This window comes from Marinobacter sp. LA51, from assembly GCF_030297175.1.
Taxonomy (GTDB): domain Bacteria; phylum Pseudomonadota; class Gammaproteobacteria; order Pseudomonadales; family Oleiphilaceae; genus Marinobacter; species Marinobacter apostichopi.
The window spans coordinates 1267868-1325538 of record NZ_AP028070.1 but is presented as its reverse complement, the minus strand read 5'-3'; the positions used below and the strand labels follow the sequence as shown (position 1 = coordinate 1325538).

At 56.8% G+C, this 57671-nt stretch carries 48 protein-coding genes and 1 tRNA gene (1 of these 49 cut by a window edge); 24 read left to right on the top strand and 25 right to left on the bottom strand.

Features of this window, described 5'->3' with window-relative positions; translation table 11 throughout:
- The 3 genes from pyrH to rpsB all read right to left on the bottom strand — a co-directional run.
- Window positions 1-386 carry the 5' portion of a UMP kinase gene (gene pyrH / locus QUE89_RS06075; protein ID WP_041342512.1) on the bottom strand. 343 nt of this gene lie to the left of the window's left edge, so 386 of the gene's 729 nt are visible here — the first part of the coding sequence; it begins with the start codon at window positions 384-386; its stop codon lies off the left edge, out of view.
- A 182-nt stretch (window positions 387-568) separates the two neighbouring features.
- Entirely contained in the window at window positions 569-1438 is an 870-nt protein-coding gene (gene tsf / locus QUE89_RS06070) for a translation elongation factor Ts (protein ID WP_286222323.1), read from the bottom strand.
- Between the two features lie 89 nt (window positions 1439-1527).
- Entirely contained in the window at window positions 1528-2280 is a 753-nt protein-coding gene (rpsB, locus tag QUE89_RS06065) for a 30S ribosomal protein S2 (RefSeq protein WP_286222322.1), read from the bottom strand.
- Between the two features lie 253 nt (window positions 2281-2533).
- On the opposite strand from rpsB, the gene map reads away from it, so the two are divergent.
- The 6 genes from map to dapE are packed head-to-tail and all read left to right on the top strand — an operon-like array spanning window position 2534 to window position 9675.
- Window positions 2534-3304, top strand: a complete 771-nt coding sequence (gene map, locus QUE89_RS06060; protein WP_286222321.1) for a type I methionyl aminopeptidase — start codon at window positions 2534-2536, stop codon at window positions 3302-3304.
- Window positions 3305-5950 carry a [protein-PII] uridylyltransferase gene (locus QUE89_RS06055; RefSeq protein ID WP_286222320.1) on the top strand — a complete coding sequence of 882 codons (2646 nt, stop codon included), beginning with the start codon at window positions 3305-3307 and terminating at the stop codon, window positions 5948-5950. It abuts the gene before it with no gap.
- Entirely contained in the window at window positions 5947-7149 is a 1203-nt protein-coding gene (gene dapC, locus QUE89_RS06050; RefSeq protein ID WP_286222319.1) for a succinyldiaminopimelate transaminase, read from the top strand. The genes QUE89_RS06055 and dapC overlap by 4 nt, the downstream gene beginning before the upstream one ends.
- Window positions 7146-7493, top strand: a complete 348-nt coding sequence (locus tag QUE89_RS06045; RefSeq protein WP_286222318.1) for an ArsC family reductase — start codon at window positions 7146-7148, stop codon at window positions 7491-7493. Before dapC ends, QUE89_RS06045 begins: the two co-directional genes overlap by 4 nt.
- A 30-nt stretch (window positions 7494-7523) precedes the next feature.
- Window positions 7524-8552: a 2,3,4,5-tetrahydropyridine-2,6-dicarboxylate N-succinyltransferase gene (dapD, locus tag QUE89_RS06040; protein ID WP_286222317.1), complete on the top strand. Its 1029-nt coding sequence runs from the start codon at window positions 7524-7526 to the stop codon at window positions 8550-8552.
- Window positions 8539-9675 carry a succinyl-diaminopimelate desuccinylase gene (dapE, locus tag QUE89_RS06035; RefSeq protein ID WP_286222316.1) on the top strand — a complete coding sequence of 379 codons (1137 nt, stop codon included), beginning with the start codon at window positions 8539-8541 and terminating at the stop codon, window positions 9673-9675. The genes dapD and dapE overlap by 14 nt, the downstream gene beginning before the upstream one ends.
- A 21-nt stretch (window positions 9676-9696) precedes the next feature.
- On the opposite strand, the gene QUE89_RS06030 is transcribed toward dapE, so the two are convergent.
- Window positions 9697-9915 (bottom strand): SlyX family protein, encoded by a 219-nt coding sequence (locus tag QUE89_RS06030; protein WP_041342487.1) that lies wholly within the window; start codon window positions 9913-9915, stop codon window positions 9697-9699.
- Window positions 9916-10230: 315 nt separating this feature from the next.
- On the opposite strand from QUE89_RS06030, the gene QUE89_RS06025 reads away from it, so the two are divergent.
- Complete coding sequence (locus tag QUE89_RS06025; protein ID WP_286222315.1) at window positions 10231-10788, top strand: cold-shock protein; 558 nt, start codon at window positions 10231-10233, stop codon at window positions 10786-10788.
- A 41-nt stretch (window positions 10789-10829) separates the two neighbouring features.
- On the opposite strand, the gene QUE89_RS06020 is transcribed toward QUE89_RS06025, so the two are convergent.
- The 3 genes from QUE89_RS06020 to gloA all read right to left on the bottom strand — a co-directional run bounded on the left by QUE89_RS06020 (window position 10830) and on the right by gloA (window position 13100).
- On the bottom strand, window positions 10830-11204 hold the full coding sequence (locus QUE89_RS06020; protein WP_286222314.1) for a hypothetical protein: 375 nt from the start codon (window positions 11202-11204) through the stop codon (window positions 10830-10832).
- Complete coding sequence (locus QUE89_RS06015) at window positions 11176-12579, bottom strand: hypothetical protein (protein WP_286222313.1); 1404 nt, start codon at window positions 12577-12579, stop codon at window positions 11176-11178. Before QUE89_RS06015 ends, QUE89_RS06020 begins: the two co-directional genes overlap by 29 nt.
- Before the next feature lie 80 nt (window positions 12580-12659).
- Window positions 12660-13100 carry a lactoylglutathione lyase gene (gene gloA, locus QUE89_RS06010; RefSeq protein ID WP_138440529.1) on the bottom strand — a complete coding sequence of 147 codons (441 nt, stop codon included), beginning with the start codon at window positions 13098-13100 and terminating at the stop codon, window positions 12660-12662.
- A gap of 80 nt (window positions 13101-13180) precedes the next feature.
- Here gloA and QUE89_RS06005 point away from each other — a divergent pair, with 80 nt between their 5' ends.
- On the top strand, window positions 13181-14089 hold the full coding sequence (locus tag QUE89_RS06005) for a DUF1853 family protein (protein WP_286222312.1): 909 nt from the start codon (window positions 13181-13183) through the stop codon (window positions 14087-14089).
- Window positions 14090-14148: 59 nt separating this feature from the next.
- Here the strand turns inward: QUE89_RS06005 and QUE89_RS06000 are convergent, their stop codons facing one another.
- The 3 genes from QUE89_RS06000 to QUE89_RS05990 are packed head-to-tail and all read right to left on the bottom strand — an operon-like array spanning window position 14149 to window position 20710.
- Window positions 14149-15228, bottom strand: a complete 1080-nt coding sequence (locus QUE89_RS06000; RefSeq protein WP_286222310.1) for a hypothetical protein — start codon at window positions 15226-15228, stop codon at window positions 14149-14151.
- Window positions 15225-18593, bottom strand: coding sequence for a toxin VasX (locus QUE89_RS05995; RefSeq protein ID WP_286222309.1), 3369 nt, complete (start codon window positions 18591-18593; stop codon window positions 15225-15227). The genes QUE89_RS06000 and QUE89_RS05995 overlap by 4 nt, the downstream gene beginning before the upstream one ends.
- Window positions 18590-20710, bottom strand: a complete 2121-nt coding sequence (locus QUE89_RS05990; protein ID WP_286222308.1) for a type VI secretion system Vgr family protein — start codon at window positions 20708-20710, stop codon at window positions 18590-18592. The genes QUE89_RS05995 and QUE89_RS05990 overlap by 4 nt, the downstream gene beginning before the upstream one ends.
- Window positions 20711-20884: 174 nt before the next feature.
- Between QUE89_RS05990 and QUE89_RS05985 the strand changes: the two genes are divergently transcribed.
- Complete coding sequence (locus QUE89_RS05985) at window positions 20885-21910, top strand: NADP-dependent oxidoreductase (RefSeq protein ID WP_286222307.1); 1026 nt, start codon at window positions 20885-20887, stop codon at window positions 21908-21910.
- A gap of 31 nt (window positions 21911-21941) precedes the next feature.
- On the opposite strand, the gene QUE89_RS05980 is transcribed toward QUE89_RS05985, so the two are convergent.
- Genes QUE89_RS05980 through QUE89_RS05955 form a run of 6 tightly spaced genes read right to left on the bottom strand, consistent with a single transcriptional unit; the run spans window position 21942 to window position 28813 of the window.
- Entirely contained in the window at window positions 21942-22907 is a 966-nt protein-coding gene (locus QUE89_RS05980; RefSeq protein WP_434784101.1) for an NAD(P)H-quinone oxidoreductase, read from the bottom strand.
- A 32-nt stretch (window positions 22908-22939) separates the two neighbouring features.
- On the bottom strand, window positions 22940-24061 hold the full coding sequence (locus QUE89_RS05975; RefSeq protein ID WP_286222305.1) for a tRNA-queuosine alpha-mannosyltransferase domain-containing protein: 1122 nt from the start codon (window positions 24059-24061) through the stop codon (window positions 22940-22942).
- Between the two features lie 14 nt (window positions 24062-24075).
- Entirely contained in the window at window positions 24076-25806 is a 1731-nt protein-coding gene (locus QUE89_RS05970; RefSeq protein WP_286222304.1) for a sugar phosphorylase, read from the bottom strand.
- The gene (locus QUE89_RS05965) at window positions 25803-27026 is read right to left on the bottom strand and encodes a glycosyltransferase family protein (protein WP_286222303.1); all 1224 of its coding nucleotides are present in this window, start codon (window positions 27024-27026) and stop codon (window positions 25803-25805) included. Before QUE89_RS05965 ends, QUE89_RS05970 begins: the two co-directional genes overlap by 4 nt.
- Window positions 27027-27058: 32 nt before the next feature.
- Entirely contained in the window at window positions 27059-27862 is an 804-nt protein-coding gene (locus tag QUE89_RS05960; RefSeq protein WP_286222302.1) for an HAD-IIB family hydrolase, read from the bottom strand.
- A gap of 15 nt (window positions 27863-27877) precedes the next feature.
- Window positions 27878-28813, bottom strand: coding sequence for a hypothetical protein (locus QUE89_RS05955; RefSeq protein WP_286222301.1), 936 nt, complete (start codon window positions 28811-28813; stop codon window positions 27878-27880).
- A 76-nt stretch (window positions 28814-28889) separates the two neighbouring features.
- On the opposite strand from QUE89_RS05955, the gene QUE89_RS05950 reads away from it, so the two are divergent.
- A complete protein-coding gene (locus QUE89_RS05950) occupies window positions 28890-30344 on the top strand; it encodes a protein adenylyltransferase SelO (RefSeq protein WP_286222300.1) in 1455 nt (484 codons plus the stop codon).
- Between the two features lie 96 nt (window positions 30345-30440).
- Here QUE89_RS05950 and QUE89_RS05945 read toward each other — a convergent pair whose 3' ends face one another.
- The gene (locus tag QUE89_RS05945; protein ID WP_286222299.1) at window positions 30441-31955 is read right to left on the bottom strand and encodes a fumarate hydratase; all 1515 of its coding nucleotides are present in this window, start codon (window positions 31953-31955) and stop codon (window positions 30441-30443) included.
- Between the two features lie 240 nt (window positions 31956-32195).
- Between QUE89_RS05945 and QUE89_RS05940 the strand changes: the two genes are divergently transcribed.
- On the top strand, window positions 32196-32969 hold the full coding sequence (locus tag QUE89_RS05940; RefSeq protein WP_286222298.1) for an enoyl-CoA hydratase: 774 nt from the start codon (window positions 32196-32198) through the stop codon (window positions 32967-32969).
- Between the two features lie 294 nt (window positions 32970-33263).
- Window positions 33264-36050, top strand: coding sequence for an MECDP-synthase (locus QUE89_RS05935; protein ID WP_286222297.1), 2787 nt, complete (start codon window positions 33264-33266; stop codon window positions 36048-36050).
- A 68-nt stretch (window positions 36051-36118) separates the two neighbouring features.
- On the opposite strand, the gene QUE89_RS05930 is transcribed toward QUE89_RS05935, so the two are convergent.
- Window positions 36119-37177 (bottom strand): CaiB/BaiF CoA transferase family protein, encoded by a 1059-nt coding sequence (locus QUE89_RS05930; protein ID WP_286222296.1) that lies wholly within the window; start codon window positions 37175-37177, stop codon window positions 36119-36121.
- A gap of 197 nt (window positions 37178-37374) precedes the next feature.
- On the opposite strand from QUE89_RS05930, the gene QUE89_RS05925 reads away from it, so the two are divergent.
- Window positions 37375-38394, top strand: a complete 1020-nt coding sequence (locus tag QUE89_RS05925; protein ID WP_286222295.1) for an AraC family transcriptional regulator — start codon at window positions 37375-37377, stop codon at window positions 38392-38394.
- A 6-nt stretch (window positions 38395-38400) separates the two neighbouring features.
- Here the strand turns inward: QUE89_RS05925 and QUE89_RS05920 are convergent, their stop codons facing one another.
- Window positions 38401-39258, bottom strand: a complete 858-nt coding sequence (locus QUE89_RS05920) for a hypothetical protein (RefSeq protein WP_286222294.1) — start codon at window positions 39256-39258, stop codon at window positions 38401-38403.
- A 5-nt stretch (window positions 39259-39263) separates the two neighbouring features.
- Window positions 39264-40688, bottom strand: coding sequence for a DNA recombination protein RmuC (locus QUE89_RS05915; RefSeq protein WP_286222828.1), 1425 nt, complete (start codon window positions 40686-40688; stop codon window positions 39264-39266).
- 592 nt (window positions 40689-41280) lie between these two features.
- Between QUE89_RS05915 and QUE89_RS05910 the strand changes: the two genes are divergently transcribed.
- From QUE89_RS05910 to QUE89_RS05895, 4 genes are all read left to right on the top strand, one after another.
- Window positions 41281-41574: a hypothetical protein gene (locus QUE89_RS05910; protein WP_286222293.1), complete on the top strand. Its 294-nt coding sequence runs from the start codon at window positions 41281-41283 to the stop codon at window positions 41572-41574.
- A gap of 236 nt (window positions 41575-41810) precedes the next feature.
- Entirely contained in the window at window positions 41811-42548 is a 738-nt protein-coding gene (locus QUE89_RS05905; protein ID WP_286222292.1) for an ATP-dependent zinc protease family protein, read from the top strand.
- Window positions 42545-44062, top strand: coding sequence for an inactive transglutaminase family protein (locus QUE89_RS05900; RefSeq protein WP_286222291.1), 1518 nt, complete (start codon window positions 42545-42547; stop codon window positions 44060-44062). The genes QUE89_RS05905 and QUE89_RS05900 overlap by 4 nt, the downstream gene beginning before the upstream one ends.
- 1 nt (window position 44063) lies before the next feature.
- Window positions 44064-45011, top strand: a complete 948-nt coding sequence (locus tag QUE89_RS05895; RefSeq protein ID WP_286222290.1) for an alpha-L-glutamate ligase-like protein — start codon at window positions 44064-44066, stop codon at window positions 45009-45011.
- A 94-nt stretch (window positions 45012-45105) separates the two neighbouring features.
- Here QUE89_RS05895 and QUE89_RS05890 read toward each other — a convergent pair whose 3' ends face one another.
- A complete protein-coding gene (locus QUE89_RS05890) occupies window positions 45106-46695 on the bottom strand; it encodes a BCCT family transporter (protein WP_286222289.1) in 1590 nt (529 codons plus the stop codon).
- Between the two features lie 249 nt (window positions 46696-46944).
- Between QUE89_RS05890 and QUE89_RS05885 the strand changes: the two genes are divergently transcribed.
- From QUE89_RS05885 to QUE89_RS05855, 7 genes are all read left to right on the top strand, one after another.
- The gene (locus QUE89_RS05885) at window positions 46945-48588 is read left to right on the top strand and encodes an FMN-binding glutamate synthase family protein (protein WP_286222288.1); all 1644 of its coding nucleotides are present in this window, start codon (window positions 46945-46947) and stop codon (window positions 48586-48588) included.
- Between the two features lie 115 nt (window positions 48589-48703).
- Window positions 48704-48780 (top strand) — tRNA-Pro (locus QUE89_RS05880).
- 183 nt (window positions 48781-48963) lie between these two features.
- Window positions 48964-49911 carry a phosphate/phosphite/phosphonate ABC transporter substrate-binding protein gene (phnD, locus tag QUE89_RS05875; RefSeq protein ID WP_286222287.1) on the top strand — a complete coding sequence of 316 codons (948 nt, stop codon included), beginning with the start codon at window positions 48964-48966 and terminating at the stop codon, window positions 49909-49911.
- A gap of 17 nt (window positions 49912-49928) precedes the next feature.
- Window positions 49929-50756, top strand: coding sequence for a phosphonate ABC transporter ATP-binding protein (gene phnC / locus QUE89_RS05870; RefSeq protein ID WP_286222286.1), 828 nt, complete (start codon window positions 49929-49931; stop codon window positions 50754-50756).
- Window positions 50753-51565 carry a phosphonate ABC transporter, permease protein PhnE gene (phnE, locus tag QUE89_RS05865; protein WP_286222285.1) on the top strand — a complete coding sequence of 271 codons (813 nt, stop codon included), beginning with the start codon at window positions 50753-50755 and terminating at the stop codon, window positions 51563-51565. Before phnC ends, phnE (QUE89_RS05865) begins: the two co-directional genes overlap by 4 nt.
- Window positions 51562-52368 (top strand): phosphonate ABC transporter, permease protein PhnE, encoded by an 807-nt coding sequence (gene phnE / locus QUE89_RS05860; protein WP_286222284.1) that lies wholly within the window; start codon window positions 51562-51564, stop codon window positions 52366-52368. The genes phnE (QUE89_RS05865) and phnE (QUE89_RS05860) overlap by 4 nt, the downstream gene beginning before the upstream one ends.
- 4 nt (window positions 52369-52372) lie before the next feature.
- Window positions 52373-53323 carry an HAD-IIA family hydrolase gene (locus tag QUE89_RS05855; RefSeq protein ID WP_286222283.1) on the top strand — a complete coding sequence of 317 codons (951 nt, stop codon included), beginning with the start codon at window positions 52373-52375 and terminating at the stop codon, window positions 53321-53323.
- A 122-nt stretch (window positions 53324-53445) separates the two neighbouring features.
- Here the strand turns inward: QUE89_RS05855 and QUE89_RS05850 are convergent, their stop codons facing one another.
- The 4 genes from QUE89_RS05850 to pheS are packed head-to-tail and all read right to left on the bottom strand — an operon-like array spanning window position 53446 to window position 57531.
- Complete coding sequence (locus tag QUE89_RS05850; protein ID WP_138440558.1) at window positions 53446-53811, bottom strand: MerR family transcriptional regulator; 366 nt, start codon at window positions 53809-53811, stop codon at window positions 53446-53448.
- Window positions 53792-54094, bottom strand: coding sequence for an integration host factor subunit alpha (gene ihfA / locus QUE89_RS05845; RefSeq protein ID WP_007151838.1), 303 nt, complete (start codon window positions 54092-54094; stop codon window positions 53792-53794). Before ihfA ends, QUE89_RS05850 begins: the two co-directional genes overlap by 20 nt.
- Window positions 54095-54099: 5 nt before the next feature.
- Window positions 54100-56472, bottom strand: coding sequence for a phenylalanine--tRNA ligase subunit beta (pheT, locus tag QUE89_RS05840; RefSeq protein WP_286222281.1), 2373 nt, complete (start codon window positions 56470-56472; stop codon window positions 54100-54102).
- Between the two features lie 60 nt (window positions 56473-56532).
- Window positions 56533-57531 carry a phenylalanine--tRNA ligase subunit alpha gene (gene pheS / locus QUE89_RS05835; protein WP_286222280.1) on the bottom strand — a complete coding sequence of 333 codons (999 nt, stop codon included), beginning with the start codon at window positions 57529-57531 and terminating at the stop codon, window positions 56533-56535.
- Window positions 57532-57671: the final 140 nt, after the last annotated feature.

Genomic DNA, 57671 nt, shown 5'->3' with positions numbered 1-57671 from the left:
TTCAGGTCCCGCACCGCGCGACGACGATCGTAATGCTCGACAATGCCGCTCATGGGGATCGCCGACATTACCCGAGTCCGAATGTTAGACCGCTCCAGGGCGTCACGCATGGCCAGGCCATTCATCACCGTGGCCAGCATACCCATGTGATCGCCGGTAACCCGGTCCATTCCAGCCTCGTTCAATGCCGCACCCCGAAACAGGTTGCCGCCACCAACAACCAGGCCGACCTGCACACCAATTCCAATCAGCGCCCCTATTTCAAGGGCCATACGATCAAGGACTTTGGGATCAATACCGAAATCGTGCTCCCCCATCAGGGCCTCGCCACTGAGCTTGAGCAGAACACGCTTGTATCTGGGCTGGGTTTTGGATGATGTCGGCATGAGGATCCCCTTTTCGTCTGTTGGCTGCGGTCCGGCGTAATACGCGTCGCAGGCTTGTATCTGACATACTCCTCATAAAAAGGGGTATCTCAGATACAAGCCCGCCACGAAAGCCAGGCAGACCTGACTAACGTGGCAGACTCAGATGGCACTGTGGTGTTAAACCAGTGCCGAAAGAAGGATCAGGCCTTGCTGGTGCCAGCTGCCGCAGCAACTTCAGCAGCGAAGTCCACTTCTTCTTTCTCGATGCCTTCGCCCACTTCCAGACGAACGAATTCGACCAGTTCGCCACCGGCGGACTTGATCAATTCACCCACAGTCTGATCTGGGTTCTTAACGAAAGGCTGCTCGACAAGGCTATTTTCCTTGAGGAACTTCTTGATTCGGCCGCCCATCATCTTCTCGACGATTTCGGCAGGCTTGCCTTCCATGTCCGGCTGGGCCTTGATGACGTCTTTCTCTTTCTCGAGCTCTTCAGCAGGCATTTCTTCCGGCTTGCCAACACGCGGGTTAACAGCGGCAGCGTGCATTGCGATGTCACGAGCAGTTTCAGAATCGCCAGCAGTCAGGGCAACCACACAAGCAATCTTGTTGGTGCTATGAACGTAGCCACCGACAACCGGGCCTTCAACCTTAACCAGGCGACGCACAGTGATGTTTTCGCCGATCTTCTGAACCAGCGCTTCGCGCTTGGATTCCAGATCGCCTTCCATCAGCTTGGCAACGTCGGTTTCGCCATTTTCGAAAGCAACGGCCAGAACGTCATTGGCGAAGTTCAGGAAGTTGTCGTCACGAGCAACAAAGTCAGTCTCGGAGTTTACTTCCAGAATGTAGGCGACGGTGTTGTCGTCAGAAATCTTGACCAGAGATACGCCTTCAGCAGCAGTACGGCCAGCTTTCTTGGCGGCCTTCAGGCCTGAAGACTTACGCAGCTCTTCGATCGCCGCGTCGACACTGCCTTCAGCCTCTACCAGTGCTTTCTTGCACTCCATCATGCCAAGGCCAGTACGCTCACGCAGCTCTTTGACCATTGCAGCGGTAATTGCAGCCATGTTCAATCCTCTCAACTATTACGAATTCGGTGGGAAGTGCGCCCGGAACAGGCCCGGGCGCACTTTACATCTCAACGTGAAGCTAACGCTTATTCGGCGGCCGGGGCGGCGCCTTCAGCGTCTTCGCTAACTTCTACAAACTCGTCAGCGCCTGAACCTGCAGACTGCGATGCTTCCATGCAGGTATCAGCAACGGCTTTCACATAGATCTGGATCGCACGAATCGCGTCATCGTTGCCCGGGATCACGTAATCAACGCCGTCTGGATCGCTGTTGGTATCAACAACACCAATAACAGGAATGCCCAGCTTGTTGGCTTCCTTGATCGCGATACGCTCGTGATCCACGTCGATTACGAACATTGCGTCCGGCAGGCCGCCCATGTCCTTGATACCGCCAATGGAACGCTCGAGACGGTCCATTTCACGGGTGCGATCGAGAGCTTCTTTCTTGGTCAGCTTGTCGAAAGTGCCGTCCTTGCTCTGGGTGTCCAGATCACGGTAGCGACGGATCGACTGACGGATCGTCTTGTAGTTGGTCAGCATGCCGCCGAGCCAGCGATGGTTAACGAACGGCTGGCCAGCGCGCTCTGCTTCTTCCTTGACGATCTTGGCCGCAGCACGCTTGGTGCCAACGAACAGGATCTTGTTCTTGTTCTCTGCCAGCTGCTGAATGAAGTTCAGCGCTTCATTCATGGCAGGAACAGTCTGCTCAAGGTTGATGATATGAATCTTGTTACGAGCGCCGAAGATGAACTTCGACATTTTCGGATTCCAGTAGCGAGTCTGGTGACCGAAGTGAGCACCTGCCTTCAGCAGGTCACGCATATTTACCTGAGCCATGATAGTTACCTTATTTAGCTTCGGGTTAGACCTCCACGCGTCCGATTGCCCCAACCCGCCTTCATCTAACTGAAGGGAGGCACCCTGGGACAACGTGCCGACACGTGTGTGAATTTGCCGGATTTGTTTCCAGCGGGCGCGTTTATACCATAATTCGAGCGGGCAGCGCCATTATTTTTACCAGCACCCTTCCTTGTACCTAGCCTCTCGCGCCCTTAAAATGCCGGTTTGGTACAAATCAATGGGAAGCCCGATGCAAGTATCGATCAAGACCCCGGAAGAAATCGAAAAAATGCGCGTTGCCGGCCGCTTGGCCGCCGAAGTGCTCGAAATGATTGGCGAACACATCAAGCCTGGAATCAGCACCGAAGAGATTGATCGAATCTGCCACGATTACATCGTGAATGAGCAGAAGGCGATCCCGGCTCCGCTGAACTATAAAGGGTTTCCGAAATCGGTCTGCACTTCCGTCAACCACGTGATCTGCCACGGCATCCCGTCAGAGAAGAAAATCCTCAAAGATGGCGACATCCTGAATATTGATGTCACTGTCATAAAGGATGAGTACCACGGCGACACCAGCAAGATGTGGACAGTCGGCAAACCCAAGCCCGGCACCGAGCGACTGATCAGCATTACCCAGGAGTGCCTCTATAAAGGCATCGAAATGGTCAAGCCGGGCACACGTCTGGGCGACATCGGCCACGTGATTCAACAGCACGCTGAAAAGCACCGCTATTCAGTGGTTCGTGATTACTGCGGCCACGGCATCGGCAAAGTGTTCCATGAAGAGCCGCAGGTGATGCATTACGGCAAACCTGACACCGGCATGGAGCTACAGGAAGGCATGACCTTCACCATTGAGCCGATGATCAACCAGGGTAAATACCAGACCAAGCTGCTGCCAGATGGCTGGACCGTGGTCACCAAGGATCACAAGCTGTCCGCTCAATGGGAACACACTATTCTGGTTACCGCCGATGGCCATGAAGTTCTCACCAAACGAGCGGAAGAGTCCTTCTAAGTGGACCTGAGCGAACTGGAGTCGCGCATTAGCAACGACACCTCCCCGGTGTCTGCAGCCCGTGAGCTGTTACGAGAGCGGTACAATGCCGACGCGGAAGCCTTCCGCCAGGGCGCAGATGTTCGCGCCCTTGTCCACTCCCGAGCCGACACCGTGGACACGGTGCTCAGGCTGATCTGGAATCGCTACCCCTTCTCCAGTTCGCCAGACATCGCCCTGGTGGCGGTCGGCGGCTATGGCCGCGGCGAACTGCACCCTCAATCCGACATTGATCTGCTGATCCTGACCCGCTCCACGATTGAAGAGAGCTGGCAGGACGACCTGAGCGCCTTCATCACCCTGCTCTGGGATCTGAAGCTCGACATTGGCCACAGCGTTCGCAGCATAGAGGAAAGCAAAGCCGCTGCCCGCGATGACGTCACCATCCTCACCAACCTGCTGGAAACCCGCACCATCGCGGGCCCGGACGAGCTCCGGGACGAGCTGAGCACCCAGGTCTACGGCGATGGCGTCAGCACCGATCGCGATTATTTCATCGCCAAGCGGCAGGAACAGCGGGACCGCCACGACAAATACGGCGACACTGAATACAACCTGGAGCCAAATGTGAAGGGCTCGCCCGGCGCATTAAGGGATATCCAGACCATCGGCTGGATCACCAAGCGGCACTTTGGTCTCCAGAACATCGCCGATCTGACCCGGTTCAGCATCCTGACGGAAGAAGAACACCAGATTCTGTTCCAGGGCGAGACCTTCCTCTGGCAGCTTCGCTACGGCCTGCAACTCCTGGCTGACCGGCCCGAGAACCGGCTGTTGTTTGACCATCAGCGTGCACTGGCGCAAATGCTCGGTTACCACGACGAGGGCAAGCGTCTCGGCGTTGAACTGATGATGCAGTCCTATTACCGCACGGTACTGGCACTGGCGGAGCTCGCCGACGTTATCCTTCAATACTACGACGAAGCGATCCTGGGCACGGGCACCATCGACGACATCCAGCCGCTGAACAAGCGCTTCCAGATTCGCAACCGCTATATAGAAGCGGTAAACAATCAGGTATTCGCCTACGCCCCCTACGCCATCATGGAAATTTTCGTGCTGATGGCGCAGCACCCGGAGATCAAGGGCATCAGGGCCACGACCATTCGATCCCTGCGAGCCCACCGACACCTGGTTGATGACGCCTTCCGGTCGGACCTGGCAGTAACCACGCTGTTCATGGAACTGCTGCGAACCCCGCATGCCCTGGACCAGACCCTGTCGGCCATGAAGAAGTACAACGTGCTGGGCCGGTATCTGCCGGAATTTGGCCAGATTATCGGGCAAATGCAGCACGACCTGTTCCACATCTATACCGTGGATGCCCACACCATGCGCGTGATCCGCAACATGGTGCGACTGAACAGCACCGGGGCACGTACCGAATACCCGCTGGCCTCACGACTGATCCACCGGTTACCGAAGCTGGAAACCCTTTACATTGCCGGCATCTATCACGATGTTGCCAAGGGCCGTGGCGGCGATCACTCGGAACTGGGCGCAATTGATGCTGAGGCCTTTTGCCAGCGACATCACCTGAGCGAGCGCGATACCAAGCTGGTGTCCTGGCTGGTGGAGAATCACCTGCTGATGTCGATGACAGCACAGCGCAAGGACATCTCGGACCCCGACATCATCCACAACTTTGCCCAGGCAGTACCCAGTCAGGCCCACCTGGACTACCTGTACGTGCTGACCGTCTGCGATATCAGCGCCACCAACCCGAAACTGTGGAATACATGGCGTGCCTCGCTGCTGCGCCAGCTGTACATCGAGGCCAAGCGCGCCTTGCGCCGGGGCACGGAAACACCGATCAAGCGCCATGAGTGGGTCAGCGCCACGCAGTCGGAAGCCCGGGAAATCCTGCACGCCCAGAATATGACCGACGAACAAATCGACCATATCTGGGATACCGTCGACGAGGATTATTTCCTGCAGGATTCGACCGTGGATATTGCCTGGCAGACGGCCGCCATTATCCGTCACGGCGACAATCCGGATCCGCTGGTGCTGATTCGCGATACCCGCGGCGGCCCCACAGATGGCTACTCCCAGATCATCATCTACATGAAAGACCGGGTTGCGCTGTTCGCTGCCACCACGGCGGTGCTGGAACAACTCAATCTCAACATCGTGGATGCCCGGATAAGTTCGAGCGAAGGCCCCTATTCCATCAGCTCCTATGTCGTGCTGGATGAAAAAGGCCAGCCTCTGGGGACAGACCCGGCGCGGAAGGATCGGGTACGCAAACGGCTGATTGAAGAGCTGGACGACCCTGATGATTACCCCGACATCATTCATCGCCGCACACCGCGGCAGCTGAAGCACTTCGCGTTTCCCACCGAGGTGACCTTCTCAAACGACACCATCAATCAGCGCACCGTCATGGAAGTGATTACGCCGGACCGACCGGGCCTGCTGGCCCGTATCGGGCAGGTACTTCTGGATCACCGGGTGCGCCTGGCCAATGCCAAGATCGCAACCCTCGGCGAACGAGTGGAAGACGTCTTCTTCGTGACCGACGAACAGGGTGAACCCCTGCGCGATCCGGCGACATGCCATGAATTGCAGCAAGATCTCTGTAAAATGCTGGACGATACTCAATGAATCCAAACCTGGACCGACTTCATCCCTATCCCTTCGAAAAACTGGCCAAGCTAAAAGCAGGTATCGCCACACCAGAGCACCTGCGGCCGATTTCTCTGGGCATCGGCGAGCCCAAACACCCGTCACCCGAATTCGTAAAACAGGTGATCGCGGACAACCTCGACAAGCTCGCCAATTACCCAACCACCAAGGGCACCGACGAGTTGCGCACCACCATCGCTGAGTGGGCAACCCGTCGCTTCCAACTTGAAGCCGGCTCACTGAGCGCGGCCGACAATATTGTTCCGGTCAACGGAACCCGGGAGGGCATTTTCTCACTGGTTCAGTCCGTTGTTGCAGGCAGCGATTCCGCCACGGTGGTTAGCCCGAACCCGTTCTACCAGGTGTACGAAGGCGCTGCGTTCCTGGCTGGTGCCACCCCCGTCTACCTGCCCTGTGACGGATCCAACGGCTTCATTCCTGATTTTGGCGCGGTACCGGATTCGGTCTGGCAAGACTGCCAGATCCTTTTCCTGTGCTCGCCGGGCAACCCCAGTGGTGCGGTGATGCCTCGGGAAACCTTGGTACAAGTCATCGAGCTGGCCGACAAGCACGACTTCATCGTTGCCTCAGACGAATGCTATTCCGAACTTTACCCCGATGAAAACCAGCCGCCCGAGGGCCTGCTGCAAACCTGCGCCGCCATTGGCCGCAATGACTTTGCCCGCTGCATCGTGTTCCACAGCCTGTCCAAGCGCAGTAACCTGCCAGGCCTGCGATCCGGCTTCGTGGCCGGCGACGCCTCGGTACTCAAGGGGTTCCTGAAATACCGCACCTACCACGGCTGCGCCATGCCCATCCACAACCAGCTGGCCAGCATTGCTGCCTGGCAGGACGAAGCCCACGTGGTTGAGAATCGAACCGCCTATCGCGCCAAGTTTGAGGCCGTCGTGCCCATCCTTCGCGAGGTCATGGACGTTGAGTTCCCCGATGCCGGATTCTATCTGTGGCCGGTCACACCAATGGACGACGAAACCTTCGCCCGGGAACTGTCAGCCCAGCAGAACGTGCATGTGCTGCCCGGTCGCTACCTGTCCCGCACCGTTGAGGGCCACAACCCCGGAGAAAACCGGGTTCGAATGGCCCTGGTGGCGCCGCTGGACGAGTGCGTGGAAGCCGCGCGGCGCATTGTTGAATTTGTGAAGGCAAATACTCCATGAAGATTTACGGCATCAAGAACTGCGACACCGTCAAAAAAGCTCGCAAATGGCTCGACGAGCAAGGCATTGAACACAGCTTTCACGACTTCAAAAAAGATGGCCTGGATGACGCCCTGCTCCAAAGACTCGAACAGGCCGTTGGCTGGGAAGCCCTGCTTAACCGCCGCGGCACCACCTGGCGCAAACTTCCGGATGAGGTTCGTGATACCATAGACGGTTCATCTGCCCACAGCCTCATGCTGGAAAATCCGTCCATCATCAAACGACCGGTGGTCGAGCATGAAGGTTCAATTTCCGTTGGCTTCAAGGCCGACGATTGGGCCCAACAGTTTTCAAACGCTTAAGTCTGACGATCATAAAGGAGCAACCACCTGATGAGTTTCGCATTCGGTATCGGCATCGGCACCCAGAACAGGCAGGGACATTGGCTGGAAGTCTATTACCAGCAGCCGGTTATGACCCCCGATAACGCCCTGATGGAAGTGGTTCAGAATGCCCTGGACTACAAGGGCGGAAATCAGGCGATCAGCGCCACCGCCGAGCAGCTCAGCCAGCTTGCCCACGCCCTGCGTCAGATTGGCCAGGCCGAACAGGCACGGCTTGCGGAAGCAGCCGAAACCAGCAAGCGCCCTGTTGTAGTTACCATTCTGGAAACCGACGACACGGCCTCGAGCACGCCTGAGGTATACCTCAAGCTGCACCTGATATCCCATCGCATGACCAAGCCTCACGCCTTGAAACTCGATGGCATTTTCGGCTTGCTGCCGAACCTCGCCTGGACCAGCGAAGGTGCTGTCGATCTCGGCGAACTGCCAGACCGTCAACTGCAGGCACGGGTTGAAGGCCGCACGCTAGAGATTAAATCCGTCGATAAGTTCCCGCAGATGACTGATTACGTTGTGCCATCCGGCGTGCGTATTGCAGATACCGCCCGAGTCCGTCTCGGCGCTTACGTCGGCGAAGGCACCACTGTCATGCACGAAGGCTTTATCAACTTCAATGCCGGCACCGAAGGCACCAGCATGATCGAAGGCCGCATTTCTGCGGGCGTCATGATCGGCAAGGGCTCGGATCTGGGCGGCGGCTGCTCCACCATGGGCACTCTGTCCGGCGGCGGCAACATCATCATCGCGGTGGGCGAAAACTGCCTGATCGGCGCCAATGCCGGCATCGGTATCCCCCTGGGCGACCGTTGCAAGGTTGAGGCCGGTCTGTACATCACCGCCGGTACCAAAGTTGCCCTGCTGGATGACAACAACAAGCTGGTGGAAGTAATCAAGGCCCGCGACCTGGCCAACCAGCCGGACCTGCTGTTCCGTCGTAACAGCCAAACTGGCGCCGTGGAATGCAAAACCAACAAGTCCGCCATCGAGCTGAACGAAGAACTGCATGCAAACAACTGAGTCGAAAACCCTTGAGCTGGCCATCGATCTGATCCGCCGGCAATCCGTCACTCCGGATGACGCGGGCTGTCAGGCGCTGATGATGTCGCGCCTGGGTCCGCTCGGTTTTGACGGCGAGAACCTGCGCTTTCGCGACACCGACAACCTCTGGGCCCGCAAGGGTTCAGACGGCCCGGTACTGGCCTTTGCCGGTCACACCGACGTGGTGCCAACGGGCCCGGAGAAGAACTGGGCACACCCGCCGTTTGAGCCGGTCATCAAGGACGGCTTCCTGCTGGGTCGCGGCGCGGCCGACATGAAAGGCAGCCTGGCAGCGTTTGTCACCGCCTGTGAACGCTTCGTTGAGGCGTACCCGAACCATCGTGGGTCAATCGCGTTGCTGATTACCAGTGACGAGGAAGGTCCGGCCCAGGACGGCACCGTGAAGGTGGTCGAAACCCTGGAAGCGCGGAACGAGAAAATTGACTGGTGCCTGATCGGTGAGCCCTCCAGCACGACGGACGTCGGGGATGTGATCAAGAATGGCCGCCGGGGCTCTTTGCACGGCTACCTGACGGTTCGAGGTGTTCAGGGCCACGTTGCGTACCCGCACCTGGCAGAGAACCCGGTACACACAGCGGCGCCGGCACTGGACGCCCTGGCCCGGGAGGTCTGGGACAATGGCAACGATTTCTTCCCGCCGACGACCTTTCAGATCACCAAGATCGAATCCGGAACCGGAAGCAACATCATTCCCGGCGAGTGCCTGGTGCATTTCAACTTCCGTTACTGCACCGAGAATACCGCCGAGAGTCTTGAAGAGCGGGTGGTCGCCATCCTGGACCGGCACGGTCTGAACTATGACCTGGACTGGCATTTGAGTGGCCGGCCGTTCCTGACAGATCGCGGTGCGCTGGTTTCAGCCAGCCAAAGCGCCATTCGGACGGTCACCGGTCGGGAAACCGAGCTGTCGACCTCAGGCGGAACATCCGATGGGCGCTTTATCGCCCCCACCGGTGCTCAAGTCGTGGAACTCGGCCCCATCAATGCCACTATCCACAAGGTGGACGAGTGCGTGAAGGCCGAGGATCTGGATACGCTTTCCCTGATTTACGAGCAAATTCTGGTTGAGCTCCTGGCCTGACGCCGCCCAAGCCGCCCTGCCTCAGTAATGAGGGGGCGGTGTTTCTTCCTCTTCACTCTTGATGTTCGAGGGGGAAACTTCTTTCAATTGCCGATGTAACAGTTGCTTGGCTTGCCACAACTCGCGAAGCTCCAATTCCTGCTTAGCCACCTGCTCACTCAGCGTATTTATTACGTCATCCTGGAACGCCATCCGCGTTTCCAGTTCGTCGAGTCGTGTTTCCAGATCTTTCTCACTCATAATTGCTGCTGCAACTCCCGTGCACGGATCGTTTGAGAATGTGACGGTGTGACTATCTGCACCTTTGATTTCTTTTGCGGATAGCTTGGGTTGATAGCCTTGCTTGATAGCTTCGACTGATAACTCCGGCACGTTCTGGACCTAGCAGCCGCATTGCCTTGGTCAGCAAACCGGATAATCTGGTATCATGCCGCTTTTGCCCGCGGGCGCCTTTACCAACAGGCCAACCGGCGGTTTTCATCGACCGGGTATGCGATTTTACCCGATATCCGGTTTTTTATCGTTAGCGTTACAAGAACGGAGAAATCTTAGTCAATGCGTAATCCAGCCAAAGCGATCCTTGTTGCTCTTCTGATCGCCATTCCAGCTCCCTTTATCCTCGGTTTCCTGCTGGTGTCATTTACCCCGGAACTGTTCCAGATCCTTTCGCAGTCCGAATCCAGCGAATTGGCCAATAGCACCACGTTTGTCCTTGGCAGTGCCCAGGGAATTGCCGCCTACATCATTGCACTGGTGATCTTCACCGTGGCCGGTTTCCTGTCAGTTTCCCTGTCGGCCAAGCAGAAGAGCACAGCACGCAGCTCATCTGGTTCAACCGCACGGTCACAGAGTCAGTCTTACAATGATGACGATGACGGCGACTACGACGACGGTAGCCCCGAGGGTGACGAAGAAGGTACCGTGAAGTGGTTTAACGTGAAGAAAGGCTTCGGCTTTATCGTTCGCGACAGTGGTGACGAGGTATTCGTTCACTTCCGCGCCATTCGTGGCCGCGGCCGCCGGGTTCTACGCCAGGGCCAACTGGTTCGCTTCAATGTTGTAGAAGCGGACAAAGGCTTGCAGGCAGACAACGTGTCGATCCTGAGCGATTGACACCGGTGTCCACGAAAAAGGCAGCCCTCGGGCTGCCTTTTTTAGTTCCAGACCACCAGGTTTTCACCTCGGTGATCCAACCGCCACCATTTTTCATCGGCGACCGGCTCTCCTTCCTTCCAATCACCCGGACTGCACCGGATTTCCGTATCCATGGAACGCCAGGCGCTCCTCGCGCACTCCAGATCGGTATGCCAGGGCAGACTCTCCCCTTCTATCACCAGACAGGTGAAACGTTTTCCGAATGCACCCGGATACAGCGATATCCTCAACCGTTTACCCGCACAGAGGGCGTGCCCCTTGATCACTGATGTCACCTGACTGTCATCCAACTCCAGACTGTCCAGATGACCTGTCAGCCACTGCGAAACAGTGCCCTCTGCAAGGTCACGAATGTATATTTCCAGATCCTGCACCGGCTGAATCTCCATCCTGTTGATTACAATGCAGCACATAGTGAACCGGGCCGGTGTCTGCTGCAAGCCAACGTTCCAGTTCAAGCTGCACGTCAGCCACCGACAATCGCCTCAGCGTGCCTGCAGCTTTTCGCTCACACCAGGTTTTCTCCAATACAGCTTGCCGGCGCTCGATGTCGCCCAGCGCATCAGCGATTGGAGGCACTGCCTCCGCACGCGCCAACGCCACCAGATTCTGCCGGTGCAGCGTATCTGCGGCGCCGGCCAAAGCCACCCTGCCCATTGGGCCGCAGCGGGCAAACAGATCCAGCCTGGCGGCGGCCCGCTCCACCCACTCCAGCATGGCACCGGGCGTGGATATGAGGTTGTTTGGGCAGTTGGCCGCAAATCGAAGGACCGGTCTGGAAAGCTCAACCTTCCAACGCTTTTCGATGTCAGGCTGATGCGCAGTCAGTATCGCCTCGCGCTGATCAGCATCGGAAGTCGGCAAATCGACAATCTCGAGAGCTCGCCCCAAACGACGCTCCAAGGAACAATGATCCTCCTCAGCGCGCTCCGGCCCGAGTAACAGGATCGGTCCTCGCCAGTTGGTGACCAGCTCAGACGCCAGACTTCCCGGCCGTTCCATCATCAGTATCAAGTCCGATGGTGAGGTGTTGTCCAGCACCAGCAATGGCCATTCACGCGGTGAGGTCTGATCTGACGCAGCAAGAGCCGGCAGGTCGTTTGCCATTACCTCGGCCTCGCGACGCAGATCCAGCTCAAGATAATCCCGATTTACCGCCGACAGCATAATGGGCAGCCAACTGGACTTACCGGCTCCCCGTTCTGCTCGAATCCAAAGCAACGAAGAGGATGACGCGGAAACCGTGATGGCAACATCCTCCGCCAGCTTCACCCACTGCGCATTAGTAACCACCAGGGGCACACCGGTATTGGATTCGACTCCGGCTGGGACAGTAGCTATGCCCTCACATGGCCAATTGGGTACCAGCTCAAGCACCGCAACATAAGCCTTATCCCGCAGCCGCTCCATGCCCGTCGTGAGCACGCTAAGAAGCAGATTCCATTCGAGCCAGGGTGCTTCGCTAAGCTCTCGGGAGCACGCAAACCAGTCGACCAGCTGAGACGACAACGCGCCCTCTGCACCAACCTCGGTAACGATCGGTTGCTCACACTGAACGGTTCGCACCAGCTCATCAAGATCAATCCCGCAGCCGCGCAGAAAACGGGGGATATCGGGGCAGGTATCAAGAAGCGCGAGCAGAAAATCTTCCACAGTGATAACAGCACCACCGCGCTCACCGACACTGTCTCGCGCTTTCACCAGCGCCGCCTGACATTCAGGCGCCAGGCATCCTTGCCAATCATCCATCACACGCTCCATGTTTTAACAGCATCATCCTGATGCAAAAAGCTGGGGCTACTGCATATAAGCGCCCCGAATCCGGCAGCCTACCAGCTACCAGTGTTTTCCATGCTGGCCCAGGGCTCTTTTGGCGCAAGCGACTCACCTTTTTGCAGGAGCTCAATGGATATGCCATCGGGGGTGCGCACGAAAGCCATATGGCCATCCCTGGGAGGGCGATTGATGGTGACACCATTCGCCTGCAGGTGCTCACACAGCGCATAGATGTCGTCCACCCGGTACGCCAAATGGCCAAAATTCCGGCCGCCGGAATACTCTTCCGGATCCCAGTTGTAGGTCAGTTCAATCATTGGCGCCTTCTCTTCCCGGGCGCGCGCCTCATCCTCTGGAGTTGCCAGGAACACCAGGGTAAAACGGCCTTTCTCGCTGCTCTTCCGACTGATTTCTTTCATGCCCAGAAGGTCACAGAAAAAGTGCAAAGTCTCGTCGAGGTTGCTGACACGGATCATGGTGTGCAGGTATTGCATATCGGCTCCTGATTACGGCTAACTGATGTCGGGCGTGGCTTCGCCCTTACCTGACAACCAGTTTACGGTATTCTGGACGGATGACTGTACGTACCCCCAACAATAGCCTTCTTGATTTCCAGTATCCTGCGGTTCGCCACCTGGGATGGCTGTGTTCTGCGCCTCAGCTGTTACATTCGCCGGCAAGTTTTCAGCCCAGCGATTACCTGCCCACGGATTATCTGGAAACCCTGATAAAATGGGACCAGAACCCCGAGACCGCACCAGCTCTGCTTAGAGAAGTCCCCCAACGCAGGCTCGGCTTTTACTTCGAGCGACTCTACGAAGTGATGCTCTCCGACCTGCTCGGCTGGGAGATCCTGCTGAAGAACACCCAGATCCAGTCCAACGGACACACCCTGGGGGAGCTGGATTTTATCGTTCACAACACTACGGACGATCGAGTTGAACACCATGAGATTGCCATCAAATACTATCTGGGCGTACCCAACGGTCGCAGCGAAGCGCTCTGGTACGGCCCGAATGCCCGGGATCGACTGGATATAAAGAGTGATCGGCTGGTCAATCATCAGAGCACCCGCACGCAGCAGCCGGAAACACTGGCATTACTTTCAAACCACGGAATAAACGGCCCAATAACCGCCCGGATATTCATGCCCGGCTACCTGTTCTATCCATTAGCCGTTGCCCTGGAAGCACCTTCAACAACACCCCAAAACCATCTTCGAGGCTGTTGGACCTATGCCGATACGCTGGAAGAGACGGACACCTCAACCTGGGTCCAACTGAACAAGCCACACTGGGTGGGCCCCTGGTGGCAGTCCGCAACACCACCTGGCACCGAAGCCAGGCAGGCGATCACTGACATCCAAGTCGACCGCATTCCGCGCCTGTTCTCAGAACTTACTCGAGATAGCGCTTCCGACCACTGGAAGGAACGCAGAAGAATCTTTGTTGTACCTTCGTCGTGGCCTGTTCAGGGTAAGTAGTCGATATCCGTATCGAAGTGGTTCGAACCGAACACGGGGAATAAGCCCCTTTCAATTTATCAGATAGGCCAGGCGCCCTCCGGGCGCAGTTCCCGATACTCGGCCATGGACACCTTGCCAAGGTGAGGTGTCAATTTGCACTGGCGCTTTGCCCAGGGGAAACGATTCTGCTTTGCCAACATCTCAGTTCCTTCACCCGCCTTCCAGGCCTCCAAGTCGAGGTCACGCCAATACCGAGGATTCCGATTCGTCTTTGAATCGTGATCTCGGGTCACGGGATCCAGGTGGCGGAAAGGCTCTAGACGGGGCATATCCGGAAGCGGCTCGGTGACATCCATATAGCGTTGAAGCATGTCCCAGAGGGCGAGAACTTCTCCCTTCGTCGGCTCAATGCCGCTAAGCCAGGTCTGATTAAAGGTCTTCTGGGTGTAGCGATGGACAAACATCAGGCGGTAAAAGACTCCTCCGTGTTGAATCACACGTTCCGCGTAGGCATCAAACTCGACAAAGGGTGCTTCGAAAAAACGTTTTCGTCCCATCGCAAAGCGGACCTGGCCGGTTAGTCGGTTAAATTCGCTGCAGCTGTCTTCAAACGATTGATCGAGCTTCGAATTGATGCTTTTCTCGAATGGTTTCAAGAACCAACTAACTCCAGTGTTCATTAGCCATTTGGTACTTGATGGCCCTACCCAAATCACAAAAGCAATCCAGCCGAACGCCACAATCAGCCCGCCAATGTGAACCAATAGATTCAAAAACTCCGAATGCTGTCCGCTCTTCGTGAGTTCAAACACACCTTTTGCGATCATGAACAGACCGCCGACCCAAAGAAGAAGCCCCCACACGAAGGGGACAAACATGAGTAAAATCTTGAAGCCCAATTTGCCATTTAGGAATCGAATTCTATGGTGGTCCCACCACCAGTCATCGCCTGCAAAGTCAGGATCATGAGATTCACGCTCTTTCAGCGCCTCCACATCCTGAACGGTGCGATAATACGGGTTCGAGTTTGCGTAAGTTCCTATCGGTTGCAACTCATCGCCAACCCGATCCCTTTCTTTCGATCCTTTCGGCAGAGGACTGATAGAGCCAGCGTCGAAGGCAAATCTTCGAAAAGCTGACTGTTCTGTCTTCATCATGTCTCTACCTCGGTGAAAAACCAATAAGGTGCCTCTGGCTGCGAAAACGGTTCCAAGAGTGAACCGCTCTTAGCGGGAGGCGCCTCATGCTTGGCGAGATCAAAAGGCTCAAACCGTTGCAGCATTGGCGAAGGGAACACTGCAGGTCCAAACTCTGTATCAATAACAGCCTGAAACCCGACCCTTAACGCGGTCGAAACTGACTCCCGATAACCGAAGCTTTCATGGTTTTCGTTGCGCAGTTCCCGTTTGACCAAGAAGCGAACAGCAGATCGGTCTGGAAGGGATTGTCGGGCAACGACTTTTCGTAATGGTGTCGTATTCCTAAGCTGGAAACTGTGAATAGTCCCTGCAGAACCGAAAGTTTCAACCGCAGAAGAAGCGTACTCGATTTCCTGGAAAACCAAACTCAGTGACTTCTCAGGCAATCCGGACTGACGTTCTCGTGACAGCAATAGCTTACTGGCGAAAGGCATTCGCACTGTCACCACATAGTCATCGGAAGAGGGGAGAAAGTCAGGATTACAAAGGGCTGGGTCAGGTTCGATGTCTGCAAATTTTTGGGCCGTCACTGAGATGGGCGACAAGAGCGTTAGCAGCTGATTGTAGTAGGCCTGATCGCCGAAAGCCTCCGTACTATGGTCTGGATGAACGCCCCATGGCCCTAGCTTGAGCAGCTGCTCGATAGAATCATCCGATGCGTAACCAGCGAAAAGTCCGCCACCAACGACCAATGTCATTCCAAGCATGGCCCACCCCCAACCCGGAATGGCTAAAAGCGTAGCCATTAGCGGTGATGCCACAAAAACAATACCCCCAGCCATTGCGATTGCATGTCCCGCCGCTGCATCAAAGTCCTTATTTGACAGACTATCTCGCATGCCCCAATAGCTCAGAATTACGCTTATCGAGCCCGCAGCGAAGTTAGCCAATCCAATTGTGCGAACGAGAGTCTGTGCACCAAGATGCTGAAGTCGACTACCCACGAACAACCAATTCTTAACATCGAACCAAGGCCGAGTGGCAAATCGCGACATAGCGGTCTGCTGACTTCCAGGAAGACTTTGCGCATGAAGAACTATGGACAACTTGAACGATGCAGCGGCCAACTCTGTCGTCGCCCCGATGTAGGCTTTGACGTCCGCTTTCCACTGTTGATTCTCATCGATGCTACTAAGTTTGGATGCAGCTAGAATTTCTACAATTAGATTAAATGCCGCGAGCATGACCAACCCACGAGACACAGCGGGCCCATCTACAATGCTTCCCACTTGTTTAGCCAAATCCACCTTCACCAGACTAAGCTTCCTGGCCTCTGCATGCCCCGCAGGGGCATAGAAAATCGCTGCATGGCCAGCCACTTTCTGAATTGCCGTTTCCAGTTCATCGGCAGCCCGTGCAGGGCTGGTTGACCCGACCAATTCGCCCGAGTCATCCATCAAGTCAGCATAGAGATAATCATTCTTTCGGGTCAGGATGCCTTCGGTTCGATCGAACTCGGTCAAGCCACGGTTGAGCCCTTCGCCTCGCACGCCGAGGATCGTGCCCGAAGCCTCAACACCGCCACGGTTGACAATGCTGATACCAGCAAGCGCCGGGTCAGCCAGGGTGAAGTTTGAGGCTGCAGACTGCATCACCCTTTGTATCTCAACCTGACTCACCACGCCCTCTTCCATGAGCCGCTCGCCTACCTTCAGTACTGCTGTGCTCCATTCCTCCAAGGCGCGTGCGACCAGACTACCCACTTTGCCTGCGTCCGAAATATTTTTGACGATTCCACCATCGCCGGCCTTGCGGTCGTGGAGCTGTTTTTCCAGATAAGCAAGAGACTGAAGATTCAAACGGTCCAGCATCCCCTCCGTAATCTCAGTACGATCCTCCGTCAGCTTCAGGAGCAGATCATGTGCCGACTTGGACTCTTCGGATAATTCGTCGTCATCGGTGTCTGGAGATTGAGGTGCCCAGGCCGTCAGGAAGTCGCTGTGAAAGAGCCACCGCTTGAGGCTCTTGAAGAGATCACCTTCTTTGGCAAAGCCGTTTGCCCTGAGAACCCCAGGTATCTGCTGTAAAAGGTTCAACTTATCCGCAATCAGCAGGTATCCCTCGCAGATTGCCAGGTCCCCGCATTCTCGGTAATCATCCAGCACCGCCGCCAGAACCGAGCTTTTCATCATTTCCTGAAGCCGTTCCACATGCCGGTTAATGACAGCAACGGCGTGGTCCTTTTCTTTGGTGTCGAGCACCGCATCAAGCTTTTCTTTGTTGATGGCGTCCGCGTATTTCTGCAGATCGGTTTTGCCATCCAGGGTCAATGGATCAAACACAGCCTGTCGAATCAGCATGGCGGAGTGGGCCATGGGCTTCTGCTTGATCGAGGTATCCACGGCATCAAGGTAATGGAGTGCGAGATGCAGCTGTGCCAAGGAGTGGCGCAATTGGAAAAGCGGGTCGGGGATTGAAACACCCACAACCCCCTTTTGACTGCGAAGCTCTTGCAGGCGGTCTTCGCCTGCTTCCCCGTTGAAGTCCATGCCCACTGAATCGTGGCCATCGTCAGAGTCGATCTGCTCGAGGCGCCGAGCCAGGCGCATACACAGTTCGGTGTCATCCGGTGTTGCGAAGTCAGGTTGGTAGACAGCCGGGTTTTCCAGCATCAGCTCCATACCGAGATCCCGGGCTCGTAGAGCGTTCACATTCGCAATGTTCGACGCCGGATAGCCCTTTTCAAAGACAAGGTCGTCGACCGTGGCGGCTGGCCAGGCATGCTCGATGCCACTGGTTCGGGTGAGCCTAGCTTTGGCGTCCTGCTCAAGACGAGAAATGTAGCGCCAGTCCCACTGGACTTCGCTGTAGGCAACACGGATCTCGTTGATGACGGCTCGCCCCTGCAAGAGAACAGGCACCAGGAGGTTTGATAGCCATTCACCTTCGCTGGCTCGGACTACGCTTCCGGGCTTCCCGGATTTCGCTTGGGCCAGACGGACACCTTGGAGGTCGACATCACTCATTAACCCATGAGCGTCAATTTCCAGCTCACGCCAGAGCTCATTCCCTCGGAACACGTACAAATAACCCGGGCGCAGTAGCGCAACTGCGCGCCCGGTATGGAAGGTCAGGCCACCGGATATAAACGGAAGATTTTCGGCAAGTTCTGCCAATGGTTTGATCCGAAGCAGCGTGTTTTCCTGGTGTTCGACCTGCTCGACATTCGATTGGGCACGCTCCAGAAGCGTGAGATTAATGTGCCCGCCGGCGCGTTTTGGAACCGACAGAACCAGCTCACCAGGATTGCTGTCGTCGTATTCGGCACGGCGCCGCACCGAATTTTCCAGGGTTTCATCCATAAAGCTCAGGGTATTGGTCATTGCTCCGATTCTCCCGCTACAGAGTTAATGACAAGCACATCCTCACCGGCCGACGTGCCTCCAATGACGTCGACGATCAGCTCTCTCCGGGGTTTCTCAAGTTCGCGAGGTGGAACAGATTCCGCCTCGGCGTTGCGTCTCTGGCCGACTTCAGCAAGCTTTGCAGGAGGAACGGCGGCACCGCCATCCATGCTCAGGCCGGCCGGCAGCTCAGCGCTCGAAAGATCGACATTCGAGCCCCGCCCCGGTGAGCCGCCTGAATTGATCTTGATGCCCGGGCCGCTCAAGGTCACACCGCTCGCATCCAGTTTGATGAAGCTGCCGCCGCCAGAAATAGTGAGCTCCGCACCGGCGTCCAGCACGACTTTTGACCCAGCCTTGTGATGAAGCTCGCTCCCAGCCTCACTTGCAGAGACTTCACCGACAGAGCTGTGCCAGGTGCCACCGATGTCCTGACTGAAATCTGCACCGTAGGACTCCCGCTTTTCGCCACCGACGGTGACATGTTCGTTTCCTTTAACGTGGCTGAAACTGTGATTTTTCACGGTCAGGTGGCTGTCGTTCTTGATCACTTCGGTGCGGTTGTGTTCGGTGAGCAGGTCCAGGTCCTTCTGGGCGTGGACGTAGATCTGTTCCTTGTCCGCCTCGTCCTCGAATCGTAATTCGTTGCTACCCTCGCCCTTGTGAGTCTGGGTTTTCAGGGTGGTGCGGGTTTTGTGTTCCGGCAGTGCATACGGCGGTTTGTTAGTGGCGTGGTAAGTGCGCCCGGTGATGATCGGCTGGTCCGGATCGCCATCCAGAAAGGACACAATCACTTCATGGCCGATGCGGGGCAGCGCCATGAAACCGTATTGCCCACCGGCCCAGCCCTGGCTGACACGGAGCCAGGCGCTGCTGTGTTCGTCGTTCTGGCTGTACCGATCCCAGGGGAAACGCACTTTCACCCGGCCGTATTCGTCGCAGTGAATTTCTTCACCCTCGGGGCCGGTGACGATGGCGATCTGCGGCCCGTCCATGATGGGGCGATGAACAAACTGCGGGCGCCAGGTGAGGTTGGCGGGGATGGCGCTGAAGCTGTTGTGGTAGGTGGTGGGCTCAGATCCGCCCTCTTCCTCCAGTGCCTGCGGCTGCTGGCCCTGATGAATAACGGCCGTGAGCAGCCAGTCCCGGTTCAGGTTCGGTTGGTCGTGGTCAGTGAGTTCAACCTTGGCGCCCGGTGCGAAGTCCGGGCGATTGCTTTCGCCCTGGGCGGTGCTGGTGTCGTTTCGAAGTGCATCCAGTTTGGCCTGGGTAAACAGCTGGCCACTGGCATCGGCCTTGAACCGGCCCGGGTAGTCGAAGTGCTGATAGTCGTCGCGATGATTGGGGGCGCTGGCACCCTGCTCGTGCATCAGGGCGTAGGCGGGATTCTTGAAGGTGTAGTCTTTGAGCGCCACCGAAGCGGCGCGCACGCGTTCCTGATAGCGGAACTTGAATACCGACAGTTGCCGGTGACTGCCACCGGCAAAGGCGTTATACCCGACCGGCGCCAGAACCGGCGCATCGCCGTGATGATCAGCCACGATCAAGCCGGCCGATGCACTGCCGTCGAGCGCGCCATGCTGATAGCGATAATGCCAGCCTTCCTCGGCAGCCAGTCGCTCCAGAAACGCCAGGTCGCTTTCCCGGTGCTGAACGCAGTATTCCTGCTCCGCCGGCTCGCGCTTGAGCTCGAACACCGAATCCACAATACCCCGCTCTTCCAGCAGTGTGCGTGCAATGGCGTCGGGACGTTGCTTCTGGAAAATCCGGCTGTTGTGCATCAATCCCAACCGCCACACCGGCGGATGAATGACCAGTTCATAGCGGGTTCGGCGGTGGCCAGAGTCGCCGCGAACAAATTCGCTGACCACACCGGTGAAGCGACGCAGCGGTTCCCCGTCCTGCCAGACCAGCAGTTCGACAGGCTGTTCCAAGACATCCGCAGCACCAATAGTGGGATCAGTACTGGCCAGCTGCAAGCGGCCATGAAACAACTCGGAAAGGGCTTCGGTCAGCGCAAAGCCAACCACAGAAAAAACATCGGGTGGGAGCTCACCTACACGGGCGGTGAACTGCAGTCCGCTTGCCTGGGGCATGTCTTCCGTCCTTGAAGAAAAATTTCCTGCTCATCCTGAGCGTGAACGTGAGTATACCGGCGGCCCAGGGGAATGTAATCAAATGGCCTCGGTTACCTCTTCAGGATGAGAAGTTGACCACAGGCTCATTCTTCTGCACCCTAATCTGGTTTCATTACGCAACCGGAGATCAATGTGAGCGAATATAAAAATCGAGCCATAGTCCTCAAACAGCGCCCGCAAGGGGAAATCCAGGATGGCGATCTGGTCATGGAAGAGCGCTCCGTAAGAGCGCCTGGTGACGGCGAAGTCGTTGCCCAGATTCTTTGGCTATCGCTGGATCCATACATGCGTCCGCGCATGAACGACGCCAAGGGGTACATGGATCCCATTGGTATTGATGAGCCCATCGTGGGCGAGAGTGTTGCCCGCATTGTGGAGTCCCGGTCCGACAAACTGAAGGCTGGTGATCTGGTGACCTGTTATTCAGGCTGGCAGGAATACGTAACCTTCCCCGCCGACGCACCCATGGTCTACAAAATTCACCAGAAGGATAACGTACCTCTGCAAACCTATCTGGGCGTGGCCGGCATGCCGGGCCGCACCGGTTATTGCGGCCTGATGTACGTTGGCCAACCCAAGCCCGGCGAAACCGTGGTGGTCTCTGCTGCCTCGGGCCCGGTTGGCACCGTGGTTGGCCAGACCGCCAAAAACGAAGGCTGCCGTGTTGTCGGCGTTGCAGGCGGTCCGGAGAAATGTGATTTCGTGGTTAACGAGCTGGGCTTTGATGCCTGCGTCGATTACAAGGCGGGCAACCTTGAGGCTGATCTAAAGGCCGCCTGCCCCGACGGCATCGACGTTTATTTCGAGAACGTTGGCGGTGCCGTTACCCGTGCCATTGCGCCTCTGCTGTACAACGGTGCCCGCGTACCCATCTGCGGGTATGTGTCAGCCTACAACGCCACTGATATGGCCTCGGTGGAAACACCCTTCCACGTCCTTAAGGCTTTGGATCCCGTGCCCGAGCATCGTTTTTTCCTCGTCACCGAATGGCAGGACAAGCATCAGGAAATCACGGACTTCCTGACTTCACGCATCGCCAGTGGCGAATTGAAGTACCGGGAAACCATTGCTAAGGGTTTGGAGAATGCCGTTGACGCCTTCAAGGGCATGCTCAACGGCAAGAACTTCGGCAAGCAGCTGGTGCACATCGCTGACTGATTGGTTGGCAGCTGTGTGATAACCGGGAAGGTCAGTCTGAGACCTTCAGCAGAACCTTCCCGGTGTTCTGGTTCTCGGCAACGTAGGCCATCGCCTCTTCAACTTTGGTGATTGGCCATTCGCTATCGATCTGCGGGCGAATCTGCCCGGCGCTCAGCAACGGCCATACGTGCCGGTGCAGCGCCTGCATTACCTTGCCTTTGTCGACCACGGTCCGCGAACGCAGCGTGGAACCAATCAACCGATGACGCTTCACCAGCATGAGCCCCAGATCCACCTCGGCTTTGCGGCCGCCCATCAAGCCAATCAAGACGATCCGGCCATCCACGTTCAGGACTTTTTGGTCCTCGCCGATGTAACTGCCACCCACCGGGTCCAGCACCATATCAACGCATCCCCAGCTCTTAACCGCCTCCACAAAAGAACCGTCGTTGCGATTCCAGATACCTGTCGCGCCCAACTGCTGACAAACTTCCAGCTTTGCTGCATCGCCCGCGGTCGCAAACACCGGGTTGCCAAACGCTGTTGCCAGCTGGATAACGGCCGTACCCAGGCCGCTCGCTCCGGCATGAAGCAGTAGGCGCTCGCCCGGCTGCAGTTCCGCTTCCTGATAGAGGTTAAGCCAGGCGGTGGCGAACACTTCCGGAATGGCCGCAGCCTGGTCCAGTGAATAGCCTTTGGGCACGGGCAATACCTGAACCGCAGGCACCACCACCTTGGTGGCGTAACCACCGCCAGTCAGCAAGGCGCACACCTCTTGCCCCACTTCCAGGCCACTGACCGACTCACCCAGCGCCGCAACGCGGCCACTGACTTCCAAGCCCATAATATCGGACGCACCCGGCGGTGGTGGATACACCCCGGCCCGTTGCATCAGATCAGCGCGATTGATTGCAGTCCAGACAACATCGATTTCGACATGGTCGGCCGGCAGTTCTGTGTAATCTTCACAGTCCTCCCAGCTGAGTTTGTCTCCGATTACCTTGATCGCTTTCATCATGTCTGAGGTCTCGGTTTTAGAACATCAGCTCAGCATACCCGATGTTTTTCCAGCGTTGTAATGAGAATATTTTCATAAGCGGCCGCAAGCCTGCCCATGCCCCATTCCAAAGGTTTCAGGGGTTCAACAGATTGGTTCAGCATTGCCGTCAGCCGGTCGGCGGCACCGCGCGCTTCGGCTTGGGCATCGTCAGCGACGCTGGGATAGAGCTGCGAGGGTGGCACGTATTCGGGATAGGCCAACCGGTCAGGTGCCAGGGCGAGGCAGCCGGAAGCCATAGCCTCGAGCATCGACAGCCCCTGGAAATCGTGCAATGCCGTGGAAATCACCACATCTGCCTGGTGTAGAAGCTGATCGTAATCCGAGCGCTTGGGCAGAAAGCCCCACTGTTCGAGCCGGTGGCCATGACGCTGGCGAATGGCGTCAAACGCCTCCGGCTGCTGCCGAAAGGTTCGCCCCACCACGCTCAGACGAAAATCCTGGCCCCGCTTTTCCAGCTCATCCAACAGCAACAACAGGCGATCCGGCCCCTTGTCGTATTCCCATCGATGATTCCACAACAAATGCGGACAGGTTCGGTTCAGGGGCTCCGTGCGATTTACGAACAGGCGGTCCTCAATAGGAACGGGTAACACCTCGGCTTTTTCCGCCAGCTGGCCCAGTGTCTCAGTGGGCACACCATCGGGCAGCTTGCGAAAGAGTTGGGCTACCCCCTCCAGAAAACTGCGACGATTCCAGTCACTGTTGAACAGGACAACATCGGCGGCAAGGGCACTGTAGAGATTTACCATTTGCGGGTCGACGCTGGCGTGCTGCCCTTGCGACTCCGGGTAGGCAAACTGGTTTTCATGCATGTAGAGGACGGCAGGCGTTGCAGCCAGGTGTGGGTGCAGGCCTCGGATGGAAACCAGATCCACCATGGAGGTCACCAGCAGCAGATCCCATCGCTGTTGGATCAGGGGCTCGTTGAGCCAGGTGAGTGCGTTTCCCCGAATCCGCCAGCGGAAGAAGCGCGCTGGAAGGGTCAGTGTCTGCCAGTCGAAGTTCGGCTGGCTGTCGACCAGTTGCTCCCGCCAGCGCCGGTGGCTGTCGGCATCATAGGCGGAAAGCAGCAGGATGCGGGGTTTATCGGCTCTGATCGTGTCGGGCATGCAGGCATTCTGCCCTACTCCCGATTCGACAACCAGACGCTCTGGTAGGGTTTCAGGGTAATGCTGCCCGACTGGTCGTCGATGGTCATGCCCGAGATCAGGTCCACCCACTCATCGGTGCCAATCAGGTTGATGTCACTCAAAGCCACCTGCTGGATTTCGTTGCTGATGTTATGGATGCAGAAGATGGACTGGTCCCGCCGCATGCTCTGGCGCCAGAATCCAAATAGCTGCAGGCCAAGGTGCAGGGTGAACTGGGTGGCGTTGGGGTGAAAAGCTGGCTGTTTACGGCGAATGGCGATCAGTCGCTTCAATTCGTGAAAGGCCTTGCTGTGATGAGCCAGCGGATCCGCCAGCGTCTGCTCCAGCTTATCCAGCTGCCACTGACTCCGATTGATCGATCGCAGCCGGCCGGTGTTCTCAACCCTCTCCAGATCGTTTTCCGTGGCTAGAAGGCTGTGAATGTAAAACGCCGGAATGCCCTCCAGGGCGAGCATCACGGTATGGGCACAAATAAACCGCTGGAACTGCCAGTGATCAACACCGGATTCCGCGGTGCCCTTAAGAGCGTCGTACAAGGCAATGTTGATCTCATAAGGCTGGTCCCGACCATCCGCGGTGCGCCGGTAGGACACCTTGCCGCCGAAGGAATCCATGGTGTTGATCAGCCGCTGCTTCTCTTCCTCGCTCAACAGGCCGTCGGTCGGCCGCATACCTATGCCGTCGTGTGAGGCAATAAAGTTCAGATAGGTGGTGCCGATCTGCGCCGGCGGCATGCTCATCAGCCAGGTTTTCAGATGCCGGCAGTTACCGGTCACCAGGGTATTGATCAGCAGCGGCGGCAACGAGAAGTTGTAAATGACGTGGGCTTCGTTAGCGTTGCCAAAGTAAGTCAGGTTCTCGCGGTTGGGCACGTTGGTCTCGGTGATCACCACCGCCGAGGGGCTGTGATGTTCGATCAGCAATCGCAAAATCTTGATCAGTTCGTGGGTCTGCTGCAGGTGAATGCAGGAGGTGCCCGGCTCTTTCCAGAGGAACGCCACCGCATCCAGCCGAAACACGATCACTCCGTGCTCCAGATACTGCCGGATGATACCGGCAAACTCGATCAGGACCTGGGGGTTGGCGAAGTTCAGGTCGACCTGGTCTTCACTGAACGTGCACCAAACGTGGCGCTCACCGTCCTCAGTCTGCACGGGGTTCAGCAGCGGCGAGGTTCGGGGCCGTACCACGGCACTCAGATCATCCCGTGGGTTGCCCTCAAAAAAGTAGTCCTTGCCCGGATCCACCCGCTTGCGGAAATTCTCAAACCAACGGCTTCGAGCCGACATGTGATTGATCACCAGATCCGCCATCAGCTTGAAGTCGGCGGCAATGGCTTCAACATGCTCCCAGGTACCATGGGACTCGTTAACCGCCAGGTAATCCATCACGGAAAATCCATCATCCGAACTGAATGGAAAGAACGGCAGGATGTGCACCGTGGAAACACTGTCTTCCAGGCAATCCCTCAGAAACTGATGCAGGGTGGCCAGCGGCTTCTGGTCCGCCTGCTTTACCGAATCGGCGTAGGTGATCAGGACCACATCGGCCTCATCCCAATTGTTCTGGTGTGCCTGTGGTGGCGGTTGATCAGGCTCCAGCCCCATGGTTTTCAGCAGCTGATCTGCCAGGCCATCGCACTCCAGATCCGGGTAAACGGTGGTCAGCAGAGACCCCAGTTTTGCTTTCAGCACCTGGGTCATGGTCGGAATTCCTGGTTATCGAGCTCCACGGCTTCCAGTAGTTGTTCCTTGATGTCCGGAATCGCACTGGTCACCCGGTTCCAGCTTGGAATGAACGGCGTGTCCATGGGATTGTCGAGAAAATAGGCGCCGGCGCGCATCACGTTTTGAGCGAAAAGCTCGACCGCTTTCTCTTCCTTGTGGCGATCGAAAGTCAGGCCATTGATGATGGCATCGTTCTGGTAGGTCTCGACAAAATCCAGGGCAATGCGGAAGTAGGAGGCCTTGATGGTCCGAAACTTCTCCGAAGAAAAAATCTCGCCGTTAGTGGCCAGCTTTCGGAACAGCGCTTTGGAAATGTCCATGCTCATCTTGGACAAGCCACGGCTGGCGTCTTCCGCCGACAATTCCTGGTGTTTGTGATCGTAGACATCGGCAATGTCCACCTGGCACAGACGGTTGGTGGCGTAGTTGCGCTTCATCTCGGACAACACGCCGACCTCCAGGCCCCAGTCGCTGGGAATGCGCAGGTCATTGATGACATCAGTACGAAAGGAAAACTCACCCGCCAGTGGGTAACGATAGCTGTCGAGATAATCCAGAAAGTCGCTGGGGCCGCATACCTTCTTCAGGGCGCGAATCAGCGGCGTCACCAGCAGCCGACTGACCCGGCCATTCATTTTGCCATCGGCAACACGGGCGTAATAGCCTTTACAGAACATGTAGTTGAAGCCCGGGTTGGCGACGGGGTAGATCAATCGGGCCACCAGGTCCCGCGAATAAGTCAGGATGTCGCAATCGTGCAGCGCCACGGACTTGCTCACACCTGAGGCCAGAACATAGCCAAAGCAGTACCAGACATTTCGCCCCTTGCCCATCTCCGTGGGCGCCAGGTTCTGCTCTCGCAGCTTCAGGTCCAGATCCCTCAGCCGTGGGCCATCGTTCCACAACACCTTGAAGTTTTGGGGCAGCTCCGAAAAATATTCCAGGGCGTGGCGATACTGCTCCTCATTGGCGCGATCAAGGCCAATGACGATCTGATCCAGATACGGCACCTTGGTGAGTTCGTGCACGATGTTCTTGAGCGCTGGCCCTTCCAGCTCGGAATAGAGCGAAGGTAAAACCAGGGACATGGGGCGGGCCTTGCGGAACTCCATCAGTTCCGCCTCCAGGTCCTCCACGGGCCGACGAACTAGGTTATGCAGGGTGGTGACAATGCCATTCTGGTAAAAGTCGCCCATGGCGGCTCTCCTCTTTGGAACCGGTATTCTTGTTAGTAGCCGTACTCAAACAGGAGATTGAGCACGCACTCATTCCAGCCATCCGGGCCGGGCTTGAGGGAGCGCATGGCGTGCTTGGCCGATGGCAGCTGCACGTCGTCACTGTGGACGCCTCGAATCACAACCGGGATATCCGCCGACTCCAGCATTTGCTGATCGTTGGGGCTGTCTCCCAGGGCAATGGCAACTACCGGCTGCTCACCATAGTGCTCCCGGTATTTACCCAGCAAAAAGTGGACCCCATCGGCTTTATCGAACACACCCATGGCGTGATAAAACCGTCCGCCCTGCACCAGGCGCAGGTTTTCGGCCATCAGGGCTGTGTGAAATTCAGCGAGTTCATCGTCTGGGCCTTCCCACAACAGGGGCTCGGTTCCGAGCCGGTCCTTGGCCATCTCAGCGGATGTTTCATCAAGCCCGGTCAGCTCAGCCAATTCCTTGGCCGACATGTCCTCAAAGCCCTTGAACCGGGCACCGGCCTTGCGTTGAGCCGCCAGCACCGCCAGGACATCTGCCCGGGATGCCCCAAAATTAACCACCTGTTCTTCCGCATTGCCGAAAGTGCCGGCCGGAATCACCACCGCTGCACCGTTTTCGACAATGAAAGGCGCGCCGTTACCCAGTTCTTGGCGCACCTTGCGGATCTCCGGGGCGGTTTTGCTGGAGTTGAGGATTAAAGGAATTCCGGCCTGATCAAGCCGCTTAAGCGCAGGCGCGGCCGCCTCCCAGCGGTAGTTCTCGTGGTTGAGAAGAGTGCCATCCAGGTCAGATATGATCAGTAGCTTCGGCTTGGTCATGGGAATACTCCGTTACTAGGTTCGGAACTGCGGCAACCCAAGGGAATGATCCTCAGCCACCTCAATCAACGCATTGGCTCGTTCGGGCATTTCAGTCAGGCAGGCACGGGTGACGCGCTCGTAGTGCATGATGAACCGGTCCACCTCGGCATCGGTCATAATGCGCAATGATTGGGCGGCGCCGGAACCCTCGCCCGCTTTTGGTGCGTTTTTAATCTTTTCTGCCAGCTTATGTTCCTGCAGCTTTCGCCATTCCCGGACACTGTCCATAGACGGGGCTTTCAGCATCACCAGCGTGTCCAGGTCATCGAAGAACCGGCGGTAGCTGCCCTTCAGACAGTCGTTCACCGTTCTGCGCCAAATACCCTCCATGTCATCTTCAGACTCCAGAGGGTTTAGTGGCTGGTCCAGAGCCTGATCCGGCTCGGGCCGCGCGCCCACACACCAACCTTCGAGCAGGATCACCTGCGCCGGCCCCTGGAATACAGGCCATTCAGCGCGTGGAACCCGGTCATCGACAGACTTGTCAAACATCGGGATGGGTGTCTGGTCGGTCGGCTGCGCAGCTCGAAGCTGCTCGATCACCTGCTGACCCAACTCGACATCGTGGGTGCCGGGCACGCCCCGGGTGCGAAACAGGGGATGAACCCGGTCGGCAAGTTCGCACCGCTCAGCTCTGGTAAGGTAGATATCATCCAGCGAAAAACTGGCGGTTGGGCAGTGATAGTGCTTGCCCAGGATCTCCGTCAGGAACAGCGCCAGAGTCGATTTCCCGGTGCCTTGGGCGCCGTGTATGCCAACCACAATGGTCCGGTTGGCACTGCGCTGCAGCGCGACAAGGTGCTCAACCAATGGGAGTATGGTCTGTTCGGCGGTGTTCACGTAGGTGTCAGGAAGCGCCTCCTGCTTGATCAGGGCGTTGAGGGTTTGTCTCAGCTCAGATTCAGACACGATGTTGGAGTCCCGGCAGTCGATGAATGGTTAATAAGCACAGCAGTATTCGTACCAGTGGGAGTATAGGCATTTTATGAGCAACAACGATTTTCGAGTTGAACATCGCTACTTGGAACTCCCGGACAGTTTCTACACCCGCGTTCAGCCCAGCCCCCTGAAAGACGCCCGTATGGTGTGCTTCAATCACGCGCTGGCCGACGACATGGGCTTTCACACCGAAAACGCCGACGAGTGGACCCAGATCGGCGCCGGCGCCGAACTCCTGGAGGGCATGGACCCGGTAGCGATGAAGTACACCGGTCACCAGTTCGGCATGTACAACCCGGAATTGGGCGATGGCCGTGGGCTGTTACTCTGGGAGACCGTCGGGCCGGATGGCCGGCGCTGGGACTGGCATTTGAAAGGGGCCGGTACTACGCCCTATTCCCGGTTTGGCGACGGGCGGGCCGTGCTTCGTTCAACCATGCGGGAGTACTTGTGCAGTGAGGCCATGGCCGGACTGGGCATTCCCACCACGCGAGCTTTGTTCATGGTCAGTGCGAAGGACCCTGTGCGTCGTGAAACCATCGAAACGGCAGCCGCACTCGTCCGCGTGGCCGAGAGCCACATCCGCTTTGGCCACTTTGAATTTGCCGCCCATCACGAAGGCCCGGAAACCGTCAAAACTCTGCTTGAGCATGTGATCGCCCTGCACTTCCCGCATTTGATCGGGCTTTCGGAGGAAGAGCGACACCAGCGCTGGTTCGAAGAGGTGGTGGAGCGCACCGCCCGGATGATCGCAGACTGGCAGGCCGTCGGTTTCTGTCACGGCGTAATGAATAGCGACAACATGTCGATCATCGGCGACACCTTCGATTACGGCCCCTACGCCTTCCTTGATGACTTTGACGCCGGCTACATCTGCAACCACACCGACCAGGGCGGCCGTTACGCGTACAACCGGCAACCGCAGATCGGCTTCACCAATTGCCGGTATCTGGCCAACGCGTTGTTGCCGGTGATGAACGAGGATGCGGTACGCCGGGGACTGCGCCGCTACGAGGTGGCCTACAACGACCGGTTCCTGCAGAACATGCGGGACAAGCTGGGCTGGCATCAGGAGCATGAGTCTGATCTGGGCCTAATCATGGACACCTTCAGCATGCTGCATGAGCACCATGTGGATTACACCGGTTTTTTCCGGGCACTCTCCAACCTTCGCAGACACGGCGACAAGCCGGTACTGGACTTGTTTGTGGACCGCAGTACCGCCAGCGACTGGCTGCAGCGCTATGAACAGCGGCTCCAGGCGGAAAGCCGATCCGACGAGGCCCGGGATTCAGCGATGCGTGCAGTGAACCCCAAGTACGTGTTGCGAAACTACCTGGCCCAGCAGGTGATCCAGGAGGCCCAGAACGGCGATTACGCACCCATGCACGAATTACTGAAAGTGCTGGAACATCCGTTTGACGAACACCCCGAACACGAGCAATACGCCGCGCCACCTCCGGACTGGGGCAAGCACATGAACATCAGCTGCTCGTCCTGAGCAATCTCGATGACAAGTACCCGCCATAAAACAGCGGTCATAAAAAAGGGTGAAGCCTGAGCTTCACCCTTTTTTGTTTTCCGACAGAGAAACCGATCAGACGGCCTTGGCCGCGATAATCTTCTCCTGCCACTCGGCCGGACCGGTCTGATGCACCGAGGAACCGCGAGAATCCACCGCTACGGTAACCGGCATGTCCTCAACCTCGAACTCGTAAATGGCTTCCATACCCAGTTCCGGGAAGGCAACCACTTCGGCGTTCTTGATGGCTTTGGAAACCAGGTAGGCGGAGCCACCCACGGCCATCAGGTACACCGCGCCAAACTCGCGAATGGCGTCGATAGCCACCTGACCACGCTCGGCCTTGCCGATCATCCCGGTCAGGCCAGTCTTCTCCAGCATGGTGTGGGTGAACTTGTCCATCCGCGTTGCGGTGGTGGGGCCAGCAGGACCAACCACCTCCTCTCGTACCGGGTCAACCGGGCCCACGTAATAGATGAAGCGGCCTTTCAGATCGACCGGCAATTCTTCGCCCTTGTCGATCATATCAACCATCTTCTTGTGGGCAGCGTCACGGCCGGTCAGCATCTTGCCCGACAGCAGTACAGTTTCACCCGGCTGCCAGTCTTTCACGTCTTCCGGAGTGACCGTATCCAGGTTCACCCTGCGAACGTTCTCACTTACTTCCCAGGTGATTTCCGGCCAGTCCTCAAGGCTCGGCGGTGTCTGCAGCGACGGACCGCTGCCATTCAACGTGAAGTGCGCGTGACGGGTGGCAGCGCAGTTCGGGATGATCGCCACCGGCTTGTTAGCGGCGTGGGTCGGATAATCCTTCACCTTCACATCCAGAACGGTAGTCAGACCGCCAAGGCCCTGGGCGCCAATGCCCAGATCATTGACCTTATCGAACAGCTCAAGACGCAGTTCTTCGGACCGGTTGGATGCGCCACGGGCCTGAAGGTCGTGAATATCGATCGGGTCGAGCAGCGACTCTTTGGCCAATTGCATGGCCTTCTCAGCGGTACCGCCGATACCGATGCCGAGCATACCAGGCGGACACCAGCCAGCACCCATCTGCGGCACCATCTTCAGCACCCAATCCACGACAGAATCGGACGGATTCAGCATGGCGAACTTGGATTTGGCTTCGGACCCGCCGCCTTTGGCGGCCACGTGCACTTCTACCGTATCGCCCGGCACCATCTTGTAATGAATGATGGCCGGGGTGTTGTCGCCAGTGTTCGAACGCTTGCCGTCCGGATCGTCCAGAATGGAGGCGCGCAGCACGTTGTCCGGATGGGTATAGGCGCGACGTACACCCTCGTTGATCACATCATCCAGCGGCAGTTCGCAGTCCCACTGGACGTTCATGCCGATGTTTACAAACACCGTCACGATTCCCGTGTCCTGACACAGCGGCCGGTGGCCTTCCGCGCACATGCGCGAGTTGATCAGGATCTGCGCCATGGCGTCCTTGGCCGCCTGAGACTCTTCCCTCTGGTAAGCCTCGTGCACGCTATCGATGAAATCCTTCGGGTGGTAATAGGAAATGAACTGCAGCGCGTCCGCTACGCTTTCAATCAGGTCGTCCTGGCGGATTACCGTGGTCATAGGCGCCTCATCAGCTAGATGTCGTTGTTTGGTGTCGCGATATAAAAGAGGCCGAGAGTTTACCAGAAAATCCATCAGGCGCGGCATCCGGCCAAAGGTAAAGCCGAGTACAAAAGCTGTAACAGCCCGCCGCTAAAAAGCTATCATGCTAACGAAATTATAATTACTCTCTGAAAACCACGCCTGAACGCAAGCCTTACTAAAAAGCACCTAACAACAATCATCTGAACCGGAGGCCCAATGACTGACCTCATCCTGACCGAGCAAGCCGATCGCATCCTGACCGTGCGCATTCATCGGCCAGACCGTAAGAACGCCCTGACCCACGCCATGTACACCGCCCTCGGTGACGCCCTGGAACAGGCCGAAAACAATCCAGATATCCGCTGCGTCCTGTTTACCGGAAGCGACGACTGCTTCACCGCCGGAAACGATCTCGGCGAATTCGCTGCAGGCTTGCCCGGTGCCTTTGAAGATACACCGGTCGGCCGATTTTTACTGTTGCTGGCCAGCGCCACAAAACCGATCGTAGCTGCAGTTAATGGCCCAGCGGTTGGCATCGGGACCACCATGCTATTGCATTGCGACATGGTATTCGCTGGCGCCAACACCCACTTTCAGATGCCATTCGTCAACCTCGGCCTGTGTCCGGAGGGCGCCTCCAGCCTTTTGCTGCCGTCCTGGCTGGGCCGGGTGCGCGCTGCTGAGCTACTGATGCTGGGCGATGCTTTTACTGCTGACGATGCGGCCCGCCTGAGCCTAATTAACCGGGTGTGCGATCCAACCAAAACTGAAGCCACAGCCCGGGAGATTTGCTCGAGACTTTCCAAGCAAGCACCGGCGGCGATGCGCGCCACGAAAGAACTGCTTAACAGACCAATTCAAGCCGAACTCAAGGACACCATGATTGCGGAAGGCAAACGGTTTGCCGACCTGCTGAAGGCACCAGAAGCAGCAGAAGCGTTCAAGGCGTTCGGGGAAAAGCGGAACCCGGATTTTTCGACCTTCAAATAGGCGGGCGACCAACACCTCATTGCTCGACAAACCGCTCAGCGCCAACTATTTTGCAATTTGGCCAATCTCCATTCGTGCGTGGAGTATTCAAAGCGAAAGAATCACACTTTCGGCTGATCAACACTTGCCATACTGGCGCTATAGTCGAAGCTACAGAAATTGGCTTAATGCGCTGGCTACAATTTCAGACAACAGTTAAAAGCAGAACAGGCCACTGACAACGGGCTTACCGGATCAGACCGGCCCCGTCAGCTGCCGAATATAACGACACAACAACAGGAAAAGGTTCCACCCATGTTCAAGAAAACTCTAATAAGCGTTGCCGTGGCGTCTTCCCTTGGACTTACAGGCTGCTTCGATAGCGGCGATTCGGGGAGTAATGCGAATCCGGACTACAAAATAACTGACACCACCATCGATCAGAGCTTGGTGCGTCCGATTTTCGATCCAATTCTTACGTCTCCCGATTTCGACATTCCGGCAAACTTTGACCTGGTGTTGCTGCTGGGTGCGGGCCAAAGCGCCAATTTCGACTTTACAGGTTTCACCACCGGCACAGATCCGGCTTCCGATACCATCAACGACCTTGACGGCTTCTCCACCTCCAGCCAGATCGACGTTCGTTTTAATGGATCGCTGGACGCTTCCACTGTTGTTGCCGGCCAGACAGTACACCTTGTTCCGATCAACATGCTGCCGGTATCAGCCAACACCCCTAGCATTGAGTTGACCGCGAACCCTTCTTACATCGACACGTCAGATCCGTTCGATCTCACTAAATTTGCGACACAGGACGTCCGCACCGAAGTGATTTCCTTGGACGGTGGCTCTGACAACGTCATTCGTGTTACTCCGCTAAAGCCGCTTGAGGATCAGACCAAGTATCTGGTCATTGTTACTGGTGGTGTGAAAGGCGCTGACGGCCAGTCAACAGCTCCCTCGGTGCCCTATTCTCAAATGGCAGGAGACGGTCCGCTGGGCAACCCTGCGTTCCAGACTATTCGTGACGTAATACAGGGTGGCCAGGGTCTGGCCGAAGCCTGGCTGGCGGCAAACTCAATTGATGCCGATGTCACTCTGGCTTACACCATGACCACCACCAACACCAAGACTTCGCTGCATGCAGTCACCTCGCCAGCAACGTTCTTGACTCAGCTTGGTGAAGAAGTTGTTCTGTACTCAGCTCTGCAAGTTGTTCGCGAGAACCTGCCTGCTGGCTCCACTGCATCAACAGTTTTCGCTGCGTTAGCTGACGCTTTGAGCGCGGATCCCCAAAACCTTGAGCTAGCACAGAAGGTTGGCGCAGCAGTTGCCCCTTACCAGACTGACCCCACTCTAGGTCAGCAGGTAGTCGGATCAGCCGTTCCCGGCTTGCCTTTCCCACAGCCACGAACAGCTGCTTTCTACAGTGGCACCACCCGCACTGCAGATAATCTGGCAGCCGTGCAGGCTTCTGGAAACGTTCCTCTCCAGACCGCTGCAGCAGCAACAAACGTGACCGAAGGCGCGATTGAACTTCCATACTACGTAGAGCTGCCAGGTTCTGATGGAGCAGGCTTAGTAGAGGGCATGTGGCGCGGCAGCACGACGCTGGAAACTACACTGAATGCAACAATTACAGCGTTCCGAGATAGCGGCAATCCCGATTACGCCAACCTGTCGAACTTTGAGTTCCCCCGGGACATTGACGGTACACTAAACGTGACCCAGTACATGCCGTTCCCTCAGGAGAACGGTAAAGTTGCAGTTCCTGCAACGGCGTTCTACCCAAGCAACCCGGCAGCTTGCCCCGGTGGCATTACCGACGTTGTGATCTTCCAGCACGGTATTACAGTTGATCGAAGCGTTGCGACTATCCCTGCGATCAATCTCACCGCTCAAACCCTGGGTGGAGGTGACTGTGTCGCAACCATTGCGATCGACCAACCACTTCATGGCCTCGGCGGCAGCACGGTCGGCACAGTACCCGGACTCAATCCTGCCAGCTCCTACGTGGATCCTGCAGACTTTCCGAATGCAGATTTTGTCGGCGAACGCCATTTCAATTACACCGCAATTCCAGGCACGCTTACGCCGGAACAGCAGTCTGACATTACTCAGATTGAATCTGGTAGCTTGGCGATTAACATCGGCAGCCTGCAAACGACACGAGACACTCTTCGCCAGGGTGTTGTAGATTTATTGAACCTGGCCGCAACCATCAAGTCAGGAGCATTTGACATCGATGGCGATGCTGGCACCTACGGCCCTACTAGCTTGCAAGGCGCGACCTTCCACTTCGTGGGACATTCTCTGGGCGGGATCACCGGTACCACGTTCGCCAGCCTTGTTGAGAACGCGACATTGCGCGGGGCCTACGCAGGAATTCCAGGTGTCGACGCTTTCTACCCGAACCTCAGCTCCATCTCTCTGATGAATACCGGTTCGCAACTGAGCAAGCTTGCTGAGAACTCTCCGGCATTCTCCGGCGCAATCTTGGGCGGCCTGTCAGCGGAAACCGGCGGAACCGTGGTTCAGGGAACATCGGCTTTTGAGACCTTCCTGTACGTGTGGCAGTCGGCAGTCGATACCACTGACCCAGTTAGCTACTCTCAAAACCTTGGCGCGAGCATTGCCGCAGCCGGAGATACTAGCATCCTGCTTTCTGAAGTAGTGGGTGACCTGACGGTTCCAAATGAAGCCAACATTTCGCCATTCGGTCAGGCACTGTCTGCTCCTTTGGCAGGCACAGAGCCCCTGATGGCCCTGATCAACCTTGGAGCAGGCGTTGAACCTCTGACCGATGGAGACATAATCTCGGCAAGCAGCCCGAATACGGTTCTGCCGGTCGCGAATGCCGCGTCATTCTTCTTTGGTGCGCAGCCTTGTACAACGGCAAATCACGGCACATTTGTTGCCCCTGCAACACCAGCTGATCCGGATGACCAAGTCTGCCCGAACGGATCTGATACCGGCGACGCCTTTGCTGAGATGATTACCGAAGTGATTGGCAACATCACCGCTCAATCCATCCCGGTCGCAAACTCCGGCGTACTCGGCGATAGCCCGACCATTGACTCGGCGCTGGATCAAAACCAGTAAACTAGAAGCAACCCAACCAAAAACCCCGGCAATCGCCGGGGTTTTTCTTTTCCTGTGTCGTTTTTTTCCTAACAGAGCTTAATCGGACTACTGACCTGCTTCTGCATCACCCCATCCCCCCGATCAACCTCAATCACCATACCCCTGGCCTTCAACTGCGGATGCTCCGCCGCCTCCGAAATCGTCAGCACCGGCTCCACACAAGCGTCCTGATCCGCGAAAATCTCCTGCCATTCAGCCAACGTCTTTTCAGCCACCTTTTCCTTGAGCGCCGCTTTCAATAGCTGTTGCTGCTCAGGCTCCTGACTCAGCGCATATCCCTTCATCTCAGCTAGCCCCAACGTATCGCACAGCCTTGCAGAGAACTGCGGCTCCAGACTGCCAATAGACAGCCAGCGGTTGTCCTGGGTTCGGTAATAATCGTAGAAAGAACCACCGTTTAGCAACGCACCCTCCGGCTTCTGCTCCTGCCCTCCTGCCAGGCTGGCGGCGCCGGCCATGGCATTCATGGCGAAGGCAGCGTCGGTCATGCTTATATCAATGAACTGCCCTTCGCCGGTCTGTTGCCGGTTTATAACGGCCGCCAGGATTCCCATGACCGCATGGTGGGAGCCTCCGGCCACATCTGCTACCTGGATGCCCAGAGGTGGCGGACCACTGTCTACGCGGCCGCAGTGGCTGCTGACGCCCGCCAGCGCGAGGTAATTGATGTCGTGGCCAGCGCGATCGCGATAGGGGCCAGTCTGACCGTAGCCGGTGATGGCGCAGTAGATCAGCTTTGGGTTGATGGCTTTCAGTGTCTCGTAGCCAATCCCCAGACGATCCATTACGCCGGGCCGGAACTGCTCAACTACGATGTCGTAGCCCTTCACCAGCTCCTTCACCCGCTCTACCGCCTCAGCCTGCTTCAGGTTCAGTGGCAGCGTTTGTTTGCCGCGGGTCAGGTAGGAAAACGCGGTGGCAAATTTGCCATCAAACGGCGGCATTACCTTGGTGAGGTCCACCCGGTCCGGCGCCTCTACCCGCAGCACCTCGGCCCCCATATCGGCCAGCAGCATGGTGGCGTAGGGGCCCGGCAACAGGGTGCTGAAGTCCAGTACTTTCAATGAGGTCAGTGGACCTGCCATGGCTTTCTCCTTTGGTGTTCAGTTTATTATTGTCGGATTTGTCAGTAGATCTCATGCTGCCCGGTTTTGCCTTCGGGGCCAACTGCCTGTTCCTTCAATCCCATTGGCCGATTCTGCCAGCTTGTTGATATTTGGCCAGTTGCATTGTGTCGCGGGGGTTTTATGATGGGGCTCGTTTTCAGGAAATAGCGAGTGACATGTCCAACCTGACGGTTTCAAGACACTTTGTGCAGGCCGCGCTGGAAGGTGCCGAGCGTCTGGGTTTTGATACCCATGAAATGCTGAAAGACGCTGGTATATCCCCGGACCTGCTGCGCATTGAGATGGCTCGGGTCAGCAGTGACCAGTTCAGCCACCTGATGCAGGTTCTGTGGCACCGTCTTGATGACGAATTCATGGGGTTCGGCCCTCGCCGCGCCCCTAGCGGCACCTTCGCCACTATGTGTGCGCTGGTGATTGATTGCCCCACACTGGAGGCGGTTTACCGACAGGCTTACCAGTTTTCCCGGCTCTTCGAGCCGATGGTAACCATGGAGCTGGAAACCAGTGGCGATACGATTCGGCTGGTTACGCGCATGGAAGGCGACATACACGACCCCGGCTACTTCCTTCGCGAGAGCATCCTGGTGATTTGGCACAGACTCGGCAGCTGGCTGATCGGTCAGCCGATAGAATTAACCAAAGCTGAGTTCGCCTATCCCCGGCCGGCTCACGGCGATGAATACCGCCACATTTTCCACTGCCCATTGGCATTCAACTCGGATCGCACCGCCCTCACCTTCGATAAGCGCTTTCTCCGCGCGCCGGTGATTCGGGACAAATCGGAAATGCGCCAGTTCCTGAAGACGTCACCGGCGGACCTGCTGTCCCGTCCTGACGAAAGCAACACGTTCACCGGCAAGATCCGGGCACTGATTGGCCGAGACTTTTCCAAGCCCCTGCCCGATTTCGAATGGATTGCCGCCGAACTGCACACCAGCCCGCAAACACTGCGCAGGCGGTTAAAGCAGGAAAACACATCGTTTCAGGAGATCAAGGATTTGCTGCGTCGGGACATGGCGATCTACTACCTGGGCCGTCCGGAATTACCGATTAACGATATTGCCAGCAAAGTCGGCTTCACCGAGCCATCCACCTTCCACCGGGCATTCAAGAAATGGACAGGAGTTACCCCAGGCGCCTACCGCGAAGGCGAGCGGGGCAACTTGGCTGACTGAAGGTCTTCAGGAACCTGCGGGGTTCTGGAGATTGCGGATCAACTTGCCAAAGGTACGGGCGATTTCCTGAGCCTGGCCCCTATCCAGTGATAGCTGTAACAGGCGTGACCCGTCTCGCGGATCGTACACCCAGCAAGTAGTCGCGGCTGTCTCGCAGGCCCATTCCACCTGGGGATTAACCCCGTAAACCGAGAGGGTCTGAGTGGTTCTCACCATCCGGCCTTCGGCATCACGGCGAATTTCCTGCAGGTTAATGGCACTGGATTCGGCTCGAATCCGGTACTCAACATCAGCCGCTTCATCCAACTGCACAACGGTCTGGTCGGCGCGCCAGCCCGCCACTTCCAGCAGACTGTTCAGATGCAGTACAAGTGCCTCCCGATCAGAGTTGACCAGGTAGAGTTTGCGCAGGGAGGACATCTGCTGGTCTCCGGCCGGCTCAATCACAGCCACTTTATTCGACTCGCCATTACCGTTCTGAGGCGCCGCAGCCTGCTCTTTGCGGGTTTTCTCTACCACAGTGATCAGCTTCAACGCTTTCTGGTAGTGGCCGCCATCTGTTCCGGCACTCTCCACATAAGCTTCCAGCGCTGATTGGGCCTCGTTCAGGTGCCCTGCCTGGTACATTACCCGGCCCCGATAAAAGAAGTAGTCCGCGGGTTTTTGACCTTCAAGTTGCTGAAGCCGGTTGAGGTACTCACCTGCCTCTCCCCAGCGTTCTGCGGTCACCGCCTCTTCTGTCGCCAGCATCAGGCGACGGGTCTCATGCTCCGGAGCCAATGCCCAAGCCTGACCAGCCACCAACGTCGATGCTAGAACCAGCCCCAGAGCCCGCTGCCGGGTCTTTCCGTACGATACTGCCATGACACTCACTCCTGATCGTTATCCGCGCCAATCGCCTGTTCTTCCGGCTCTGGAGAGGCTCCCGCCCTCACATCGTCGGGGTCGTCTTCGGCATCCACTTCCGCCTGATCCATGATGCCCTTGGGCAATTCCTTCTTCACCCGAACACCCAGCTCAACAAACCGGTTAGCCTGGGATATCAGATTGCCGCGCCCACGGGTCAGGGTATTCATGGCGGAATCGTAGGTGCCCTGGGCGGTGTGCAACTGCCCTCCGAGACGCTCCATGGCCTCCACAAACACCCGCAGCTTGTCGTAAACCGCACCGGCGCGCTCGGCAATTCGGCGAGCGTTCTGGCTCTGTCGCTCATACCGCCAAATGTTTTCGATCGTCCGCAGCGTCGCCAGCAAGGTAGTGGGTGTTACCACAATAATCTTTCGCTCAAACGCTTCTGCGAAAAGGTTCTCGTCCTGCTGAAATGCCGCCACAAACGCCGGTTCAATGGGCATGAACAACAGTACAAAATCCGGCGAATGAAGCCCGTGAAGCTGGCTATAATCCTTCTCGCTCAGTGCTCGGATGTGGTTCCGAACCGCCTCCACATGCTGTTTCAAGGCCTCTTCACGCGCTGCTTCGTCCTCTTCGGAAACCCACTGCTGGTAAGCCAGCAGGGACACCTTGGAATCGACAATCAGATTCCGGCTGTCCGGCAGGTAAACCACTACATCGGGCCGAAGCAATTGGTTGTCACCGTCGCGGTAGCTTCCCTGGGTCTCGTACTCCACTCCCTTGCGCAGGCCAGACTTCTCCAGCACTCGCTCAAGAATCAGTTCACCCCAGTTACCCTGGATCTTCTTGTCGCCTTTCAGCGCCCGGGTTAGATTCGAGGCCTCCTCGGTAATCTGTCGATTCAGATCCTGGAGCGACTTGATTTCACTTCGCAGCGCCTGACGATCCCTTGTTTCTGTAGTGTAGACGTCTTCTACCCGCTTGCGGAAATCCTGAAGCTGGTCGCGGAACGGGTTCAGCAGCGTATCCAGGCTGGTGCGAGTCTGCTGGCTGAAGCGCTCACTTTTCTGCTCGAAGATCTTGTTCGCCAGATTCTCAAACTCCTGCTTGAGGGCGTCGCGATTGCGCTCCAGCAGTTCCAGCTTTTCCGAGGTGGCGCGCCGTTCCTTATCCAGTGTCACCTCCTGCTCGCGAAGGGTTACCTGGGCCTCGTGCAACTCGCGGGACAATTCATCCGCGCGCTGCTGCTGGCTGGTCCGCTCCTGCTCGAGCTGGGTGATCCGTGAGCGCCGCCCCTCCAGATCCGATTCCTGCCCGGCAACCCGGTTTTCCAGACCCGTTGCGCGCTGACGCCACTGCTCCAGATCCTGTTCGTGTTTGGTTAGCCGATTCTGCTGCTCCTCAAGCGCCTGCTGCAGGTGCTCCGCCTGTTGCCGCTCCATGGCTCGCTCGTGATGGGCCGTCTGCAGCGACTGCTCAGCCTCGGTGCGGGTCTGCTCCAGCGCCTCAAGCTCCGACGCCAATCTTCGACGTGCCCCGGTACTCCGTACCAACAAGGCTGAAAACGCACACACGCCGACCATCAATACCAGTACCCAGCCAGCCACTGCAGCCGGCTGGGACATCATCAAATCAATGACAGCTTCTGGCACTGCATGCACTCCTGTATCTGCGGCGAAAATCTTTAAAAAACCAGACTGTGAATCAGCGCACACAGTCTACCTCATCAATGGAACCTTTTTCCCACCAGGCCGTGACAGTCATCGTGGATCACTGCTTTGATCTCGACTGCTTGGCAAATCCCGGAACCCAGCGCATCTGTTTATAGACGCGCATCGTAATATCGGCTAAAAGGATGGAATGTCCTTTTGTCTTTAGGCATTACGTTTTGTTAACTGTGCCTGGGACGACGACAGGATCGCAAACGGACGAAAAACCATGCTAAAAGAACTCTGGCGAAAACTTGGAACAGACTTCATGCAACCGGGCTGTTCCGCGCCCGCTGCCTATGCTGGACTGGCTGGAACGCGAGAAATGCGCAGTTCTACCGAGCGATCCCGTGTACTTCCCCATATCACCCACACCGGCGAGTTCCATCTGGAACGTTTGACCACCCTGCTGAAAGGCCGCTACAGCAAGGCCTTGGATACGATTGGCGGAGATTCCGGTGACGAAGCGCTGCGCGACCTGATCAACTATGCGGCGCGAATTCAGGATCAGGATGTTCAGCGCGAACTGTTGCTGTTCTACCTGAACTGCTCACCGGTGATTCAGGAATTCCTGCGCTCCGAAACCACGCTGGGCGACGACAACCCCCTGTTCCGGTAATCACTTACCCACAGAACCTGAGAACCCGTCGAAAAATTTCGCTCTTAACCAACTGTAAAGCAACTACACAGTTCGGTTGTTGTATACTCTTGCGCCTACTATCTTCAATTACATTCACACCGGCCGTGGTACCAGCCATGGAAACGGCCTGAGAACTTCCGGCGCAGGGGTATTCAATGGGTTTAAAACACTTACGGGCTGGTTTTCCTCAACCAAGAGTCCTGTTGGCGACTGGCATGCTTATTTTACTGGCCGGCTGCTCGTCAGACCGATATTTCATGGTGCCGAAACAGGACTTGAGCGAGCTGAACTCGTCCGTGAATACCCAACGGGCAACGCTTGTCACCATGGAAAACAATTCCCAGTTCCGTCATGACAAGATGCTGGAAAAGCACCAGGACAGCACCGACTCGATCATTGATGCCATCAAAACTCAGGTTGAAAAACCCAGTTGCCCTCCTGTCCCCGCGCAGAGAGTCTGCCCAACTGTAGAGACCTCCAAGACTCAGGACGCGCGCCTGAAAGGCAAAATAATCGTAGGTCAAGTTGAAAAGATCTACATCGCCGCGACTGAACAGGTGTATAACGCACGCATTGACAGTGGCGCGGAAACCTCCTCAATAGACGCCCGCAACATTACCCGCTTCGAACGCGACGGGAGCAACTGGGTTCGCTTTGATGTCCCAGTTCCCAGCTCGGATAAGCTGGTTACTCTCGAGAAAGAAATCGTCCGCCGAGTCAAAGTTACCCAGGCGGCTGCCGAAGATCCGGAACGTCGCGTGGTCGTTGAGTTCCAATTCGCAATCGGCGATCACCAGCAAGTTGCCGAATTTACCCTGACTGACAGAAACGACCTCGAAAACGAAGTATTGATCGGTCGCAATGTCCTCCGGGACGTTATGCTGATTGATGTCGGCAGGGAATTTACCACCAAGCTGCCCGAAGCCATCGCCAAGAACAGGAATGACTCGTGAAGCCCCGCTCTCGCCTTCCCTTTTATGTCGCCGTATTTTTACTCATCGCTGCTGGTATCTCCCTGGCTGTCTGGCGCCACATTGAGCTTGGTATTCCCTGGCTGACCGGAGAACAGCGCCCGGTCTGGATGCTTGAGGCCCGTGTCGATTTCGATGCCAACGACAGTGCGGTGCAGGCCAGCCTGAACGTGCCGGATCAACCGCCCGGATTCCGCATCCTTAGCGAACAGGCTGCGTCGCCCGGGTACGGCTTCTCGATCATCGAGAAGTCTGGCAATCGCACGGCGGAATGGACCAAGCGCGAAGTCTCCGGTCCGCAAACTTTGTACTTCAAGGCCCAGTTTATTCCGGATGAGACGGCCCTTGGGCGGAAACCTGCCCAGGAACCCAAGGCCAGCAACGTTTTCTGGGAAGAGCCTCAAGCCACCGCTGTGCGCGAGATCCTGACCCAGGCTAAGGCGCGATCCAGTACGCCAGAAAGCATGACCCGTGAACTGATCCGGCTGATGCAGCCCGACACCCGCACTCAGAACACCACCTTGCTGGTCGCCGAAGAAAACTACCTTGATCTGCTGGTAGACATGCTGAACCATTCAGGCATTCCCGCCCGCACCGCCGATGGGCTGAAGCTGGAAGATGCCCGGCGTCGCCAGTCACTGATGCCGTTCCTGCAGATCTACAATGGCCAGCAATGGTTGACCTTTGACCCGAGTAACGCTGAACAAGGCGTTCCAGAGAGCCTGCTGCTATGGCGCCAGGGCTCTGCATCACTGCTGGACGTGGTGGGCGGAGACAACTCTGAAGTGAGCTTTTCCATGCTTCGGCAAACCGTCCCAGCCCTCCAATTGGCGACCATGCAGGTGGAGTCTAATGGGCTCGGTTTCCTGAGCTTTTACGCACTCCCCATTGAGGAGCAAAGCATGTTCCGGATGCTGTTGCTGCTGCCGCTGGGCGCGCTCGTGGTGGCGTTCATGCGGATCGTCATCGGCATTCGTACTTCCGGGACATTCATGCCGGTGCTGATTGCGGTGGCGTTCGTGCAAACCACCCTGATACCAGGGCTAATCGCCTTCCTGTCGGTGGTCTCCATTGGCCTGATGATGCGCGGCTACCTTTCCAGCCTGAACCTGCTGCTGGTATCACGGATATCGGCCCTGATCATTCTGGTTATCTTCATCACTGCCGGCCTGAGCATCATTGGTTATCAGATGGGCTTCAACACCGGCATGACGATCACCTTCTTTCCCATGGTCATCATTGCCTGGACCATCGAGCGCATGTCGATTCTCTGGGAAGAGGAAGGTGCTCATGAAGTCGCGATTCAAGGCGCTGGCAGCTTGTTCGTCGCCATCTGCGCCTACCTTCTGATGAGTACTCCACTGGCCGGGCATCTAACCTTCAATTTCCCCGAATTGCACTTCGCGGTACTCGGCCTGATATTGCTCATGGGGCAATACACCGGCTACAAACTGACGGAACTCAAGCGATTCACCCCCATGAGGGTGTACGACTAACATGGATTGGATCTCACCCCGACGTCTGAACCGGCTGGGTATGCTCAATATGAATCGGCGCAATGTTGATTACATTGCCCGTTACAATGAGCGCTCGTCTTATCCGCTGGTCGACAATAAGCTGAAAACCAAGCTAGCCGTGGCTGAATATGGGGTCACTACGCCCCGTCTGCTGCAGGTGGTACGACAACAACACGAAATCTCCCGTTTCCGCGAAATGGCCGAAGGCCTCGGCGGCTTTGCCATCAAACCCGCAAAAGGGTCCGGCGGCAAGGGCATCACCGTCATTACCGGTCGCGATGATGACTATTACGTCAAAGCTTCCGGATCACGGATAGCTGCGCCCGATCTAGAGCGCCATCTGACCAATATCCTGGCTGGGCTCTATTCACTGGCAGGAAGTCCCGATGTCGCCATTGTGGAGAGTTTGGTGGAGTCTGCACCATCTCTCGCCAAGTTCTCCTATCAGGGCGTACCGGACATCCGCATCGTGGTATTTCAGGGTTATCCAGTAATGGCGATGCTGCGTCTGGCTACCAAGGATTCAGACGGCAAGGCCAACCTGCACCAGGGCGCCGTCGGTGTAGGCCTGGACATCGGCACTGGTCGCAGCCTGAATGCGGTGCAGTTCAACCGCCCTATTACCCTGCATCCGGATACCGGCCTAGCTCTCGAGAACATCGACATTGAAGCATGGGAAGACATGCTGGAAATGGCTGCGCGCTGCTATGAGGCGACCGGTCTCGGCTATATGGGCGTGGATCTTGTGGTAGATGCCAACGAAGGGCCACTGCTACTGGAACTGAATGCCCGCCCCGGCCTGGCTATCCAGATGGCCAATGGCCGTGGCCTGCTGCCCAGACTGCGGAACATCGAGAGCCTCAAGCGCCCGCACTTCACCCCGCGCGAACGGGCGAATTACGCCATGGACGCCTTTGGCGCGCTCTGACTCAGATCTCTGTCAGACACGCACCTGAAACAAAATTCAGACACAAAAAAACCGGGGCCGAGCCCCGGTTTTTTTTACACCCTTACTGGCGCAATTACATTTCGCCTCGGGCGATCAGCAACTTGCGTTCATGGGTCAGGCCTTTTAACAGACCCCACGTCATGACCAGAAGGACGGCAGTAAACGGCAGACCTGCGCTGATGGAAGCCGCCTGAATGGCCCCCAGAGCATCCTCACCGCCGCCGAAGATCAGCGCTGCGGCGATCGCACCTTCCATGACCACCCAGAATACACGCTGAGCTGTCGGTGCGTCGGTCTTACCACCGGCGGTAATGCTATCAATAACCAGCGAACCGGAGTCCGATGAGGTTACGAAGAACACCAGCACCAGGACGATACCGACGAAGGAGATAATGCCGGTCAACGGCAGGTTCTCAAACATCTGGAACATGGCCAGCGGAACGTCGGTCAGACCATTCGCTGCCAGCGCACCGATACCGTTCTGGATCTGCTCCAGCGCAGTACCGCCAAATGCACTCATCCACACCACGGTAATCACGGTAGGGATAATCAGCACTGCGGTGATGAACTCACGCACGGTACGGCCGCGGGAAACGCGGGCGATGAACATACCAACGAACGGTGACCAGGAGATCCACCATGCCCAATAGAACACAGTCCAACCCTGGAACCAGGCTTCGTCTTCACGACCAAACGGATTACTGAATTGAAGAACGTTGCCAACATAGCTGGATGAAGTCACCCAGAGAGTTTCCAATACCGTCATGGTGGGACCGGCAAAGATGACAAAGAACAGCAGAATGCCAGCCAGGCTCATGTTGACGTTACTGAGCACTTTCACACCGCCATCCAGGCCGCGCAGTACAGAAATCAACGCAAGTGCAGTGACACCCACGATGATCGCCATCTGTACGTTAATTCCGTCAGAAACACCGAACAGATAGCTCAAGCCAGCGGCAGCCTGCTGGGCACCGAAGCCAAGGGAGGTTGCCAGACCGAAGATGGTGGCCACCACCGCCAGGATATCGATGATGTGGCCCGGCCAGCCCCAAACCTTGTCACGCAGCAGCGGGAAAAAAGCTGAGCGGATGGTCAGCGGCATGTTCTTGTTGAAGGAGAAGAACGCCAGGGACAGTGCGACGATGGCGTAAATTGCCCACGGGTGCAGACCCCAGTGGTACATCGTGGCGCCCATGGCCAGGTTGGCCGCTTCCGGGGTGTTTGGCTCCACGTTAAACGGCGTTTCGTACCAGCCGGTAAAATAGGCTGTCGGCTCAGCAACCGCCCAGAACATCAGGCCAATGCCCATGCCAGCTGCAAACAGCATGGAAAACCATGACAGGGTCGAGAACTCAGGTTTGGCGTCCATACCACCCAGGCGAATCTTGCCCACCGGCATGAAGATCAACGCAAGGCACACCACCACAAATACGTTGGCACTTAACAAAAAGAACCAGTCAAACGTGGCGATAATGTCCCATTTTGCACCGTCCAGGAGTGACTTCGACTCGGCCGGAAAAATAAGGGTACCTACCACGAAAAGCACGACCAGTATCGCCGTAATCGGAAATACCGGTGCGTGAAGATCCAGGCCGAAAGGATTTATATTATCCTGGCCTGCGACGTAATCCGTCTGATATTCGTCTTTTACTACCTCGCCCACGTTTGGCGCCTCCTGAAGTGGAAAGTCTTGCTGGGAATCGGTATTCAAACGTTACAAGCGCGTCATGATAATGTTTTGAACTCAAAACATCAAAAATGCAGCGAATTGCTGCATCCTCCTTCATCATAGACCAAGAATGCGCCGTGAATAGCTCTCTGCCTGGCGATCGGCTACAGAATTCATAGCGTATCGATATAAGCTGGTACTGCACCAAGTCCTTGCGACCAAAAGGATCCAACTGAGGTAACCATGGAGAAAACAACTACGTTTCCGGTACGTTACACCGTTTACGCGCTGAGCATCGCTGGCTTTATTGTGTCGCTGGCGCTAGCCATATCGTTTGACGCCAGCTACTTCTTCCCGATCGTATTCGGAGCATTGACGGTGCTCGGGACCTACGATCTCCTTCAGAAGAAACACACGGTTAGCCGCAACTACCCGATTCTCGCCAATATTCGCTACCTGTTGGAATCCATCGGTCCCGAGGTCCGGCAGTACTTTATCCAGTCCGACACCGAAGAACGGCCGTTTTCCAGGGAGCAGCGCACTATTGTCTATCAGCGCGCAAAGAACGTCCTGGACAAGCGCCCGTTTGGATCGCAGCTGAGTATGTACGAGGAAGGCTACGAATGGATGAACCATTCCCTAAACCCCTCCCGAATTAATGGCAGTGACTTTCGGATCCTGATTGGTAAACACTGCGCAAAGCCTTACAGCGCAAGCGTATTCAACATCTCGGCTATGAGTTTCGGGTCACTTTCCGCTAACGCGATTCTTAGCCTGAACACCGGCGCGCGGATGGGCGGCTTCTACCACGATACCGGCGAAGGCTCGATTTCCCGCTATCATCGGCAACCCGGCGGCGATCTGGTATGGGAAATCGGCTCAGGCTACTTCGGCTGCCGTCACAAAGATGGCTCGTTCAATCCGGACATGTTTCGCGAGAACGCGACGCTTGATCAGGTCAAAATGATAGAGGTCAAACTATCTCAGGGCGCCAAACCCGGCCACGGCGGCATTCTTCCCGGTGCCAAGGTAACGTCGGAGATCGCCGAAGCTCGCGGTGTAGAAGTGGGCGAGGATTGTGTATCACCCGCTAGCCATTCCGCCTTTTCCACCCCGGTGGAACTGCTCGAGTTCATTGACCAGTTGCGTGAACTTTCAGGTGGGAAGCCAGTGGGGTTCAAGCTGGCGATCGGCCATCCCTGGGAGTGGTTTGCCATCGTCAAGGCAATGCTCGAGACCAACCGCAAACCCGACTTTATTGTAGTCGATGGCGGTGAAGGCGGAACCGGTGCCGCGCCCCTCGAATTCATCAACCGGCTGGGCATGCCCATGACCGAGGCCCTTTTGCTGGTCCACAATACCCTTGTGGGCACCAACCTGCGAGAAGACATCGCCATTGGCGCCGCCGGCAAAATCACCTCGGCGTTTAATATTGCCCGCACCTTGTCCCTGGGGGCCGACTGGTGTAACTCGGCCCGCGGCTATATGTTCTCCCTCGGCTGCATTCAGGCACTGAGTTGTCACACTGGGCGCTGCCCGAGTGGCGTAGCCACCCAGGACCCCAGGCGTGGCAACAAGCTCGATGTCGAACTCAAGAGCAAGCGGGTTTTCAACTTCCACAAAACCACGCTCGATGCGCTTCAGAACCTGCTCGAAGCCTCGGGGCTACGCCACCCTTCTGAGCTCGGCCCGGAGCATATCGTACGCCGGGTCTCCAAGACCGAAGTGCATTCCTATCTGGATCTGTTCAAATTCCTGGAACCCGGTGCGCTACTCGAGGGTGAGACTGGGCTAACGGTGTTCGATAAATACTGGCCGAAAGCGACCTCCGAGAGCTTCGATCCGCCGGAATTTATCCTGAAACTCAGAGAGACCAAGCTCCGGTAAAAAACCGGACGCGAAATGGCTCGAAGCCTGTTTATTTTTGCTGAAGGCTGGTGTAGACTTCGCTCCCGCTAAGCCACTGAGATATCTCCCAAGTTTCTCAAAGGCAGTAGCAATTCGGGGCGTAGCGCAGCTTGGTAGCGCACCTGCATGGGGTGCAGGGGGTCGTAGGTTCAAATCCTACCGTCCCGACCAATTCAGTACATTGAAATCAGCCACTTTCGGGTCGCTGATTTTTTTGTGTCTGAATTTTGCCTGGGCAGAGGTACAGCCCTTTCCCGCCGAATTCCAATAATTTGTCATAAAACCTTCATCGGACTACCTTAAGTTCACGTCCATACCGACATTCCGTCGGGATAAAAACAAAGGATAGTGACGATGAAGACGTTTCTGACCCTGGCCTGCGCCACCCTTCTTTCCCCCGCACTCGCCCAAGGAGCCTTTCAGCTCGACAGCCGTTATCAGGACAAGGACGGCGATCTGATAGCAGACATCCCCAGCGCAGAGTCGGAGCTGAATGATCCCTCCACTCTGATCTTCGCTTACACACCGGTCGAAGATCCTGCGGTTTACCGAGAGGTCTGGTCTGAATTCCTCGCTCACCTGTCCGACGTCACTGGCAAGCGGGTACAGTTCTTCCCGGTACAATCCAACGCTGCGCAAATTGAAGCCATGCGTGCAGGGCGCCTGCACATTGCCGGTTTTAACACCGGCTCCAACCCCCTGGCTGTCGCCTGTGCCGGATACCGCCCCTTCACCATGATGGCCGCCGCCGATGGCTCCTTTGGCTATGAAATGGAAATCCTGACCTACCCAGGGTCCGGTATCGATGCGGTAGAAGACATTCGTGGCAAGGAAATGGCCTTCACCTCCCAGACCTCCAACTCAGGTTTCAAAGCACCTTCTGCCATCCTGAAAGCCGACTACAACATGGTCGCAGGTGAAGACTTCGACCCGGTATTCTCAGGCAAGCATGACAACTCCATTCTCGGTGTCGCTAACCAGGACTACCAGGCAGCGGCAGTCGCAAACTCTGTACTGAACCGAATGCTTCGCCGTGATGTGGTCAGTGAAAATCAACTGGTCAGCCTCTACAAATCCCAGACCTTCCCGACCACAAGCTATGGTATCGCTCACGATCTGAACCCTGAGCTGCAGCAGAAAATTCAGGACGCTTTTTTCTCCTTCGAGTGGGAAGGCACTGCCCTGGAAGAGGAGTTCTCCAAGTCGGGCGAAGCCCAGTTTGTCCCGATCACCTTCAAAAACCACTGGGAAGTGATCCGGAAAATCGATTCGGCTAACGGCGTTGAATACAACTGCAAATAACCAACTCGGCGAACCTTGTGCTAAAACTCGAGAATGTATCCAAGACCTATAAGACCGGAGACAAGGCGCTTCAGGGGATCAGCTTCGAAGTCCCCGCCGGGCAGGTGGTGGGGCTGATTGGCCCCTCAGGTGCCGGTAAATCGAGCCTGATCCGTTGCATCAACCGCCTGGTGGAGCCCACATCGGGCTCCATTCGGCTGGGCGATACCGAGCTGACCCGCCTTAACGGCCGCAACTTGCGCCAGGCCCGACGGCGTATCGGCATGATCTTTCAGGAATACGCGCTGGTGGAACGGCTGACCGTGATGGAGAACGTGCTTTCCGGACGCCTCGGCTATGTGTCCACCTGGCGCTCCTTTCTTCGCCGCTTTGGCCCGGAGGACATAAGCCAGGCCTTCGCCCTGCTTGAGAAGGTGGGGCTCGCAGACCATTACAACAAGCGCGCAGATGCCCTCTCCGGTGGTCAACGGCAACGGGTGGGCATTGCCCGGGCGTTGGAGCAGAATCCGGAATTGCTGCTGGTTGACGAACCCACCGCCTCTCTCGACCCGAAAACGTCCCGCCAGATCATGCGACTAATTCGCGGCGCCTGCCAAGAACGCAGCTTGCCGGCCATCATCAATATTCACGACGTGATGTTGGCTCAGCAGTTTTCCGACCGGATCATCGGCCTGCGAAATGGCGAGGTGGTGTTCGACGGCGCCCCAGACGAGCTGACCAACGACGTCCTGACCCGTATCTACGGCGACGAAGACTGGACCCAGCTACGCGGCGAAGAGAATGCCGAAGAAAGCACGGATGATTCGAATGACGCACCCTCCGTCGACCTTGCCGAGGGGGTATGATGGACCATCAGTCCACAGTGCGTTCAACCTGGAAGCGCCCTCCCCTGCTTTTTACCAACACCCTCTGGCGACGACTGATTTATACCGGCGCCCTGATCTACCTGGTACTCGCCGTGCAAACCGTCGAGGTGGATTGGCAACGGGTTTACCTGGGCCTTGAGCGCGGCTGGCGTTTCATTGAGGGCTTTCTGGTTCCTGATTTCACCACCCGCTGGCGGGATATCCACGAAGGCCTGATCGAGAGCCTGACTATTACCCTGACCTCCACCGTCGCCGGCATCCTGATTTCCGTGCCCATTGGCATCGGGGCAGCCCGCAATCTGGCGCCGGCCCCGGTATACCTGGCCTGTCGCGGAATCATTACCCTGTCGCGCTCGTTCCAGGAAATCATCATCGCGATTCTGCTGGTGGCCATGTTCGGCTTCGGGCCCTTTGCCGGATTTCTGACCCTGGCATTCGCCACCATCGGCTTTCTGTCTAAGTTGCTGGCTGAGGAAATCGAAAGCTGCGACCGCAATCAGATCGAAGCCATCCGGGCTACCGGGGCTTCCTGGTGGCAAGTGGTGAACTATTCGGTACAACCTCAGGTCATGCCACGGCTGGTTGGTTTGTCTCTGTATCGCCTGGACATCAACTTCCGTGAATCCGCGGTGATCGGCATTGTCGGGGCGGGCGGTATTGGTGCCACTCTGAATACCGCCATCGATCGCTACGAATACGATTCGGCCGGCGCTATCCTGATTCTCATCATAGCCATCGTCCTGGTGGTGGAATATTCCTCTTCGTACATTCGCAGGTGGGTCCAGTGACAAGCTCTTCTTCTCCCGTCTGGCAGCACCGGACCCGAAAACAAACCCTGCTGCGCTGGCTCGGCTGGTTCTGGCTGGTAGCCCTGACCGTGTTCTGCTGGCAACTAATGAACGAGAACACCATCTGGGCTTTCGTCAGCGATGCACCCGCCCAGGCAGCGGACATTGGCAGCCGCATGTTCCCGCCGGCCTGGAGCTATGTGGGTGAGCTCTGGCAACCGCTTTGGGACACCATCAACATTGCCACCCTTGGCACCCTGCTGGGCATTATGATCGCGGTGCCTGTAGCGTTCCTGGCGGCCAGCAACACAACACCCAGCGTCCGCTTCGTTCGGCCTCTGGCATTGCTAATCATTGTGGCATCACGTTCAATCAACGCCCTGATCTGGGCATTGCTGCTGGTGGCCATCATTGGCCCCGGCTTGCTGGCCGGCATCATCGCCATCGGCCTTCGCTCCATCGGCTTTGTTGCCAAGCTGTTGTATGAAGCCATCGAAGAAATAGACGTTACCCAGGTAGAAGCAGTTCGGGCCACCGGCGCAAGCGGCGCCCAGGTCATCGACTACGCCATCGTGCCCCAAATTCTGCCAGCCTTCTGGGGCATCAGCGTATTCCGGTGGGACATCAATATCCGGGAATCCACCATCCTCGGTCTGGTGGGCGCCGGAGGCCTGGGCATCCAACTCAATGCCTCACTGGCCACCCTGGCCTGGAACCAGGTCGCCACCATCTTCTTGTTGATCCTCGGCACCGTGGTGATCTCCGAGTGGGTGTCTGCCCGTGTCCGACAGGCGGTGCTATAAGCCCATGATCGATCAGCACCCCACCTCCTTCGCCGGTATCCAGCCCACACCCGCTTGGGCATTCGAGCAGTACGAGAGTATCAGGGAACGGCTTCCGAGCGCCTCGGCTCGCCAAGCGCAACCCCGACTTGTGGATTCGTTAGCCCCACTGATGAGCGAATTCGACGCCTTTGTCTTTGATGCCTTCGGGGTTCTCAATACCGGGCCCAGTGTCATACCCGGAGCCCTCGATCGGCTCGCTCGGCTGCAGGCTGACAACAAAACGGTACTGGTGTTGTCGAACGCCGCCACAGCAAGCCACCCGGCACTGGCCATAAAGTACCAGCACATGGGCTTTGATCTGGATGAAGAAACGGTGATTTCCAGCCGCTGGTTGCTGGAACAGCACTTGAGGCAAACACCAAACCCGGGGATTTGGGGCGTGATTGCCCCGGAAAAGTCACAGCCGGAGACCTTGCCACTACCTAACAACTCGACACGAACTGTCCGTGCCGACGTCGACGAGGCGACTCTGGACGGACTTGATGGCTTCATCTTCCTGAGCAGCGAAGGCTGGAACGAGACCCTGCAGCACCGGCTAACCAATAGCCTCACTCGTCGGCCCAGACCTGTAAAGGTTGCCAATCCGGACCTTGTCGCCCCCAGGGGCGATCTGCTGACACTGGAACCCGGGTATTTCTCCCATCTGGCGGCCACCGCAACCGGTGCCAGCCTTGAGTTCTTTGGCAAACCCTTTGCCACCGCCTTTGAGGCCGCGCTTGCCAGGCTCCCGGGCATTGACCCGGCACGGGTTCTGATGGTGGGTGATACCTTGCATACCGATATACTGGGCGGTCAGGCAGCTGGAATGTCTACGCTGCTGGTGACCCGTCACGGCGCCTTACAAGGCATGGACATTCAGAACTGTATCCGCCGTTCGGGCATCTACCCGGATTTCATGACTCCATCGATCTGAACCAACGCCACCTTCACCGAGTCCTGCTTCTGTATACCCAGTTCTGAATACCGGACGCTGAAAAAAGGGCACAAAAAAACCGAGGTGGCCTGCGCCAGCTCGGTTTTTCTTTCAGAACGCCCCTACTTTACCGGGGTATTAAGCACGTCCAGAACATCTTCCAGCTCGGTGATCATCTGTCGGATCAGCTGTTTGTACTGGGAGGTGTCATCTTTGACTTCGTGGCTGCTCAGCTTCTGCTTGGCACCACCGATGGTGTACCCCTGATCGTAGAGCAGGCTGCGAATCTGACGAATGGTAATAACGTCAGCCCGCTGGTAATACCGGCGATTGCCCCGGCGCTTGACCGGCGACAGCTGGGGAAATTCCTGCTCCCAATAACGCAAAACGTGCGCCTTTACGGCACACAGGTCAGCGACCTCTCCAATGGTAAAGTATCGCTTCCCCGGAATGGTCGGGAGTTCGTTGTTATGACTGGGTTCCAGCATACGCTTCTACTTTTTGCTTAAGTTTTTGCCCGGGGCGAAACGTAACGACCCGCCGTGCGCTGATGGGAATTTCTTCACCGGTCTTGGGGTTCCGGCCGGGGCGCTGCTTCTTGTCCCGCAGATCAAAGTTCCCGAATCCTGACAGCTTTACCTGCTCGTTGTGGCTGAGGGCGCCTCTGATCTCATCGAAAAAAGCTTCCACCATTTCCTTGGCTTCACGCTTGTTGAGGCCCAACTCCTCGTACAAACGCTCAGCCATTTCCGCTTTCGTCAAAGCCGCCATGTCTCTCAACTCCTCAGTGTTGCCCCCAGCTCTTCTTTCAAGGCGTCTATCACACCATTGAAGAGCGAGTGAACTTCATCTTCATTCAACGTACGTTCCGGATGTTGCCAGAACAGACTCAGAGCCAGGCTACGGTTCCCTTCGCCCAGACTCTCGCCCTCATAAACATCAAAGGCTCGTAACGCTGTCAGTTGCTCACCGGCATGTTTTTTGGCTACACGCTCGACATCGGCAAAGGCGACGTCACTTCCGATAATCATAGCCAAATCTCTGCGAACTTCCGGGAATTTCGAAATTTCTTTGAAATTAGGCACATAACCGGTAACGATTGAATCCAAGAATAGCTCAAACACTAGGATCGTGCCATTAAGTTCAAGATTTTTCTGCACTTGTGGGTGCAATGTGCCTAACCAGCCGACATGTTCGCCATCCCGGAGCAGCTCCGCGGTCTGGCCCGGGTGCAGGGCCGGATGCTGACTGCCAACAAACTGAATCTCGATACCCAGCAAACGGAACAGGCTTTCCAGATCTCCTTTTACATCAAAGAAATCCGCGGTTCTGCGACCGTTTGCCCAGTTTTCGGGGTATTGCGAGCCCACCACGACACCGGCCAGCATCTGCTGCTGATCAATCCGCTCTCCCACCTGCTCGAACCGCAGGCCAGTTTCAAACAGACGAATGCGAGGCTGCTGACGGTTCTGGTTGTAGGCAGCGGTCTTGAGAAGCCCACTCCAGAGACTGGTGCGCATCACCGAGAGGTCTGCAGAGATCGGGTTGGCCAGGGCAATACCCTCACGCTCCGGATCGATCAGCTGCTGAACCTTGGGATCCACGAAGCTGTAGGTGATCGCCTCCTGGTAGCCATTGTCGACAAAGAAGCTCTGAATCGCCGAGATCGGGCGCGTAGCTTCGTCTTCCTGGCGCAAACCCAGAGAACCAACAGGCTCGGTAACCGGGAGGTTGTTGTAGCCGTATATCCGACCGACTTCCTCGATCAGATCTTCCTCGATGGCAATGTCCGGGCGGAAACTGGGCACGCTGACGCGCCAGCCGTCTTTCAGCAACTTGTCGATATGCAAGCCAAGACGGGTCAGGATTTCCTCGACCGTGGTGCGATCAATGTCCAGCCCAAGCACGTCGTAGAGACGAGTAGCGCGCAGGTCCACCGAGTGGTCCTTCGGGAGATCTTCCTTGCTGACCACTTCAATGATTTCGCCGGGTTCACCACCAACGATCTCCAGCAGCAATTGCGTGGCGCGTTCCATGGCCTCGCGCGCCAGCTTGTAATCCACACCGCGCTCGAACCGGTGCGACGCGTCGGTATGCAGGCCATAACCCCGAGCCTTACCGGCCAGGGTAATGGGATCAAAATAGGCCGACTCGAGAATCAGGTCGCCGGTCTGGGCACTGACACCGCTGTGCTCACCACCCATCACGCCAGCAATCGCCACCGGCTTTTCGTGGTCGGCAATAATCAGGGTTTGCTCGGTTAACTTGACCTCCTGGCCATCCAGCAGCACCAGCTTCTCACCAGGCTTGGCCATCCGCACGACAATACCGCCCTGGATTTCGGTGCGATCGAAGGCGTGCATCGGCTGGCCCAGCTCGAGCATGACGTAGTTGGTTACGTCTACGGCGGCATCGATGGAGCGGATGCCGGAGCGGCGCAGCTTTTCCTGCATCCACAACGGCGATTGCGAGCGCAGATTGACGTTGCGCAGAATACGCCCCAGATAACGCGGGCAGCCGGCAGTGGCCTCGATGCGAATATCCGGCACTTCCGAATGCACCGCTTCAACCGGGTGCACCTCGGGACCTTCAACCACCAGGCTGTTGAGCACGCCCACTTCCCGGGCAATGCCCTTGATGGACAGGCAGTCGCTGCGATTGGGTGTCAGATCGACATCGATAGTGACGTCATTGAGCTTCAGGTAGTCGGCAACATCCTGACCTACCGGAGCATCCGCAGGCAGCTCCATCAGCCCGTCGTGGCTCTCGGAAAGCCCCAACTCTGACTCCGAACACAGCATGCCTTCGGACGGCTGGCCGCGCAGCTTCGCCTTCTTGATTTTGAAATCGCCGGGCAGGACCGCACCAACAACCGCAAACGGCACTTTCAAACCATCGCGAACATTGGGCGCGCCACACACTACCTGAACCGTCTGGGTGCCATCGCTTACCTGGCAAACCCGAAGCTTGTCGGCGTCCGGGTGCGGGGTTACCGATTGCACCTCACCGACCACAACACCGCTGAACTGACCGGCAACCGGTTCAAAGCCGTCCACTTCCAGACCGGCCATGGTGATCTGATCCATCAATTCCTGGGTTCCGATTGCCGGATTTACCCACTCGCGCAGCCATTGTTCACTGAATTTCATGGTTAATGCCTTGTCCTGATGCGGTTTCGCCTGTTGATTTGAATGCCGTAAATCGCCGTATTAACGGAACTGGCGCAGGAAGCGCAAATCGTTCTCGAAGAACATGCGCAGGTCATTCACGCCGTAGCGCAGCATGGCCAGACGCTCAACGCCAAGACCAAACGCAAAGCCACGGTACTCTTCGGCGTCGATACCGCAGTGCTCAAATACTTTCGGGTGCACCATGCCGCAACCCATGACTTCCAGCCACTTGATGCTGCCGTCAGCCTCCCTGCCCCACTCGATATCCACCTCGGCGGAGGGCTCGGTAAACGGGAAATAGGACGGACGAAAACGCACTTCAAGATCGCGCTCAAAGAATACCCGCAGGAATTCCTCCACGGTGCTCTTCAGATCGGCAAAGCTGACATCCTTCTCAACCAGCAAGCCCTCCACCTGGTGGAACATCGGGGTGTGGGTCATATCGGAATCACAGCGATAGACACGCCCCGGACAGATCATCCGGAATGGCGGCTTGCCCGCTTCCATGGTACGAATCTGAACCGGTGAGGTATGGGTGCGCAGCAGAGTGCCGGGATTAAAATAGAAGGTATCGTGCATGGCACGGGCCGGATGGTGGCCGGGAATATTGAGAGCCTCGAAGTTGTGATAGTCGTCTTCGATCTCAGGGCCCTGCTCAACGGTGTAGCCCGCCCTCGAGAAAAACTGCTCGATGCGCTGCAGAGTACGGGTTACCGGATGCAGCCCTCCCAGATCCTGGCCTCGGCCTGGCAGGGTGACGTCAATGGATTCGCTCGCCAGCTTGGCCTCAATGGCCGCGCGCTCCAGGTCGGTGCGACGGGCATTGATCGCCTGCTCCACCTTACCCTTGGCTTCGTTGATCTTCTGGCCTGCAGCGGGACGCTCTTCGGCGGAAAGCTTGCCCAGAGTCTTTGCCTGCTGGGTAATCACGCCTTTCTTACCGAGGTACTCAACGCGAATGTGATCAAGCGCCTGCAAGCTGTCGGCTTTATCTACCGCAGCCAATCCGTCCTGAACCAATTGCTCCAGGTTTTCCATTGACCCTGCTCCAAACCAGAAATGGGAGTACAAAATACGAATTCTATAAACAAAAATAGGGGAAGAGCGTGCCCTTCCCCTATCAGAAGGCGTCTCCATGATGACATGAGACGCCCGGATCGATCATCAATCGATGAAGA

Bases quoted from the DNA above. Each gene is read 5' to 3' on its own strand.
- dapD (WP_286222317.1), top strand. From the start codon at position 7,524: ATGAGTTTCGCATTCGGTATCGGCATCGGCACCCAGAACAGGCAGGGA.
- QUE89_RS05885 (WP_286222288.1), top strand. From the start codon at position 46,945: ATGGAGAAAACAACTACGTTTCCGGTACGTTACACCGTTTACGCGCTG.
- QUE89_RS05915 (WP_286222828.1), bottom strand. From the start codon at position 40,688: ATGGAGCGGCAACAGGCGGAGCACCTGCAGCAGGCGCTTGAGGAGCAG.
- map (WP_286222321.1), top strand. From the start codon at position 2,534: ATGCAAGTATCGATCAAGACCCCGGAAGAAATCGAAAAAATGCGCGTT.
- QUE89_RS05895 (WP_286222290.1), top strand. From the start codon at position 44,064: ATGGATTGGATCTCACCCCGACGTCTGAACCGGCTGGGTATGCTCAAT.
- QUE89_RS05910 (WP_286222293.1), top strand. From the start codon at position 41,281: ATGCGCAGTTCTACCGAGCGATCCCGTGTACTTCCCCATATCACCCAC.
- QUE89_RS05850 (WP_138440558.1), bottom strand. From the start codon at position 53,811: ATGCTGGAACCCAGTCATAACAACGAACTCCCGACCATTCCGGGGAAG.
- QUE89_RS05990 (WP_286222308.1), bottom strand. From the start codon at position 20,710: ATGCCCCAGGCAAGCGGACTGCAGTTCACCGCCCGTGTAGGTGAGCTC.
- QUE89_RS06000 (WP_286222310.1), bottom strand. From the start codon at position 15,228: ATGATGAAGACAGAACAGTCAGCTTTTCGAAGATTTGCCTTCGACGCT.
- phnD (WP_286222287.1), top strand. From the start codon at position 48,964: ATGAAGACGTTTCTGACCCTGGCCTGCGCCACCCTTCTTTCCCCCGCA.
- tsf (WP_286222323.1), bottom strand. From the start codon at position 1,438: ATGGCTGCAATTACCGCTGCAATGGTCAAAGAGCTGCGTGAGCGTACT.
- QUE89_RS05935 (WP_286222297.1), top strand. From the start codon at position 33,264: ATGTTCAAGAAAACTCTAATAAGCGTTGCCGTGGCGTCTTCCCTTGGA.
- pheT (WP_286222281.1), bottom strand. From the start codon at position 56,472: ATGAAATTCAGTGAACAATGGCTGCGCGAGTGGGTAAATCCGGCAATC.
- ihfA (WP_007151838.1), bottom strand. From the start codon at position 54,094: ATGGCGGCTTTGACGAAAGCGGAAATGGCTGAGCGTTTGTACGAGGAG.
- QUE89_RS05960 (WP_286222302.1), bottom strand. From the start codon at position 27,862: ATGACCAAGCCGAAGCTACTGATCATATCTGACCTGGATGGCACTCTT.
- pheS (WP_286222280.1), bottom strand. From the start codon at position 57,531: ATGGAAAACCTGGAGCAATTGGTTCAGGACGGATTGGCTGCGGTAGAT.
- QUE89_RS05905 (WP_286222292.1), top strand. From the start codon at position 41,811: ATGCTTATTTTACTGGCCGGCTGCTCGTCAGACCGATATTTCATGGTG.
- QUE89_RS06045 (WP_286222318.1), top strand. From the start codon at position 7,146: ATGAAGATTTACGGCATCAAGAACTGCGACACCGTCAAAAAAGCTCGC.
- dapC (WP_286222319.1), top strand. From the start codon at position 5,947: ATGAATCCAAACCTGGACCGACTTCATCCCTATCCCTTCGAAAAACTG.
- QUE89_RS05855 (WP_286222283.1), top strand. From the start codon at position 52,373: ATGATCGATCAGCACCCCACCTCCTTCGCCGGTATCCAGCCCACACCC.
- QUE89_RS05925 (WP_286222295.1), top strand. From the start codon at position 37,375: ATGTCCAACCTGACGGTTTCAAGACACTTTGTGCAGGCCGCGCTGGAA.
- QUE89_RS05930 (WP_286222296.1), bottom strand. From the start codon at position 37,177: ATGGCAGGTCCACTGACCTCATTGAAAGTACTGGACTTCAGCACCCTG.
- QUE89_RS05940 (WP_286222298.1), top strand. From the start codon at position 32,196: ATGACTGACCTCATCCTGACCGAGCAAGCCGATCGCATCCTGACCGTG.
- dapE (WP_286222316.1), top strand. From the start codon at position 8,539: ATGCAAACAACTGAGTCGAAAACCCTTGAGCTGGCCATCGATCTGATC.
- QUE89_RS05965 (WP_286222303.1), bottom strand. From the start codon at position 27,026: ATGGGCGACTTTTACCAGAATGGCATTGTCACCACCCTGCATAACCTA.
- phnE (WP_286222285.1), top strand. From the start codon at position 50,753: ATGATGGACCATCAGTCCACAGTGCGTTCAACCTGGAAGCGCCCTCCC.
- gloA (WP_138440529.1), bottom strand. From the start codon at position 13,100: ATGCAATACCTGCACACCATGATCCGTGTCAGCAACCTCGACGAGACT.
- QUE89_RS06030 (WP_041342487.1), bottom strand. From the start codon at position 9,915: ATGAGTGAGAAAGATCTGGAAACACGACTCGACGAACTGGAAACGCGG.
- QUE89_RS05975 (WP_286222305.1), bottom strand. From the start codon at position 24,061: ATGCCCGACACGATCAGAGCCGATAAACCCCGCATCCTGCTGCTTTCC.
- QUE89_RS05945 (WP_286222299.1), bottom strand. From the start codon at position 31,955: ATGACCACGGTAATCCGCCAGGACGACCTGATTGAAAGCGTAGCGGAC.
- QUE89_RS06025 (WP_286222315.1), top strand. From the start codon at position 10,231: ATGCGTAATCCAGCCAAAGCGATCCTTGTTGCTCTTCTGATCGCCATT.
- QUE89_RS05970 (WP_286222304.1), bottom strand. From the start codon at position 25,806: ATGACCCAGGTGCTGAAAGCAAAACTGGGGTCTCTGCTGACCACCGTT.
- QUE89_RS05995 (WP_286222309.1), bottom strand. From the start codon at position 18,593: ATGACCAATACCCTGAGCTTTATGGATGAAACCCTGGAAAATTCGGTG.
- QUE89_RS05920 (WP_286222294.1), bottom strand. From the start codon at position 39,258: ATGGCAGTATCGTACGGAAAGACCCGGCAGCGGGCTCTGGGGCTGGTT.
- QUE89_RS05980 (WP_434784101.1), bottom strand. From the start codon at position 22,907: ATGAAAGCGATCAAGGTAATCGGAGACAAACTCAGCTGGGAGGACTGT.
- QUE89_RS06015 (WP_286222313.1), bottom strand. From the start codon at position 12,579: ATGGATGATTGGCAAGGATGCCTGGCGCCTGAATGTCAGGCGGCGCTG.
- rpsB (WP_286222322.1), bottom strand. From the start codon at position 2,280: ATGGCTCAGGTAAATATGCGTGACCTGCTGAAGGCAGGTGCTCACTTC.
- QUE89_RS05950 (WP_286222300.1), top strand. From the start codon at position 28,890: ATGAGCAACAACGATTTTCGAGTTGAACATCGCTACTTGGAACTCCCG.
- QUE89_RS06005 (WP_286222312.1), top strand. From the start codon at position 13,181: ATGACTGTACGTACCCCCAACAATAGCCTTCTTGATTTCCAGTATCCT.